The 48801-nt window shown below is 65.6% G+C and carries 45 protein-coding genes and 4 pseudogenes; 26 read left to right on the top strand and 23 right to left on the bottom strand.

Annotated features, from left to right (window positions below):
• From GOAMI_RS19345 to GOAMI_RS19315, 7 genes are all read right to left on the bottom strand, one after another.
• Positions 1–620, bottom strand: a 620-nt coding sequence (locus tag GOAMI_RS19345) for a hypothetical protein (protein ID WP_006438280.1), incomplete at its 3' end; no start/stop codon positions are given.
• 136 nt (positions 621–756) lie between these two features.
• On the bottom strand, positions 757–1407 hold the full coding sequence (locus tag GOAMI_RS19340; RefSeq protein WP_006438278.1) for a hypothetical protein: 651 nt from the start codon (positions 1405–1407) through the stop codon (positions 757–759).
• A gap of 1 nt (position 1408) precedes the next feature.
• The gene (locus tag GOAMI_RS19335; protein WP_006438277.1) at positions 1409–2974 is read right to left on the bottom strand and encodes a TNT domain-containing protein; all 1566 of its coding nucleotides are present in this window, start codon (positions 2972–2974) and stop codon (positions 1409–1411) included.
• Positions 2965–3261, bottom strand: a complete 297-nt coding sequence (locus GOAMI_RS19330; RefSeq protein ID WP_040005015.1) for a WXG100 family type VII secretion target — start codon at positions 3259–3261, stop codon at positions 2965–2967. The genes GOAMI_RS19335 and GOAMI_RS19330 overlap by 10 nt, the downstream gene beginning before the upstream one ends.
• Complete coding sequence (locus GOAMI_RS19325) at positions 3258–3578, bottom strand: WXG100 family type VII secretion target (protein WP_006438276.1); 321 nt, start codon at positions 3576–3578, stop codon at positions 3258–3260. The genes GOAMI_RS19330 and GOAMI_RS19325 overlap by 4 nt, the downstream gene beginning before the upstream one ends.
• 194 nt (positions 3579–3772) lie before the next feature.
• Entirely contained in the window at positions 3773–4378 is a 606-nt protein-coding gene (locus GOAMI_RS19320) for a class I SAM-dependent methyltransferase (protein WP_006438275.1), read from the bottom strand.
• 133 nt (positions 4379–4511) lie between these two features.
• Positions 4512–5678, bottom strand: coding sequence for an LLM class flavin-dependent oxidoreductase (locus GOAMI_RS19315; protein ID WP_006438274.1), 1167 nt, complete (start codon positions 5676–5678; stop codon positions 4512–4514).
• Positions 5679–6481: 803 nt separating this feature from the next.
• Here GOAMI_RS19315 and GOAMI_RS23650 point away from each other — a divergent pair.
• Positions 6482–6565, top strand: a complete 84-nt coding sequence (locus tag GOAMI_RS23650; RefSeq protein WP_247603175.1) for a helix-turn-helix domain-containing protein — start codon at positions 6482–6484, stop codon at positions 6563–6565.
• Between the two features lie 143 nt (positions 6566–6708).
• On the opposite strand, the gene GOAMI_RS22730 is transcribed toward GOAMI_RS23650, so the two are convergent.
• Both GOAMI_RS22730 and GOAMI_RS19295 read right to left on the bottom strand, forming a co-directional pair.
• Positions 6709–7395, bottom strand: a complete 687-nt coding sequence (locus GOAMI_RS22730) for a DUF3558 domain-containing protein (RefSeq protein ID WP_081598274.1) — start codon at positions 7393–7395, stop codon at positions 6709–6711.
• Positions 7396–7957: 562 nt separating this feature from the next.
• The gene (locus GOAMI_RS19295; protein ID WP_006438270.1) at positions 7958–9229 is read right to left on the bottom strand and encodes a vWA domain-containing protein; all 1272 of its coding nucleotides are present in this window, start codon (positions 9227–9229) and stop codon (positions 7958–7960) included.
• A gap of 99 nt (positions 9230–9328) precedes the next feature.
• On the opposite strand from GOAMI_RS19295, the gene GOAMI_RS19290 reads away from it, so the two are divergent.
• Positions 9329–10042 carry an NUDIX hydrolase gene (locus tag GOAMI_RS19290; RefSeq protein WP_006438269.1) on the top strand — a complete coding sequence of 238 codons (714 nt, stop codon included), beginning with the start codon at positions 9329–9331 and terminating at the stop codon, positions 10040–10042.
• Between the two features lie 74 nt (positions 10043–10116).
• A complete protein-coding gene (locus tag GOAMI_RS19285) occupies positions 10117–11370 on the top strand; it encodes an APC family permease (protein WP_006438268.1) in 1254 nt (417 codons plus the stop codon).
• 20 nt (positions 11371–11390) lie between these two features.
• Here the strand turns inward: GOAMI_RS19285 and GOAMI_RS19280 are convergent, their stop codons facing one another.
• Positions 11391–12023 (bottom strand): M23 family metallopeptidase, encoded by a 633-nt coding sequence (locus tag GOAMI_RS19280; protein WP_006438267.1) that lies wholly within the window; start codon positions 12021–12023, stop codon positions 11391–11393.
• 352 nt (positions 12024–12375) lie between these two features.
• Here GOAMI_RS19280 and GOAMI_RS19275 point away from each other — a divergent pair, with 352 nt between their 5' ends.
• From GOAMI_RS19275 to GOAMI_RS19250, 7 genes and pseudogenes are all read left to right on the top strand, one after another.
• Complete coding sequence (locus tag GOAMI_RS19275; RefSeq protein ID WP_255219209.1) at positions 12376–12771, top strand: SseB family protein; 396 nt, start codon at positions 12376–12378, stop codon at positions 12769–12771.
• Complete coding sequence (locus tag GOAMI_RS19270) at positions 12768–13424, top strand: hypothetical protein (RefSeq protein WP_006438265.1); 657 nt, start codon at positions 12768–12770, stop codon at positions 13422–13424. Before GOAMI_RS19275 ends, GOAMI_RS19270 begins: the two co-directional genes overlap by 4 nt.
• A pseudogene (locus tag GOAMI_RS23835) lies at positions 13421–14101 on the top strand (WXG100 family type VII secretion target); the annotation flags it as partial. The gene GOAMI_RS19270 and the pseudogene GOAMI_RS23835, both read left to right, overlap by 4 nt.
• 1650 nt (positions 14102–15751) lie before the next feature.
• A complete protein-coding gene (locus GOAMI_RS23640) occupies positions 15752–19771 on the top strand; it encodes an RHS repeat-associated core domain-containing protein (protein ID WP_255219207.1) in 4020 nt (1339 codons plus the stop codon).
• Positions 19768–20178 carry a hypothetical protein gene (locus GOAMI_RS19260; RefSeq protein WP_006438263.1) on the top strand — a complete coding sequence of 137 codons (411 nt, stop codon included), beginning with the start codon at positions 19768–19770 and terminating at the stop codon, positions 20176–20178. Before GOAMI_RS23640 ends, GOAMI_RS19260 begins: the two co-directional genes overlap by 4 nt.
• 185 nt (positions 20179–20363) lie before the next feature.
• Entirely contained in the window at positions 20364–20807 is a 444-nt protein-coding gene (locus GOAMI_RS19255; RefSeq protein ID WP_006438262.1) for a hypothetical protein, read from the top strand.
• 526 nt (positions 20808–21333) lie between these two features.
• A complete protein-coding gene (locus tag GOAMI_RS19250; RefSeq protein ID WP_040005012.1) occupies positions 21334–21837 on the top strand; it encodes a nuclear transport factor 2 family protein in 504 nt (167 codons plus the stop codon).
• A 7-nt stretch (positions 21838–21844) separates the two neighbouring features.
• Here GOAMI_RS19250 and GOAMI_RS19245 read toward each other — a convergent pair whose 3' ends face one another.
• Both GOAMI_RS19245 and GOAMI_RS19240 read right to left on the bottom strand, forming a co-directional pair.
• Positions 21845–22327 (bottom strand): SRPBCC family protein, encoded by a 483-nt coding sequence (locus GOAMI_RS19245; protein ID WP_006438260.1) that lies wholly within the window; start codon positions 22325–22327, stop codon positions 21845–21847.
• A 33-nt stretch (positions 22328–22360) separates the two neighbouring features.
• On the bottom strand, positions 22361–22939 hold the full coding sequence (locus tag GOAMI_RS19240) for a TetR/AcrR family transcriptional regulator (protein WP_006438259.1): 579 nt from the start codon (positions 22937–22939) through the stop codon (positions 22361–22363).
• Positions 22940–23008: 69 nt separating this feature from the next.
• Here GOAMI_RS19240 and GOAMI_RS19235 point away from each other — a divergent pair, with 69 nt between their 5' ends.
• Positions 23009–23296 (top strand): hypothetical protein, encoded by a 288-nt coding sequence (locus tag GOAMI_RS19235; RefSeq protein ID WP_006438258.1) that lies wholly within the window; start codon positions 23009–23011, stop codon positions 23294–23296.
• A gap of 3 nt (positions 23297–23299) precedes the next feature.
• Here the strand turns inward: GOAMI_RS19235 and GOAMI_RS19230 are convergent, their stop codons facing one another.
• A complete protein-coding gene (locus GOAMI_RS19230; protein ID WP_006438257.1) occupies positions 23300–23905 on the bottom strand; it encodes a TetR/AcrR family transcriptional regulator in 606 nt (201 codons plus the stop codon).
• 486 nt (positions 23906–24391) lie between these two features.
• Between GOAMI_RS19230 and GOAMI_RS19225 the strand changes: the two genes are divergently transcribed.
• The 4 genes from GOAMI_RS19225 (at position 24392) to GOAMI_RS19205 (ending at position 27741) form a co-directional block, all read left to right on the top strand.
• Positions 24392–25198 carry an ABC transporter substrate-binding protein gene (locus GOAMI_RS19225; RefSeq protein WP_006438256.1) on the top strand — a complete coding sequence of 269 codons (807 nt, stop codon included), beginning with the start codon at positions 24392–24394 and terminating at the stop codon, positions 25196–25198.
• Between the two features lie 37 nt (positions 25199–25235).
• A protein-coding gene (locus GOAMI_RS19215) for an IS3 family transposase (protein WP_255219206.1) occupies positions 25236–26395 on the top strand; the annotation gives its coding sequence in 2 pieces (ribosomal slippage) (positions 25236–25520 and positions 25523–26395; 1158 coding nt in all).
• 21 nt (positions 26396–26416) lie between these two features.
• A complete protein-coding gene (locus GOAMI_RS19210; RefSeq protein WP_006438253.1) occupies positions 26417–27109 on the top strand; it encodes a PEP-utilizing enzyme in 693 nt (230 codons plus the stop codon).
• The gene (locus GOAMI_RS19205) at positions 27106–27741 is read left to right on the top strand and encodes an HAD family hydrolase (protein ID WP_006438252.1); all 636 of its coding nucleotides are present in this window, start codon (positions 27106–27108) and stop codon (positions 27739–27741) included. The genes GOAMI_RS19210 and GOAMI_RS19205 overlap by 4 nt, the downstream gene beginning before the upstream one ends.
• Before the next feature lie 170 nt (positions 27742–27911).
• Here GOAMI_RS19205 and GOAMI_RS19200 read toward each other — a convergent pair whose 3' ends face one another.
• A complete protein-coding gene (locus GOAMI_RS19200) occupies positions 27912–28694 on the bottom strand; it encodes a FadR/GntR family transcriptional regulator (protein ID WP_006438251.1) in 783 nt (260 codons plus the stop codon).
• A gap of 120 nt (positions 28695–28814) precedes the next feature.
• Positions 28815–29819 carry an LLM class flavin-dependent oxidoreductase gene (locus tag GOAMI_RS19195; protein WP_006438250.1) on the bottom strand — a complete coding sequence of 335 codons (1005 nt, stop codon included), beginning with the start codon at positions 29817–29819 and terminating at the stop codon, positions 28815–28817.
• 149 nt (positions 29820–29968) lie between these two features.
• Between GOAMI_RS19195 and GOAMI_RS19190 the strand changes: the two genes are divergently transcribed.
• On the top strand, positions 29969–30751 hold the full coding sequence (locus tag GOAMI_RS19190) for an enoyl-CoA hydratase/isomerase family protein (RefSeq protein WP_006438249.1): 783 nt from the start codon (positions 29969–29971) through the stop codon (positions 30749–30751).
• Positions 30741–31918: pseudogene (locus GOAMI_RS19185) on the top strand (acyl-CoA dehydrogenase family protein). The gene GOAMI_RS19190 and the pseudogene GOAMI_RS19185 overlap by 11 nt, the downstream one beginning before the upstream one ends.
• A 67-nt stretch (positions 31919–31985) precedes the next feature.
• Here GOAMI_RS19185 and GOAMI_RS19180 read toward each other — a convergent pair.
• The gene (locus GOAMI_RS19180) at positions 31986–33020 is read right to left on the bottom strand and encodes an acyl-CoA dehydrogenase family protein (RefSeq protein ID WP_006438247.1); all 1035 of its coding nucleotides are present in this window, start codon (positions 33018–33020) and stop codon (positions 31986–31988) included.
• 188 nt (positions 33021–33208) lie between these two features.
• Between GOAMI_RS19180 and GOAMI_RS19175 the strand changes: the two genes are divergently transcribed.
• Together GOAMI_RS19175 and GOAMI_RS23940 are read left to right on the top strand one after the other, a co-directional pair.
• Positions 33209–34105, top strand: a complete 897-nt coding sequence (locus GOAMI_RS19175; protein ID WP_006438246.1) for an oxygenase MpaB family protein — start codon at positions 33209–33211, stop codon at positions 34103–34105.
• Between the two features lie 163 nt (positions 34106–34268).
• A pseudogene (locus GOAMI_RS23940) lies at positions 34269–34358 on the top strand (VOC family protein); the annotation flags it as partial.
• 63 nt (positions 34359–34421) lie between these two features.
• Here the strand turns inward: GOAMI_RS23940 and GOAMI_RS19170 are convergent.
• Positions 34422–35555, bottom strand: a complete 1134-nt coding sequence (locus tag GOAMI_RS19170; protein WP_006438245.1) for a T6SS phospholipase effector Tle1-like catalytic domain-containing protein — start codon at positions 35553–35555, stop codon at positions 34422–34424.
• 97 nt (positions 35556–35652) lie between these two features.
• Between GOAMI_RS19170 and GOAMI_RS19165 the strand changes: the two genes are divergently transcribed.
• From GOAMI_RS19165 to fadD5 (GOAMI_RS19145), 5 genes and pseudogenes are all read left to right on the top strand, one after another.
• A complete protein-coding gene (locus GOAMI_RS19165) occupies positions 35653–36171 on the top strand; it encodes a M15 family metallopeptidase (RefSeq protein WP_040005011.1) in 519 nt (172 codons plus the stop codon).
• 91 nt (positions 36172–36262) lie between these two features.
• Positions 36263–36640, top strand: a complete 378-nt coding sequence (locus GOAMI_RS19160; RefSeq protein WP_006438243.1) for a YciI family protein — start codon at positions 36263–36265, stop codon at positions 36638–36640.
• Positions 36637–37884 carry an RNA polymerase sigma factor gene (locus tag GOAMI_RS19155; RefSeq protein ID WP_040005018.1) on the top strand — a complete coding sequence of 416 codons (1248 nt, stop codon included), beginning with the start codon at positions 36637–36639 and terminating at the stop codon, positions 37882–37884. The genes GOAMI_RS19160 and GOAMI_RS19155 overlap by 4 nt, the downstream gene beginning before the upstream one ends.
• 165 nt (positions 37885–38049) lie before the next feature.
• Positions 38050–39653: pseudogene (gene fadD5 / locus GOAMI_RS19150) on the top strand (fatty-acid--CoA ligase FadD5).
• Positions 39654–39746: 93 nt separating this feature from the next.
• Positions 39747–41354: a fatty-acid--CoA ligase FadD5 gene (gene fadD5 / locus GOAMI_RS19145; protein WP_006438240.1), complete on the top strand. Its 1608-nt coding sequence runs from the start codon at positions 39747–39749 to the stop codon at positions 41352–41354.
• Between the two features lie 82 nt (positions 41355–41436).
• Here fadD5 (GOAMI_RS19145) and GOAMI_RS19140 read toward each other — a convergent pair whose 3' ends face one another.
• The 6 genes from GOAMI_RS19140 to GOAMI_RS19115 all read right to left on the bottom strand — a co-directional run bounded on the left by GOAMI_RS19140 (position 41437) and on the right by GOAMI_RS19115 (position 46082).
• On the bottom strand, positions 41437–42114 hold the full coding sequence (locus GOAMI_RS19140) for a hypothetical protein (protein ID WP_040005010.1): 678 nt from the start codon (positions 42112–42114) through the stop codon (positions 41437–41439).
• A 30-nt stretch (positions 42115–42144) separates the two neighbouring features.
• Positions 42145–43299 carry an FAD-dependent oxidoreductase gene (locus GOAMI_RS19135; RefSeq protein ID WP_040005008.1) on the bottom strand — a complete coding sequence of 385 codons (1155 nt, stop codon included), beginning with the start codon at positions 43297–43299 and terminating at the stop codon, positions 42145–42147.
• Positions 43296–44204: a DUF1295 domain-containing protein gene (locus GOAMI_RS19130; RefSeq protein WP_006438236.1), complete on the bottom strand. Its 909-nt coding sequence runs from the start codon at positions 44202–44204 to the stop codon at positions 43296–43298. The genes GOAMI_RS19135 and GOAMI_RS19130 overlap by 4 nt, the downstream gene beginning before the upstream one ends.
• A 25-nt stretch (positions 44205–44229) precedes the next feature.
• The gene (locus GOAMI_RS19125; RefSeq protein ID WP_006438235.1) at positions 44230–44706 is read right to left on the bottom strand and encodes a glutathione peroxidase; all 477 of its coding nucleotides are present in this window, start codon (positions 44704–44706) and stop codon (positions 44230–44232) included.
• Between the two features lie 66 nt (positions 44707–44772).
• Complete coding sequence (locus tag GOAMI_RS19120) at positions 44773–45489, bottom strand: ferredoxin reductase (protein WP_040005007.1); 717 nt, start codon at positions 45487–45489, stop codon at positions 44773–44775.
• Positions 45486–46082, bottom strand: coding sequence for a sulfite oxidase-like oxidoreductase (locus GOAMI_RS19115; RefSeq protein WP_040005005.1), 597 nt, complete (start codon positions 46080–46082; stop codon positions 45486–45488). Before GOAMI_RS19115 ends, GOAMI_RS19120 begins: the two co-directional genes overlap by 4 nt.
• A 138-nt stretch (positions 46083–46220) precedes the next feature.
• Between GOAMI_RS19115 and GOAMI_RS19110 the strand changes: the two genes are divergently transcribed.
• Both GOAMI_RS19110 and GOAMI_RS19105 read left to right on the top strand, forming a co-directional pair.
• Entirely contained in the window at positions 46221–47138 is a 918-nt protein-coding gene (locus GOAMI_RS19110) for an ABC transporter ATP-binding protein (protein WP_006438232.1), read from the top strand.
• A gap of 2 nt (positions 47139–47140) precedes the next feature.
• Positions 47141–48733, top strand: a complete 1593-nt coding sequence (locus GOAMI_RS19105; RefSeq protein ID WP_040005017.1) for an ABC transporter permease — start codon at positions 47141–47143, stop codon at positions 48731–48733.
• Positions 48734–48801 lie beyond the last annotated feature (68 nt).

Here is a 48801-nt window from a genome sequence, read left to right as displayed (position 1 = left end):
CAGCTGAAGCTCGGCAGTGGAACGTACTCGAAACCCGGGATTCCTTCGCTGAAGGTTGAATTGAGCTCTCGCCAGTTCAGGTCGAGGAGGAAGGAAGTTGCAGTATCTGGATTGACGGTGATGTAGAACCTGCTTGGGTCATCACTCCTGAAGTACGTCTTGGAGTCAACAAACCCGCCGGGATTCGGCTGGGCGACCTCCGTCCACGAGGGAGCAAGTCCGAGGCTCTTCAATCTGCGAGTGACTATCTCGAGACGCTTGCCCTGAACACGCAGTCGCGTAGTCAGCGCCACCTCACGCGCCAGGAAATGCTTTGCCGCGTCGCTGAACATTCCAAACCACGACTCCGGCGAATCCGCGTACAGATTCCCCCGACTTCTGCCGGAGCTTCGAATACTGAAGTACCCATCGCTGTCGAGGATGGAGTAGTCGGTGTAGCCGTCCGAGTCCTTCGCCATGCCGGGCCCGCGGGGGATAACCAGCCGCCCGTCCTCCAGGTAGGGACGCCCGTACACCGGGGCAGCACCCTGGAAGTGACCTTCGTTCGAGAGGGTTGTTTGAACCTCCGACCAGTACTCCAGTGACGACAGTAGGTCTGCCAGACCGCTCCACTTATCCATGATGAGTCTTTGTGTTTCCTCTTGTCGGGGCTACTGCTCACGCCACGCCTCCTGAGTCGGTTGTGGACTTGTCGAGATTGAAGATCCGCTCGTGGACGGTCGTCGCCAACTACTCTGATCAGCAAGGCCGATACAGTCAGCCGTCCGAGAATTTCGGAAACGGGATGTGCTCGATCCCCGGTATCCCCTCGCTGAAAATGGAATTCAGTTCGCGCCAAGGCAAATCCAGCATGAATGACGTGTCCGAGTCAGTGGTTACGGTGAAGTACCACCGCTCAGGGTGGTCGGAACGAAAGTACTTCACCGCACGATCAAATCCGCCCGGGTTTGGTTCTCTCACTTGATCCCAGAGAGGCGCCGGCCCGCGGTCCAGCCACCGATGATTGATGATCTCGAGGTTGGCCGGGCGATACCTACTGCGCGTGCGGCTAGCAACGTTCGAACCGACAAAGTACTTCGCTATATCGGCGAAGTCGCTGAACCACGCCTTCGCCACGTTCTCGTATGTTCTGCCTCGACGCTGCCCGGATACTTCGAGTGCGAAGTGGTCGGCGACGTCGTGAATCGAGTAGTCGGTGTAACCTTCGGAGTCCTGATCGGCGCCGGGTCCTCGGGGGAACAACAACCGGTTGCCATCCAGATACGGACGCCCAAACAGGGGCGCTGCAGTCTCGAAGGCGCCTTGCTGAGCGAGCGTCGTCTGCACCTCGGACCAATAGTCCAGCGAGGCGAACAGGTTTGCCAGGCCGTGCCAGCGATCCATTTCTTCCCTCCAAGTCGAACTCATGTCAACGCGTCCTGGGTGCGATCACACCGCGCTCCAGCAGGTCGCCGACAGATATCTCATCACCCGTCTGTTTGTCGATCACGACCCACTGGCGACCCCCGCCCTCACGATCGAACGCTCTCGCTACCTCTCCGTGCCGGACTTCCCACTCATCAGGGAGTTGCTTACCCGTGCCAACGTATTCGTGGTACGCACCGGACTTGCCCGGCGGAAGCGCTCGCGCGCCGTACGAATCCCCGTCCCGCCCCATGAATCCGCCATCGCTCGAACCTATCCTGTCCAGACGAGTGCCTTCGGGAATGTTGTCGGAGACGTGGTAGTCGCCCTTGAACCCGTTGTTGGGTGGGTACGCCCAGCCGTTGCCGTCCCAGTACCGTTCCAAGATCTGTTCGGGCGTCATATTGCGGTACGGGTTGCTGGCGATCGCATCGTCGATGATGTTTTTTGGTACGCCGCCGGCTTCCAAAGACGTGCGCAGGAAGTCAGGATCGACGGCTCTCTTGAGCTCGTCATGAGCCCAGGTGGGGATCTTCTCCAATGCTGCCGCTAACTGGGCCGCCCGCACGGAGCCTCTAGACATGCTCATGCCGAACATCGCCGCGCGAGCGCCCATCAGTGCGCCCAGGTCACCAACAGCAGCCCCCACCGGATCCAGGACGTAAGCCGCCGGACGCAGGACAGGGCCGGCCGCGGCCATCAGCCCGCGGATCACTCCCGCGATTCGCGCCCCTGTTTGAGTTGCTTTCGCCACGCCCGCCGCGGTTGCCAGCAGGCTACCGAGCCCAGAAGTCACAAGCACCAGTGCGACACCGATAGCTGCCGCCACCAGTAGCTCACACGTCAGCTCCCTGACGAGGTCGCCGATCCTGTCGCGGGTCTTACGAACTTCGTCCGCGAACTGATTGCACAGTTTGGCCGTGGCATCGCACGACTCCGCAATCCCGCCAAGGTGCTGGTCGATCAAGGATGCTTGATCTTGAGCTGGGCCGACCTCTGCTGAGCGTTCGCCGGCAATCGGCTTTATCGCAGAGCGAACGGCCTGTTGCTGCCTGCGAAGAGAAGTCGCCGCACGTGTCCAGGCGTCCCCGGCGTTCTCGAGCTTGGCGGGATCTCCATCGGGAAAGACTTCCCCTTCGACGAATTCCCTCAGCTTCTCCCAGTTGCTGGGTTCTCCGGGCCCGCCGAACGAGGAACCCAACGACAGCGTCGGAATTTTGTCGAGTTGCTTGAGATTCCCGGTAGGGGTAGCGGGCGTGCATAGTCCAATCGCGCTGTTCACGTTCGCGTGATTGACCGCCGAGGCATCAAGCAGCTCAGCCATCTTGGCGCACGCGTTACCCATCAGGGCGATACCTGCCAGGAGGCTCTGTTGGCCGTTGACTGTCTTGTCGTAGTGGTCGGCGAACGCTCGTCCAGCCCCATCTTGGCCCGCCATCTGCCTGCAAGACTGCAGTGAAGAGTAGAGGTCGTTGACCGTCCTGCCGATCTCGGCGTGGACATCCAAGAACGCATCCGCTGCCGTCGAGAACGTCGCCGGGCGAACAGCGATAGGTGGCGTCAAGGCCACATCTTTCGCTGATGCTCCTGCAGGCCGCCGAACGCCGAGTGCGACCTATTTGCCGCCTTCCGGACTTCGACGATGGCCTCGCGGATGTCTGCTACTCCCTCTTTCCACCGGTGGTGGGCGTCTCGGTGAGCGATCACGCCTTCGCCACTCCAGTCCAGGTGAAGATCGTCGATTCGCCGATCCAGAGCGCGGATCCGTTCGTCGACTGTTGTCGCGAATCTCACGAGATCGTTAACGAACCTCTCGACCGCGGCCAACTCGATGCGGTAAGCATCGTCGGAGGTCACGGCAGTTTCAAGGGGGTGAAAGGGGTCGCGCCCTTGATGCCTTCCGCGCCAGCGGTGTCGCCCTCCGCGTAGACCTGTGCGGCAGAGACGAGGAGACGCCCCGTCGAGCTGAGGCCGTTCAGAATGTGATCCACACCTTCGCAGCAATTCGCCCAAGGCTCTGCATACGAGTCCGCTGCGGTCCCAGACCAGCTGACGCCGAAGAGATCCTCGGCGCGCTTGGTGATCGTCGACCATTCCTCGGTGACGTCGCCATGCAGCGCTGTCACGTCTTGCGACACTGCGCGCAGCGCTGCTAGATGCGCTGTCAGTTCCACGACTGCCCCCTTCAATCGCCCGGGACGTTACCTGGGCTTGTGGGGATATCGAGGATGTTGTCCACAGGCTGGTCGCGATTGCACGAATGATCCTCTATGCCAGGAGAATTCGCAGTTCGCCCGGTGATCGGTGAGCCAAGCGGCCGGACAAATGGCCCACGTGCAATCAGTTTGCTGCCCGTTCGGGACAGCAACTAACTCGGCCGCAGCACCGCCACCAGGAACTCCGAGTCCGAGGTGAACGGCCGAACATCCCACGCCGACAGCAACACGTCACTGGTGAAGCCCGCCATCCCGGCGTCCGCCAGGAACTCGTCGAACGAATACCCGCGACCGGCACCGAACCCGATCACCGCACGGCCGTCGTCACGCAAATGGCTACGGAGCCGTCTCAGTACGGTGACTCGTGTACTGGGTGCCAAGAACGCCATGACATTTCCCGCGGACACGACGATGTCGAACGGGTCGGGGATACCGACCGCAGGAAGGTCCAGTTCTGCGAGATCCTGGACCACCCAGCGCGGTCCAGGATGATCTTCCTCGGCTGCGGCAATGAGCACAGGATCGACGTCCACGCCGACGACGCGGTGTCCAACTGTGTGTAGGTAGCCGCCGGTCCGTCCAGGTCCGCAGCCGGCATCGAGGATATGCGACCCGCGTGCGGCCATCGCGTCGATGAGTCGGGCCTCGCCCACTACGTCGTTGCCTTCACGCTCCAGTTTGCGGAAGCGCTCGACGTACCAGTGGGAATGGTCCGGGTCCGCGGCTACCTGCTGCATCCAGAGGCTTTGTTCGATCATGTTCGCATTGTTCCAAACCTGACTGTGCGCATCACGGGGCGTCAAGGCGGCGGCACGAAGCGGGTGTAGCAGCTGGCCAACGAAGTCGGTCGTCGTCGAGCGTGTCGACGACGACCGACCTACACCTGAACAGCTATGACTTCTCTGCCAGCTCCTGCTGATACTTGCGCGTCATGTGGTCAACGGCCTCGAGCTGCTTCGCGGCATGGCCCTCCCGCACGGCACGTGCATGCTCGGCGGCGTCGAGCGTCGCCTGCGCCTGACCTTGGAAGTGGGGGAACACCTCCTGCGCGAAGAGTTCCGCGGAACGCTTGGTGTCCTGCGGGTTCGCCCAGTCGTGGCCCATCTGCAGCAGACACCCGAAGCCGCCCGACTGATCCCACAGCCGCTGGACCTGAGCTCGCGCCTGTTCAGCGGTACCGATGACGCCGATGCCGGCCTCGTTGATGAAGTCGATCATTTCCGTGAGCTTGCTTCCGGAGACGGTCATCTGAGGGAACGCCGCGACGTGCTGGAAGTAGTCGAACCACTGCTCGATGCCGTACTCGACCTGGCGGTACGCCTCGGCTTCGGTCTCGGCGATGTGGAACGGCCCTGCGAGGGTCCACTTGCTGCGGTCGACGGTGACGTTGTTGGCCGCAGCCCGCTCCTCCATGACGTTCCAGTGGTGGCCGAGGGCGTCGAACCCGTCGGCGGAGAGTGTCGCGCCGATCGACAGCAGGCCGAGGCCGTGGGTGCCGGCAAGACGAGGTCCAGTGGGTGAAGCCACGGCAGCGACGACGACGTCGATTCCATCGGTTGAATAGGGCGCCAGCTGCAGCTTGGCGTCGTATAGCTCATGGGTGCGGGTCTTCGCGGACACCGTCTCGCCGCGGAGGAGTCGCACGACGATGTCGAGGTTCTCCTGCAACAGCTCACGGGTGTCGGTGGGGTTGAGGCCGATCATCGCGGAGTCGGTTGGTAGGGAACCGGGGCCGACGCCGAAGGTGGTCCGCCCGCGCGTCATGTGGTCGAGCTGCATGATGCGGTCGGCCGCCCACAAGGGATTGTGGTAGGAGAGCGAGGTGACGCCGGTACCGAATCGGATGCGCTTCGCTCGCTGGGAGGCCGCGGCGATCATGATCTCGGGGGAGGCGATGATCTCGCTGCCTGCAGAGTGGTGTTCGCCGAACCAGGCTTCGTCGTATCCGAGATGGTCGAGGTGTTCGACCAGGTCGAGGTCGCGTTCGAGGGCTGCGGTGGGGTTGCGGCCGGGTGCGTGGAACGGCGCCATGAAGTATCCGAAACGAAGCCTGCTCATGGGATCTCCTGTCGATCTACTCGGCCGACGTTCTGTCGGCCACGACCCCGAGACTAGAAACAGTGTGACTGGTGCCACAGTGCACGAAAGTGGACGGTTTGCGCGGCGCCTCCAAGGCATCGGGGCGTGCGACCGTTGCATGACGTTGCATGTGCTCCGCATCACACTCGAGCCGGTACAGTTCGGGGATTGGTGCCGTAGGGAGGAGTGGACGTTGGCCAGTCAGTCGGTCGCGCTGCCTGTGGACGAGTACGAACGGGTCTTCGCCATTCTCGACGCATGCTCGGAGGCGGAGACGCTCGTGCGTTCAAGAACGTCTTGATGGGTGCGCTGCACGAGCACTACGACTGCCTGAACACCACCTTCTTCACCGGTCCGACCTTTGTCACCGCGTTCTCGGATCCCAGCCCGGTGGTCACTGGGCGGATCACGCCGGTCATCGACGAGTATCAAGCGCGGTGGTACCCGAAGGATGTCTTCGCGTCCGCGCAGTCGCGTGCGGCGCTGTCGAAGACCCCGGCGATCTCTGCGGACAAACTCGGCGGGCTCGCAACCGACTCGGTCAGTTATCTGCAAGACTTCCTGTACCGCAAGCAGTTACACAGCGCATCCGTGATGCATCTCGACCTCGCGAACGACTGTCATGGGCTGGTCGGGTTGTTCGACTCGGAGGGTAAGGAACCAGACCGCGTTCGGTTGCATGCCATGGGGCTGTTGTCGCGGCAACTGTCCAACGTTGCGAAATTGCTACCCGGCAGACGCTCCCATCGTGGCGGGAGTGCCTTTCGCCGCGGCAGATCGAGTTGGCGGAGCTCGTTGCGGATGGGCATACCAACGAAGAGATCGCGTCGATACTCAACCTGGGGGTTGACACTGTGAAGAAGTAGGTCAGCCGGGTGTTCACGGCTACGCGGGTACGGAACCGGGCGGAGTTGGTCAAGTTGGTTTGCGTCGGGGCAACCGGATAGTCGCAACCCAACTTCGCGCGGTAGGTCATCCTTGGACGAAAGGGTGGTGCAGGGACATGTCCTCATGCCGGGATTTCACTTATAGTCGCCCTCAGGAAGTCGACCGCAGTACTACATACCTCGGCACTCGGAGGGGGCGGGATATCGAATCTGGAAACTGTAGTCACGACCACAGCACCACCGGACTGGACGTAGGCCGAGCAGACGCCAGCCCCGATCGACCCAACAAGCACGCGGCGGGTATTGATGAATGTATCTGGATACCAAGTTTTTCCGGCAGAGTTCTTGGCTTTGTATCCGTCGAGACCAAGTTGGGGCCGGAGGATGTTGCCAACAAACTGGGAGATCGAGGACATTCCGTCGTCAACGTACGTCCATCTGCAGCCACGCGCGGTTTGAAAGTCAGATCCTGCCACGTCCTCCACTGAGTCTCTGCGCAGACCGAACTGTTCCACGACCTCGTCGGAGACTTGTGTACACGGTTCGTATGGTGTCCCGTCGTTGTTGATGCTCCACCGATTTGGATACTCGGTCGTGAATGGCAACGACCTTCCGGCATCGTCGGTTTGTCGAATCCCGGCCGTTGAGGTCGGAGGCGCAGTTGCGGGGCTACTGACGCTGGCGATGGGATCTCCATTCGTCGTGCACCCGGCGCAGATCACACCGAGAATTGTGCAAGCAACGAAACGGATAGCCCTGGTGGTAAGAGGATTACGTGGCAAACCCGACCGCTCCCTGTCGATCGGCATCGTCGAAACTCATCCCGCTGGCGCGACACTGCCCGCTGAGCTGTTCTGCCCGCGTTGCGTGCTCGAGGCACTCCTGCGCCAGCTTCGAAATCGCGGATAGGAACGCCTCGTAGACCTGGTTTCCCTCGATGCATTCCCCGAAATGATTAGCTTCTATAGGAGCCGAGAGGGAATTGAAGGCCTTCTTTAGCTCGGAGGCCGCGTCTGCCGCCACTGTCGCCCGCCGCTCCCACTGAGCCCGCGCCGACCGCAGTAAGTACTCATCCCCGTGCGGACTCACCGGCATCGCCGGTGCAGGTTTGGGCAACAACGAGTCGTCCGAGAACGGTGTCGACACAAGTCCCCCTCACGCTCGCGCGCCCCGACGGCGCCCCACCCTCGCCGAACAGACTAGCGCGGCTCGCTGATTCCGCCATCTGATCCCACTACCTGTGGAGACCAACCTTCGAGTTCCCTCGATCTCGACACCTGCCGACGAGCCATCGCGTCCACAGGGGCGGTCCGCACAAAGGGGGTGTGGCCATCGCGCATGTACCCGATGGCCACACCCAGCGAAGATCAACTAACCCCGCCGACGCCCCCGCTTCCGATTCGCGAGGTGGTACGAGTCCCGCGTCATCTTCGACGCGTACCCCGCACCCTCGACCCTGGCCTGCGCACCCAACGCCTCGATACTCCGCAACTCCTGCTCGATCAGCATGTGCTCCTCGGGCATCGCGAACGCCGAGGCCCGTCGTAGCTGCGACGCCGACTCGCCCAGCAGCTCGTTGCCAGCATCCAGGTCGCCGGCCTCGAACGCCTCCGACGCTCGGAGCTTCGCCGCCTGCCCCTCCTGGTACAGCCGCTCGGACTCCACCTTCGGATCCGGAACGCGACCCGAAGCCTCGTCACCGGGAACCACATTCACCGAAATCGGCAGCGACACCGTGTGTTCGGTGAGTGTCGCAGTCTCCACATACCGCAGCTCGAGGGTCGCGATCTGGGCCAACCCCACCGCAGCAAGCCCGTCGACCTTCATCCGCAGCAGCAGCTTCCGCTCCTCGAGTGCGTAGAAGTCGCCGAGCTCGATCATCACCTCGCCGTCGGCGGTCTGATGCGCCGGCAGGTCGTTGTACAGCGACAGCTCCGTCACCTGCGGGACGAAGTGCACGGTGAGAGTCACCACCTGCGCCGACTTCGACAGCAGGCCCTCGACCTCGCCGGCGATCGCCGCGCCCGCGGCGTCCGGGTTGTCGGCGAAGACGTGGTTGCCGTTGCCCGCCCGCGCCATCGCCGAAAGCAGCGACTCGTCGTAGCCGCGCCCGTACCCGAGCGTGGAGGTGACGATCCCGTCGGCCGCGGCCTTCGAGGTGATGCTCGCGAACTTGTCGGCCTCGCGGATCCCACTGTTCACGTGGCCGTCGCTGATGATCAGCACTGTGCCACCAGAGATTCCGGCCGCGTGCGCGCTACGCCGCAGTTCCCGCAGGCCGAGCAGGTAGCCCGACGACAGGTCGGTGCAGCCACCCGCCTCGATCGAACCGATCGCATCCACCGCGCGTTGCTTGTCCGACAGGGGAGCGGCCGGTACGACGACTTGGGCGTCGTCGTCAAAGGTCACTACGCCGAACACATCCGACGGATCCAGCTGCGCGACCACGCCGGCGAGCGCCTTCTTCGCACCCTCGAGCGGGCCACCCGACATCGACCCGCTCCGGTCGAGCACCACCTGCACAGCGGTTGGGGTGCGGTTGGTTTCGGGCCCGGCAGGAACCTGCAGTTCCAGCAGAACGGTCACTTCATCGGCGGTCTCGTGGGCCACCATCTCGACGTCCAGAGCAGCGGAGAGTTTCATCGTCATTCCTTCCTCCGTCCCGGCATCGGAGCGAGACGGCGACTTTGCGCGTTTCTGAGAATAGACCTTTGCGCAGACATTCGCATAGTCTTTTGTTTCGTGGCCACCGGTTCGACGACGCTCAGCGACTACCCACGACCGAACGTGGCCGTCGACATCGCGGTCCTCACCGTCTCCGACGCCACGCTGAATGTGGTGATCCAGCGGGACGAGCAGGGGAGGGCCGCGTTGCCGGGGCGGTTCGTCCGGGAACGGCGCACCGTCGAGCAGACGGTGCGGGAGGTGCTCGAACTCAAACTGGGGCTGTCGCCCGATCACGTGCGGCCGCACCTTCTGGCGGTCTTTAGTGATCCTGACCGGGATCCTCGCGGGTGGACGATCTCGGTCGCGCATGCGGTCGCTCTGCCGGCCGCCGAATTGTCCGACGTCACCGGCGAACTCGCGCCCGTGACGTCAACCGGCAGGCTGGCGTCGGGGGAGCGGGTCCTTTACGACCACGCCGAGATCATTGCAGCGGCCACCGACAATCTGCGGGACCGCTACGAGGACAAGGCCGATCCAGACAACCTCCTCCAACCGCCCTACACGCTGTCCGAACTGCGGGAACTGCACGAAGCGATCCTCGGGCGACGCCTCATGCGCGATTCATTCAATCGGAGGGTTCAGCCCTTGTTGGCGCCACAGGTCGACGCCCAGGGCAACCCGGCAACCCGGGTCGGTGGTGGTCGCCCGGCGCGGCTGTACGCCAAAGATGCGCCGCCGACCGCGACCTTCGGATGGCGGTTGCCCAGCCCGAGGCCCGACACTGAGTAGCGGCCTCGCGACATCACCCCGTATGATTCCGCGCGGATCCACAGCGTCGTGCGACCACCGAACGAAGGAACTCGATGACGGACTCCCAGGCCCCTCTGCGTCGGGCACTCGGTCTCCACGACGCGGTACTGGTCGGGCTCGGGGCGATGCTCGGTGCCGGGATCTTCGTCGCTCTCGCGCCGGCCGCCGCCGCTGCCGGTTCGTGGCTGCTCGTCGGCCTCGCTCTCGCGGGCGTCGTAGCGTATTGCAACGCAACATCTTCCGCGCGGTTGGCGGCTCTCTATCCGGTCTCGGGTGGCACCTACGTGTACGGCCGGGAGCGACTCGGCGAATTCTGGGGATACCTCGCCGGTTGGGCGTTCGTCATCGGGAAGACCGCGTCGTGCGCGGCGATGGCGCTGACGGTCGGGGTCTACGTGTGGCCGGAGCACGCCCACGCCGTCGCGGTTGCCGCCGTGGTCGCCCTGACCGCGGTGAACTACGCGGGAGTGCAGAAGGCGGCGTGGCTGACGCGGATCATCGTCGCGTTCGTCCTGGCGGTGCTGGCCGCGGTGGTGGTGTCCGCGTTCACATCGGACGTCGCCACCCCCGACCGTCTGACGCTCAGCTCGGACGCCAGCGTTCTCGGCGTGCTGCAGGCGGCGGGCCTGCTGTTCTTCGCCTTCGCCGGTTACGCCCGGATCGCGACGCTGGGAGAGGAGGTCCGCGACCCCGCCCGCACCATTCCCCGCGCGATCGGCATCTCGCTGGGACTCACCCTCGTGGTCTACGCGCTGGTCGCGACCGCGGCGCTCAGCGTTCTCGGGGCTGATGAACTCGGCAACGCCGCAGCACCATTGACGGCTGTCGCCGAATCCGCAGGCGTCGACTGGCTGGTCCCGGTCGTCCGCGTAGGCGCTGCTGTTGCGGCGATCGGTTCACTGCTCGCACTCATCCTCGGTGTCTCGAGGACCGTGCTCGCGATGTCCCGCGATGGTCACCTGCCGCGTACGCTGGCCGCCGTCCACGCTCGGACTCAGGTTCCGCATCGCGCCGAGCTGGTGGTCGGGGCGGTGGTTGCCGTGGTCGCCGCTACCGCGGATGTCCGCGCGGCCATCGGGTTCTCGTCGTTCGGCGTACTTCTCTACTACGCGGTCGCCAACGCGTCGGCGCTGACGCTGACCCGCGAGGAGAACCGTCCCGCGCGAGCCATCCCCGTGGTGGGTGTCATCGGGTGCGTGGTGGTGGCGTTCACGTTGCCGCTCACCTCCGTGCTGGCCGGGATGGTCGTCTTAGCAGTCGGAGCCGGCGTGTACGCGATTCGCAGTACACGCCGGCTCCGACGTTAGGACTCAGGAAGAAGCGTCCGTCACGGGTGGACGCCGCGCTGGTTCAGCCACACCTGCGGATTGATCTTGTTGCCGTTCGCATCCCAGACCTCGTAATGCAGGTGGGGGCCGGTGGACTGGCCGCGGTTGCCGACGGTGGCGATCTGCTGACCGGCCGTCACCGGCTGGCCGGCGCGGACGAAGCTCTGGTCGACGTGGCCGAAGACGCCGATGGTGCCGTCGTCCTGCTTCACGCGGATCCACTGCCCGAAGCCCGACGCCGGGCCGGACTCGAGGACGACTCCGTCGGTCACGGCGTAGATGGGGGTGCCGATCTTGTTGGCGATGTCGACTCCGTTGTGATTGGTGCCCCAACGCGGGCCATAGCCCGACGTCACGGTGCCGCTGACCGGCTTGACGGCCTTGCGGATGCCCGGGTGGCCGGGCACGGCGGGAGTGAATACCGACGGCGGCAGGATGTCGCGAGCGAACTTGTCGACCTCGGGCGGCAGGACCAGACCGGCCGGCATCTTCACGCTCTCCGGCAGCGCGATCTTCGGCTGAGGCGCGGGCTGCGCGGCTGCCTGGGCAGCGTTGCCGACGGTCAGACCAAGAGCGCCGACGAATGCGGTGAGCGCGCCCGCTCGCACCGCCTTGTTCACGGTGGTCGGCACGGTGGCGCGATGCCGGCCGGGTCGGCGGCTCCGCGAGGTCGAGTTAAACGCGTGGATAGAGTTGTGGGCATTCAGTCGGTGTAGAGGCACAGCATTTCCGTCTCGGTAACAGTTTGATATCGGCGAGGACACGGCGAGGTTACCCACAGAGACCTAAGTAGACCCTGAGAAGTGGCGCTCATAGTGGGCGAGGTCACTTCGACAGACCGTCGTCGCGTAAACGTCCAGTCAGGCGCCACGGAAGACGCGGTGGCTCGTCGACCGCGGAATCGGTCCTGTGGACAGCCGCCGTGAGGACCCGCGCCGGGTGAACTAGCATCATCCGGCACGGGGATGAATGTCGGGGGATTCGGTGACTGTCACGTATGCAGGTGAGGTGCGCGCGTACCTGTCCGGTTTCGGCGACCCTCCGAAGCTCTACGACGCACTGCGCGAGGCGCACCTATCGGTACCGCTCGATGTCCACGGACGCTTCTTCACCCTGGTCCAGGGCGGACTGCCATGGATGCTCGCGTTCACCACGCCCCAGCGTCTGCGCGACTTCGCCGACCTGACCGACCGCGACCCCGCCGAGGTCACCTATATCGACGTCCAGGGTCAGGCACTGATCGACGAGGTGCTCGACATAGCCCCCGAACCGACGGGCCTCGTCGTCGACCCGATGACACCCACGCAGATGACTTTCCCTCCGCTGAAGGACTTCACCCCGCACTGTTACTACGACGACGAGGGCGAGATCATCCGATGACCGAGAAACTGACTGTCGATCCGGACGACATCAAGAAGGCCGGCGAGGGAATCAACGGCGTGATCGACGGTCTCGGGGACACCGGCGCCGCGGCCGGGTACACCGCAGCGCTCGGCCGGGGGTACGGGGATCTCGACCTCGACGGCAAGTCGATCGGTCACGCCGATCCCAAAGCCGGACTCGAGGAATACTGCGATCGCTGGGAATGGGGCGTTCGGGCGCTCGTCACAGGCGCGGCCGAACTGTCGCGCGGACTCGGACTCGGGGCGAGTCACTATGAGCGCGAGGAGAAGTGGGCCGAAGGTCAGTTCAAAGACATGGTGATGGACATCGCCGGTGACCCGAGCCTGACTGCCGAGGACATCAAGAAGATGTCGTGGGGCGACCTGTGGGACCACAACCGCAACGTGCTGACGAATCCGGAATGGTCGCTGAGCGACGCCGAGAAACAGCGTCACCTCGACTTCGCCGAGGAGAACCGCGAGAGTTTCTTGAATGACCTCGCGACCATCAAGCGTCACCAGATGGACCCGCGAACCCTGATCGACGACACCATGGACGGTTTCGAGAGAGATGGCTTCACGGCCGGCGAGCCCCCGGGCGACGAACGTACGGTTCGAGCGCCAGATTCGGCTGGGACACCGCATGACTGAGGTCGCCTGAATGGATCCATTCAGGCATCCTCGAGGGCGGACGGGAACTCGTCGGCGGACTCGTCGACGGTGCCACCGATCTCGTCGGCAAGGGTCTTCGTGCAGTAGGGCTCGAGAAGATCGCGATCGAAGTCGAGGACTTCGGAGATGACATCGCGAATTCGATGGGCGCCATGCCCGACGAGGAAGAACTGGGAAAGACGAACGACCCGAAAGAGCTCATCCTCGGGGATCCCGGCGCCATCACCGCAGCCGCAGGCACATTCGAGGGATTCGCAGGCAACTTCACGAAGGCCGGAGAAGGACTCCGCGGAATCTCGGCCGGCAACTGGGTCGGCGCCGGCGCTGACGGATTCCACGACGCCATGGGCCAGCAGGTTCCGCGGTGGTTCTCCGCCGCCGAAGCCGCGTCGAATGCCGCCGCAGCTTTGACGAAATGGGCCGGTGTCGTCGAGTTCGCCCAGCAGAAGGCGGCCGACGCCATCCGGATCTGGGAGGAGGGCGAAAGTCGACGCGACGAATGGAAAGCCAAGGCCGAAACCTACAACGCCGAACTCGACGACTATCGGAACGACCGCCGCGACACACCGCCCGTCCACCCTGGGCCGAATCCCTGGCCGGAGTATCAAAGCGAGGCGCGACGGGTTCTGAAAATCGGTCGGGATCACCGGAATTCGGCTGCGCCGGGTACGAAGTCCGAACTCAGCGCGGCCGCGAACCTGGCGCCGCCCATGCCCTCGGCCTTCGAACAAGCCCAGATGGAGGCGAAAGACATCGGAACTGGCGCCGTCACAGCGTTCAACCATTTCGAGTTCGGGCTCATCGGCGCGGGGACCGAGATGTTCAAGTCGCTGTGGATGCTCGCCCCGCAGAATCCGTACAACGTCGCCAGACCGCATCAGTACGTACGCAACTCCGCCGGGTTGGTCATTGGTCTCACCAACCAGGTAGCCCACCCCGACGCCGCTGTCCGAAATTTTGTCGGTGGCGGATGGTCTACCGATCCGGCGAGCAGCTTCGGCACCTTGCTCGGAAATGTGGCGGCGACTGCCGCTCCGGGACCCAAAGGTCTGTCACTTCTCAAGCTCACCAAAGCGGCGCCCGACGTACCGACACCGTCCACCAGGCCGCACGCCGGAACAGCGCCCGATGCGCCGGCGCCCACCGACCCGACGTCTCCCACCCCGTCTGCGCCCAACTCGGCATCTGCCGACGGCTCGGCGCCCACACCTGGAGCCACCCCGTCCCGAGATCTGCCTGTCCACCACGGACCCGATCTACCCACTCATGAGAGACCGCTTCCACCAGAGCCCGACCCCGGTCCCAGTCCCGGAACGCCAGCCCACTCCGAATCGTCGTCCTCGGCCCCCATGCCAGATCATGCTGCCCCGCCACCGGTTCCACCCGAACCCACACCCGCAGCGGGGCCACCGCACTCGCCCACACCACGTTCCGATTCCGCCACGCCCGATCAACCCGTCGGCGGCGGTACCTTCGACAGTCCATCACCGACCTCGCCACACTCAGGTGACCCAGCTCCTACATCCACACCGGCAGCCCCTTCGGCGACGCGAACAGACGCACCGGACGCGTCCACACCGGACGCGGGGGACACCACACCGGGCGGTAGGGGATCAGGTGATGACGACCCGCCAGGTCCTGATCGCGGTAAAACGACCACACCCGCCGTCGAACACAGTCCCGGTGGCGATTCACCGTCAACCAAGAACGACGGTGACAGCGACGGACAGAACGTGGGGCATCACGACGACCCAGATGCCCGCGGAAGCGACGTCACACCGACCAGTGTTGACCATGCACCGACCAAATCGGATGGCGACGGCATAGGGCAACCGGTCGTGCGCAACGACGAACCTTCAGGTCCCGATCCGTCCAAACCCGTCGACGACAACGCGTCGCCTGGACCACACCCTGCTCGTCCGGATGCGAACACACCCGGGCCCAACGCACGGCCGACACCGACGGTCCATCCCGAGTCACCTGTCGGGTCACACAACGGACCCGACGCCTCGACGAGAACTCCCTCGGATGGTCAGTCACCAAACGGGACGCCGGTCGTACCTGTCTCTGGACCGCACCCTGTGTCGGGGCCGCACGCTCCTTCACACGCCGTGCCGGACGCAGGCCAGCCGAAGCCCACCAGCGCACCGGTCAGTCCTGGTGCTGCCGCCAGAGCCGACACGCCTGCCGCACCTCCACGGGCACCCGATCACACGCCCGACCGCACCACACTCGCGCGGACCACCCCGGACCACGCCACCCCTGCACGCGATGGCGCTCGGCCGGCTCCGTCGAACGCTCACAACGTGCCGGAACCCGCGGTCCGACACACTCCCGACCGCGATCCGGGCAACCCCACCAACACGCGGATCATGCCGGACGACCGGCCGATCCCGCCGGCTGTGTTCCCGGACCGTCCGATCACACCTGATCGTTCGCCCACACCGAATCACCGCGACACCACGCCGGATTCGCCCTCGTCGCCGCGCAACCCCGACCAGTCGAATGGTCCCGACTCGGATAAGCCCGAGATCGATCACGACACCCGGGAGCCCCACAACCCGGCGAACCCCGGGCGCACCGACGAAGGCGCTCCCGATCGTGCCGATACCAGCGAGGGCAACGAGGCACCGTCGCAGTGCCGCAGCAACGGTGAACCGGTCAACGTCGCCACGGGCGAGTACTTCCTGCCGCTCACCGACGTCGAGCTACCGGGCGTACTGCCGCTGCGCCTGACGCATCGGCATCGGTCGCGGTACCGGTGGGGCCGCTGGATGGGTCCGACGACACCGTCGACCTTCGACGCGCGGGCCATCGTCGGCGACGAACTCGTCACGATCGTCGACGCCGACGGCACTCTGACGAATTTCCCCAAGCCCGAGGGTGATTCGGTGTCGCGGAGTGTCAACGCGACCGATTGGGAGCTGCGGACGACCCCGACGGGCGGTTATCAGGTCACCCACATCCGCGACCGCGTGAGCTGGTTCTTCGTTCCGATCCCCGAACTCAACGGGGTCGATGTGCGCGCCGGGGATATCGCGGTCTCGGCGATGACCGATCGCCACCACAATCGGATCGAGTTCATCTTCGACGACCGCGGGCGACCCACGGCGGTGGAACACTCGGCCGGATACCGGATCAAGGTGCGATGCGACGGCGCCCGCATCCTCGGCTACCGGCTGACCGCAGGTCTGGACGGTATCCCGGTCGACCAGCAGCTGTGCACCTTCGACTATCACCAGGGCAATCTCGCGGCGGTTACCAACGCAGTCGGTGGCACAACCTATTTCGGCTACGACGACGCCGGGCGGATGACCTGGTGGCGTGACTCGCTGGGCATGGAGTACTGGAACCGCTACGACGACCTCGGTCGCGTGACAATCCAGTCCGGTATGAACGGTGTCTGGTCGGGCCGGTTCGAGTATCATCTCCGCCCAAATGGTCTCGGCTCGTACACGACCTACCGCGACGCCGTCGGCGCGACCACCGTGTACGGCATCGACACCGACGGACGCGTGCGCCAAGAATCCGATCCCGCCGGACGCGTCACCGCGACCGACTACAACGCCAACCGTCAGCCGCTCTCCGTCACCAGCCCAGGTGGTGCGCGTACGTTGCTGCACTACAACGCGTTCGGCGACGTCGAGCAGATCACCGCGCCCGACGGGAAGGTCACCGAGGTCTCCTACGCCGGACCCGGACAGCCAGTGCGGATCGTCGAACCGGGCGGCATCACGACACGAATCGGTCACGACGACAACGGCTTACCGACCAGCGTCGTCGATAACGCCGGTGTGGTCACCAGCTACACGTATGACGAGCACGGCGCGCTGACGTCGCGCACCGGCCCCGACGGCGTCGTCGTGCGCTATCGCAACAACGCCGCCGGGCTTCCGGTCGCAATCTCGGACACGCTCGGCAACACCACGCGGATTAGTTACGACGGTTACGGGCGACCGACCGAGGTCGTCGATGCCGAAGGCGCACGGACCGTCGTCACCTACGACGCGATGGGTAACCGAACAAGTGTCACGGCGCCGGATGGCGGTCGGTCGCGGTGGGAGTACGACGGCGAAGGCAACTGTGTCGCGTACACCGATCCCGTCGGCGCGGTGACCCGGTGGGAGTACGGACATTACGACCTGCCGGTCGCACGCATCGACGCCGACGGGTCGCGCACCGAGTTCAGCTACGACGCCACACGTCGCCTGGTCGCGGTCACCAACCCCGACGACCTGGTGTGGACCTACACCTACAACGCCGACGGCAGGCTGGCGACGGAAACCGACTTCAACAACGCGACAACGACCTACACCTACGACGACGAAGGTCGGCTGGGATCACGGACGAACGCCGCAGGGCAGACGGTGTTCTTCACCTACGATGCTGCCGGGCGCCTGATCAGCGACCTGACTGCTGATCCGGTGAACTCCGATCTCGACGGGGAGACAACGGAATACAGCTTCGACGCGGCAGGGCGACTGGACGGTGCGACCGGTGTCTTCGGACGCTGGCATACGAGTTATACGGCAGCGGGCTTGCCGCAGCTCACCGGTCTTCACGACGGTCAGAGCGACTGGGTCATCGAATCCGCCTGGACCGGCGCGGGACGACTGGCGTCGTTGAGATCGCCGACCGGGGTCAGCACCCGGTACGGCTACGACCCGCGGGGTGTCCTCGACTTCCTGTCCAGTGCGGGACGCTCCTGCGACATCACGACGAGCCCGACCGGCCGTGAACAGCGGCGGCGCTTCGAGGGCTCGGCCATCGACTCGACGTGGGATCCGGTGGGCCGCCTCACCGGACGTTCCGTCGCGGCAGTATCGGAGCGCCCGGCGGCGCTGAACCTCGGCCCCGGTGCGAGCGTGGGGGAGAAGCCCCCCGACCGGACCGTCGCAGCTGCCGAGTACCGCTACCGTTCCGACGGGATTCTCACCACTTCGACGTCGACACTGACCGCTGGTCGCACCGACTACCGGGTCGACGTGCTCGGTCGGGTCGTTGAGGCCACCAGTCCTGCTGGGACCGAGCAATTCTCGTACGACGCGACCGGCAACATCACCGACTACGCGTCTTCCGGTCGCGGCGACCAGCCCCCGCTCCCTGAGGTGCTTGCCGACGCTGGACCTCCGCTCCCTGAGGTGCGAGGCGCTAGCCGAGCCTCGAAGGGCGCGAAGAGCCACCGCCGCCGCTACTCCGGCACTCTCCTCGTCGACGACGGCCGAACGTCCTACCGCTACGACGCTGCCGGTCGCGTCGTGTCGATGAGCCGGCGCCGACTCTCGCGCAAACCGGATGTGTGGCACTACGTCTGGGACGCCCACGATCATCTGCGGTCGGTGACCACGCCGGACGGCACGGTGTGGACCTACACCTACGACCACGTGGGACGGCGACTGTCGAAAACGAACCAGTCGACCGGTGAGACCACGCGCTTCCATTGGCACGGGGAGCACCTCGTCGAGCAGACCGACGTCGTGTCCGGCCACGACCAGCAGCTACGGGCCACGACCTGGACCTACTCACCGGCCGCGTACGCCCCGCTGGCACAGACGGTCACTTCTGAGCCGATCGGCCCTGCTGACGACGCGGCAGACTCGACCAACGCTGACGACCAGGACCGCGATCTCAGCCTCAACCTCGGGAACGGCATTTCCGCTGCGCCACCCTCGGCGCGCCGCTGGACGCAGACCGAGATCGACCGCGAGTTCTTCGCGGTCGTCACCGACCAGATCGCAGCGCCGACCGCCCTCATCGATCCGGACAGCGGGGAGGTCGCGGGACGATCGGTTCGGACTCTATACGGCGCAACCTCTTGGACGGGTGCATCGACACCATGGTCGTACCCAGGCCAATACCTAGACACCGAGACCGGCCTGCACTACAACCGCCACCGCTACTACCACTCAGACACCGGCCGTTACCTAAGTTCCGACCCGCTCGGCCTCGCGCCGGCACCGAATCCGCACGCGTATCCGTCTAATCCGACGGTCTTGTCTGACCCACTCGGTCTCTCACCCACTGGCGCATGCGACGACCGAGGCGGTTCCGAGCAATCGACGCCGGAGCGGAAACTCTGGGAGATCACCAAGGAAGGGACAGCCAAGACCAAGAAACTGGGTGGACATACCTACGATCAGAGTAAGACGGACGGGCTCTGGTGGTCACGTGACACAGCGGGCCACGGAAGAGTTGTGTGGAAGGTTTTCGAAGAGGACAGTCGCGGATTGCGTTGGATCGCCGACGCAGATGAGTACGGTACGTTCATCCGCGGGAAGCACAAGGGACCGGTTGGCAAGTTCATACCGTGGAAGGATCTGAATTGATCGAGTCCGTTGCCGAATATCTCGCACTGTGGGACAGCGAGGATCCGGACGACCAAGATCGTGCGATTCACGATGAAGCGCCGACAGATGTTTGGCTGGAGGTCGTCGCCGCCCACCCCCAGTTCCGCGCGCTTGTAGCCCAAAACAAGACTTCGCCGGATGAGGTTCTCCGTGTCCTTGCTGCGGATGACGACCCTGACGTCAGGTTCTGGGTGGCGATGCGACGCGCCGCGGGCAAGAGCGACTCCATTGCGCGGCTCCTGGTCTCGGATGCAAACCCGAGGATCCGCGCCGCTATCGCACGCAATCCGAAGCTGAGTGTCGAACTGCTGCGCGAACTAACGCACGACGACGATGAATGGGTACGAACAGAGGCCCTCGGCCGCTTGACACGTCGCGCAACGTGACGGTCTTCCTCGAACGTCCCGTAGAGCAGCAGGAGCTCGGAGCAACCGGAAGATTCACGCTGGGTGGACGTCCTGTACCGATCGGAGGTAGTGCGCTTCTCGGTGGTGGGTATCAAATGGTCTTCGGGACCTGGCTGAACATTCCGCACTCGTGGATCATCGGTTAAATCGTCGAAGGAGAAGAATTGAGCCTACAGCTGATTCTAGCCACTCGCACAGCCGTCGAAACATTCTTCTCGGTCTATAGTTCATTTGTTATAAACCTCCAGCTACCCGATGGGAATTTCGGAAAGCCGTACGATTACTACTACAAGCTCGGTGAGATTCGGTGTGATGGAGTTCAAGTGCAGATTCCGTTGGGGGACGGCATTCTCATGGAGCTCTCTCCACTGGAGTACGAGTTTTCAGAAGAGTTATCCGCCCTCATGATCACGGGTCGACATATCCGCATTCATTCAAGTCTTCTCGATAGAAGATATGAGTATGGCCGGATAACCTTTGAGGTCGATACGCACTTCCCCGAGGTGGCGACGGCGCGAGACGCGGGCTCATCGGCTCTACGGAAAGCTGCAGTGGCCGCCAACGACGGTGGCATGGGCCCGCGCCGTGATGCCGCGGACGCGAAATAGTCGTACTGGATGTGTTTGACCCGTAGAGGCACTGCGGACTGGTCATCAACTAGTGCAACAGATTAAGAATCGAGGCTGAACCGTGCAATCTGCACTCTGCAATTTCGTATGTGGCTCGGTCCAGCAGTTCTTCCACATCTACGAGGAAGTGACCCCGGTCAGGCTGGAGTTCCCCGAAGCTCCACCACCGCGTGCGTTTGACGGCTATCTGGAGTTGCAGTTGGTTGAGGCCCGCGGCGAGGTGGTTTTCATCGACCTGGGTGGTCGTTGGACTGTCTCCATCCGGCCGACGGCTGTGCATATAAACGAAGACCTGAGCTTGCTCACCATCTTTGGGGACCAGTTCGCCTTGACACCTGAATTCATGCCCGACGGCTTCGAACCAGGGTGGGTTCGTTTCCGTGTGTCTCCCACCTATCCACCTGCAGTGAAGGCCAGGGAGGTGCGAGGCCACCCGCTCCGCGAGCTCCAATCCAGATTGAAATGGCGAAACCTCGTGGCGTTTGCGGCAGCCTATGGTGGAACTATGCCGTCCGACCTCACGCAACGCCTCGACAACCTCGCCCGAATCGAAGCCATCACTCAACTCAAGCACCGATACTGGCGTGCATGTGACGCGAAGGACGTCAACGGATTTCGCAGTTGTTTCATCGCCCACGGAGCACGCATCGACTACGGCCCGCTCGGCACCTTCGACGACGCAGAGCCGATGGCGAAGATCTTCGAGCAGGTCGCTCTCCACAAGGTCGACGGACAGTACGTCATCTTTGACATGCACCACGGCTTCCATCCCGACATCACGCTGACGTCGGAGACCACCGCGACCGGGCGCTGGACCCTGAAGTTCCGTCAGGTCAATCTGATCGACCGTACCGAGACCGTGATGACAGGGGAGTACGACGACGAGTACGTCGTCGAGGACGACGAGTGGAGGATGGCTGCCAGCACCCTCACCGAACGGTGGTCTCTCCGACGACCACTCGGCGACGACGCCACGGTGCATGCGGGGACGTTCGCCGACCCGGCCTGAACAGGCCTCAGGCCGGCTGCCGAACCATCACCGCCAGCCGCTCGAGGGTTTCCGTCATACCCTGCCGCAGATCACCTTTCCGGTCCTTGAGGCCGTAGAGCGTGCCGATCAGGAACCATCCGAATGCATTGAGCGGCTCGGTCACTTCGTACGATTCGGTGACCGTCGTTCCGGTCGCGTCGGGCTCGAACCGGTAGCTCCACCGCAGAGTGCCGCCGATCCATGCCGTCCGTTCGAAGGCGAACTCACGCGCACGATCGGCGACCGTGATGACGGGTTTGTTGAACCAGTCCGGTCCGCGGCCAACGCTGTTGCGGGCACGGAATCGCGCACCGACGGCCGGACCGGTCGCCCCGTCGAGCCACTTCACATCGGCTATCTCCGAGGACAACTCGGGTGTGCGCGTGACGTCGGAGACGATGTCGTACAGCTCTTCGGGGCTCGCGTCGATGTGGCGCGACACCGAGTCGCTGGTGAGATCCTGACGCATGATGGTTCCTTCCTTGAGTGCCCCGAGGCTCGCTCAGGGCGTGAAGTGACGCACCCACATCTGCAGGGCGTCGTCGAGTAGTCGCGTGTAAGCACCTGATTCGTAGGTGACGCCCGGTTCGTTCGACATCTGCTGTGAACCAATGCCCGAGACGACCGACGTGAGCAGACGCAGCGCATCATCGGAGTCCGCGGCAGGGTTTAGTTCACCGCGCGCGACCGCGGTCGCCAGATCCTCTCGAGCCTGGCCCACGAGCGCCCGGGCGGGGGCGAATGCCGCGTCGCTGGGCTCGAAACCGGGCACCGGTCGCCAGAACAACAGCGCGGCGAGCCCGGGCTCGGTCATCGACCATCGGACAATCGCCCGTGACTGTTCGAGCAGCCGATCCAACCCTGGCTCATGGCCGATGCGTGCGTCGTCGACGTACCGGGTCAGTTCGACATTCCCCGCCTCAAACAGGCTGTCGTACAGCGCAGTCAGCGACGGGAAGTACTTGTAGAGCAACGGGGGTCGCATCTGCATCCGGCGGGCGATCTCGGAGATGGACACCGCTCCGGCACCCTGCTCGGCGATGATGTCGCGAGCATGGCCGATCGCCTCGTCGATCGTCATCCGCCGACGGTCGGACCTTCGCAGTGAGCTATGCGGGGGAGAAACTCGTGCCCATGGCACCGTGGACCCATGACGGATCCAGAGCGCACCCCCGACGGCCGCTACGTGGTGATCAACGGTCGCAAGTGGCGTACCACCGACCCGCTCATTCCGGACGAGCGCCGATCCGAACTGCAGTCGATCCTCATGGCGTGGCGACGGGACGTGAAACGGACACAGGGTGCCCCCGAGTCGCGCGCCGGCGTCCAGGCCGCGAAAGTCGCGTTGGGGGAGCGAGGTACTCCCTGGTGGGAGCAGACCGACGACGAGCGTCGCGCACGCTGGGAGAACGAGGTACCGCGACCGGGTGACGAATGACGCTCAGCGAGGAACGATCGACTCGGCCGCGTATCGTCCTGCGCGCTCGAATGTTTCGGTGATGTCGAGGTCGGGATCGATCCGCCAGTATCGCATCGTCGACAGGTAGATCGCCGCCACCATCTGGGCGAGGAACTCGACCGGATGGTCGGTGCGCACGTCGCCTTGTTCCAGGCCCGGCTCGATCAGACGTCGCACTTGAGCGGTGAACAGATGGCTGCGCTCGCCGAGCCCCTCCGACGCCGTCGCCAGACGCTCGATCTCTCCGGTCACCACACGCATGTAGTCGGGGTCGGCCAGCGATGACTGCGCGAAGTCGATGAACACGCCGACCACGCGATCGTGGGTGCTGACCGGTCGTCGCAGCATCGAGTCGACGACGCGCCCGAAGACGCTCATCAGCTCGGCGTACAACGCAGTGACGAGATCATCCTTGCTGGGGAAGTAGTTGAAGAAGGTCGCGCGGGAGACCTCGGCACGCTCCGCGATCTCCTCGACCGTCGCAGCCGTGCCGCGGGTGGCGAGGAGTTCGCGGGCCGCGACCAGCAACCGGTCGCGTGTCTGCTGCTTGTTCCGTTCGCGACGTCCGACGGGTGCAACCTCGGTCATCGGCCTGCCTCCGTCGGGGGTCGTCGAGCAGCCCGGTGGCGCTCCTGGGGGCCAATTCTTACATTCGCCCACCGATTTCTGGATGGTGGTCTAACTTTTGCCTCTAGGTCCACTGTGACGCAGGCCACGGTGACCTCGATACGCAGCGTCCTCGCTGCGCTCGGTCGACGCTACTCGGCCAGCGGGGTGGGGCGGCTGCCGTGTCCGCGGTTGATGCCACTCGGCCGGCGGGGTGGGGCGGCTGCCGTGTTCGCGGTCGAGCTACTCCGCCGGCAGGGTGGGGCGGCTGCCGTGTCCTCGACGTGCGCGTCGCGCATTGGGCTCTGTAATCCACTGTGCCTCAACGAAAGCAAGGCACGACGACTTTCACGGAACTACTCATAACCGACAGTGTGCGGGTTTAGAGTCACCACGACGCCGACGACTTTTCACCTGCTCGGGCAGCACCATCGCGGCGGGCGTCATCTCCTATCGAAGGGATCGCAGTTGAAATCACCAGTTGCACTCAAACGCGTCGTTCGCACGACCGCCGTCCTCGGCTGCGCAAGCGTCCTGACTCTCGGCACACTCACGGCATGCACCGACGACAGTTCGGACAGCTCGAGCGCCGGAGAGACCAGCTCGCTACCCAGCAACGCGGCGACCGGCGACCCGATCAAGATCGGATTCATCACGCCCGAGGGCGGTGCGGTGACGACGCCGATGGTGCGCGAGGGTGGTGAAGCGGCCGTCGAGTACCTGAACAACAACGGCGGCGGCATCGGCGGGCACAAGATCGACCTCGTGGTGTGCAAGCAGCAGGAAGAGCCGGCCTCGGCGACCAAGTGCGCCAACCAGATGGTCGAGGAGAAGGTCTCGGTCGTCGTGTCACCGCTCGGTGCGCAGGGTGCGGTGATGCTGCCGATCGTCGCCGGCGCCGGAATCCCCTACGTCGCACAGGCTCCGGTCTCACAGGCCGAGATGGCGACGCCCGGCTCGTTCATGCTCTCCGGCGGCATCGTCGCGGTGCTCGCCGGCCAGGCCGCCACCGCCGCGAAGGACGGCCTCAAGAAGGTCAGCCTCATCATCGGCGACTCCGGTGACGCGGCCGCGTCGGTCAAGGCGCTTGGTGACCCGATGTTCCAGCGCGCGGGCGTGGCCCTCAACGTCGTCACGATCCCGACCGGTGCCGCCGACCTGACCCCGCAGATCACCGCCGGCCTCGCCGACAACCCCGACGCGGTGAGCATCCTCGGTGACACCCGCCAGTGCATCTCGGTGCTCGGGACTGCTGCACGGATAGGTGACATCTGATCTGGCTTGCCTTTGGGCGGTCGGGAAGGATGTAGCTGTGCCCAAGCCGTACCCCCAGGAGTTCCGTGACGATGTGGTCCGGGTGGCTCGTGATCGTGGCCAAGGCGTCACGATCGAGCAGGTCGCCAAAGATTTCGGTGTGCACCCGATGACGCTGCACAAGTGGATGCGACGCGCGGACATAGATGAGGGCCGCAGCCCTGGCGTGACCTCGAGTGAGTCCGCTGAGCTGCGCGAGGCCCGTAAGCGGATCCGCTTGCTCGAGCAGGAGAACGAGGTGTTGCGTCGGGCGGCGGCGTATCTGTCGCAGGCGAACCTGCCGGGAAAAGGCTCTACCCGCTCGTGAGAGAGCTTGCCGCCGACGGGATTGCCGTCGCGGTGTCGTGTCGGGTACTTCAGCTCTCTCGCCAGCCCTACTACCGGTGGCTGGCCAGCCCGGTCACCGATGCCGAGCTGGCCGCGGCGTATCGGGCCAACGCCCTGTTCGACGCTCATCGCGAGGACCCGGAATTCGGTTACCGATTCCTCGCCGGGGAAGCCACAACCGTGGGTGAGTCGATGGCTGCGCGGACCGCGTGGCGCATCTGCCGGGACAACGCCTGGTGGTCGGTGTTCGGCAAGAAACGAGGGCGTAACGGCCGACGATCCGGGCCGCCGGTCCACGATGATCTGGTCCAGCGCAACTTCACCGCCGAGGAGCTAAATCGGTTGTGGCTCACTGATATCACCGAGCACCACACCGGTGAGGGCAAGCTGTACCTGTGTGCGATCAAGGACGTCTACTCCGGGCGGATCGTCGGCTACAGCATCGATTCGCGGATGAAGTCCCGGCTGGCCGTGGCGGCGTTGCACAGTGCGGTGGCCCGTCGTGGTGAGGTCGCTGGCTGCATCGTCCATTCCGATCGCGCCCAGTTCCGATCGCGAAAGTTTCAGCACGCCTTGAACAGTCACGATCTCGTTGGTTCGATGGGCAAGGTCGGGGCGTGCGGGGACAACGCAGCTATGGAGAGCTTCTTCGCGCTCCTGCAGCGCAACGTGCTCGACCGCCAACGCTGGGACACCCGTGAACAGCTTCGGATCGCGATCGTCACCTGGATCGAACGGACCTACCACCGCCGGCGCCGGCAAGTCCGCCTCGGTCGGTTGACGCCTGTCGAGTTCGAAGCAATGATCAACACCGCAGCTGCCGCGGCATGACACCCCAACTGTCACCTATCCGTGCAGCAGTCCCAACTCTCGGTGCCGCAGCGAATCGCGGCGAAGCTGCTGCGGCAGCGGGAACAGAACCGCGACCGCTGTGTTCGTCTCACCTGGATCATGCGCCGACTGGTGCGTGAACAGGGCCGACGCCTGACCGCTCAGGGCCGCATCGACGCCCCCGACGATCTCTTCCACCTCACCCTGGGTGTGCTCATCGACCCGCCAGAGGGCGTCCGCGAGACCGTCGCACGACGAAAGGCCGAGCGCGAGAAGCTCAAACAACTCCACATGCCGCCCATCTTCGCCGAGAAGTGGCAGGCCGCAGAGGTCTTGAAGCCGCTCGGGGCGGGAGAGAAGCTCGGCGGTATCGGCATCTGCGGCGGCAAGGTCGTGGGCCGGGCGCGAATCGTGGAGCCGCACACCATCGACGACGTCGAGCCGGGCGAGATCATGATCGCCCACGTCACCGACATCGGTTACACCGCACTGTTCGGTCACGTCGCCGCCGTCGTCACCGACATCGGCGGTGTGATGTCGCATGCCGCCGTGGTCGCCCGCGAATTCGGCGTCGCGTGCGTCGTCGACACCCAGGTCGCGGCGTCACGCATCCCGGACGGGGCACTGGTCGAGGTCGACGGATCGGCCGGCACCATCACGGTGCTCGAGGTCGGGTCGGCGGATCAGGCCGCGCTGGTGTCGAATCCGGGATGAGCACGCCCACACCTGGCACCACGACGGCCACCATCCGTGCCATCGTCTTCGACTGGTCCGGGGTTCTCACCGAGTCGCCTCTGTCCGGGTTGCGCCGGTACAGTGCCGAACTCGGCCTCCCCGAGACCGCACTCCACCGATTCGTCCGGGGCGACCAGGAGTTCGCGAAGGTCGAGCGGGGCGAGTTGTCGGTCCGCGACTTCCTCAAGGGCGTCTGTGTCCGGGTCCACGAGGAGCACGGAGTCGACGTCGAGATCAGACGGCTCGGCGCCGCCATGGCCGACACCCGCACCCTGCGGCAACCCATGCTCGAGCTGGTCGCCGAACTCAGCGGTCGCTACACCCTCGCAGTCCTGACGAACAACGTCGCCGAGAACCGGGATCACCTGGCGTCGACGCTGCCGCTCGACCACTTCGACTTCATCCTCAACTCCGCGGACGTCGGAGTGCGCAAACCCGACCCACTGATCTACCGGGAGTTGTTGCGGCGCCTGGGTTGTGACGGATCAGAGGTCGTCTACATCGACGATTTCGCCGAGAACCTGCCGCCCGCCGCCGACCTCGGGATGGCGACGATCGAGTTCACCGATCCCGACGAGCTGCGGGCGCGCCTCGCCGAGTTGGGTATCTGAATCACGTTGCGTTTTGTCCCGCTTGCCGGGACAAAACGCAACCTGATCGGAAAGCCCGGTGGGCGTAACCCCTGTCGGCCGTATCGAGGTCAGCTCGCCGGGTGGTTTCGACGCGGCTCCTCGCTGCGCTCGGTGCCGGCTCAACCAGCGGGGGCTCAACCAGCGGACAGTCAGTCCATCACGTCCCGGACACGGGTGTTCTCGTGCCCGGCGAGGAGCGCCTGGTTCGAGTTCTTCATGTGCCGCTGCCAGTGGGCGGCGGCCTCGGCGCCGTCGCCGGCGCGGACGAGGTCGACGAGCTTCTGATACAAGCGGATGAGCTTGGTGTACTGCGACCGCGGCATCGGGCCGTCGTGGATGGTGCTGGCGATGTGCCGCTCGGCGATCTCGTTGAGCATGCCCGCGATCATCGCCATGGCCGAGTTGCCGGACAACTCGATCATCCGGCGGTGGAACCAGACCGTTGCCTGGGCCATGGTGCCGTTCTCGTAGGCGTCCTTCAGCTCGTTGTCGATGATCGACTGCAGTTCGTCGAACGCCTCGGCATTCCCGGTGTCCGCGAGCATCTCCGCGGCGGCGGGTTCGATGGCCTCACGCGCGCGCATGACCTCGGCCAGCGACGTCCCCGACAGTTCGAGCAGGAGGCCCGCCGGACGCGCCACGATCTCGGGGCCGGGGATGCGGATCCGGGCGCCGGTACGGGAGCCACGACGCACCTCGACGAGACGCTCGGACTCGAGGACGCGGACCGCCTCACGCAACGTCGGGCGGCTGACCTGGAAGTGGGCCATCAGATCGACTTCGTGGGGAAGGAAGTCACCCTCGTTCAGCTGGCCGTCGACGATCATCCGGCGCAGGGTGCGCGCCACCAGTTCAGCGGTCTTGGGGGACCGGATCGCACCGGAGGTGGTCGTGGGGACCATCATGGGAGCCAGGTTGACAGGCTTGGTCATGGGTACCTTCCTCTCGCGTCACCAGGACGCCCCCTGATGTGAGCGCGATGGCCGAAGCGGATCTGAAACACTGGCCGATCTGATACACCCAGTTGTCAAACTCAGTGATACAGGTCGATTCTACCCAACAGTAGCGAGGTGGTCGCGCGCAAAACCGATCGCGGCGCCGGCGAAGCGTGCCCGGGCCCGACGACCGACGAGGAAGCCCGGACACGACAGGAACCCGACATCGGGCAGATCCGTGCGTTTGCCGAGCATCTCGGACGCCTGTGCGGTGTCCCCGCAGATCGCGATCGACCACAGCATGTCGTCGGACACATGGTCGCCGATGGTGGTGGGCGACTCACGGAAGGCGTGACGGATGGCGGCGACCTCGTCCTGCCACCCGTGCAGTTCGACGAGAGGGTCGTAGGTCTTGACGGTGAGATAGAAGGCGATCTGGCGGCGCGCGGCAGCGATCGCGGCCTCGGGATCCTCGTCGTCGACCGCGGTGATGACCCATCCCCAGCGGGTGATCTCGTCCACCGCCCGCCCCGAATCGGCGGCGCCCACCGCGAGTTCGGGTGCGATGGCTTCCGACCACCAGCGATCGGTGAAGATGCCGTGCCCGAGGATGCCGTCGGCGTCCCGGCCGACCGTCCGCACCATGTACTTGTTGAACGCGCCGATGAGGATCGGGACGTCGAGCGGACCGAAGACGGGGGCGCGCACATCGGCGTCGATCGAATAGAAGCGACCGTCGAACGTGATGCGCTCACCGTTCTCGGCCGTGAGGAACGCGCGGATCGCCTGGATCAGCTCCGACATCCGCGGCGCGGCGTGGCTGGAATCGACGCCGAACCAGTCACGATTCATACGGAAACTGCCCGCCCCCAGTCCGAGGAAGACGCGTTCAGGAGCAAGACGATGAAGGTGCCGCACCGCCGAGGCATGGACGAACGGCGACCTCGCGAACGCATAGGCGATGCCCGGACCGACGACGGCCGACGACGTGCCGAGCGCCATCTCGGTGGACGTGACATAGGCGTCGACGTCGGCGAACTCTCCGGTGCAGAAAGCGATCGCGCCGGTGGCTTCGGCGGCCCGTGCCTGTTCGGCACCCGGCCAGGGCAGGCCCCACTGCATCGCAACCTCCACACATCGCTGGATCGGAACGGTCGACGATCGACCACTTCCGTAAGTGTAAGCAGGATAACTTAGTAACACATGTAAAGTCCCAGATGCGTTCGGTCCGACCGATCGCTGTCGGCAGTTCGAGTAGAGGCGAGGAGACCATGGACGTCGGAAGCTTTGAGACGGTGGAGGTGACGCTGTCCGGCCACGTCCTGACGATCACTCTCAACCGACCGCAGGCGCTCAACTCGTTCAACCGGGCGATGCTCGACGAGTTCACGCGCCTCTGGGCTTTTGCGGCAACCGAGGACGACGTCCACGTCATCGTGTTGCGGGCCAACGGCGACCGCGCCTTCTCGACCGGCGCCGACGTGAAAGAGGGCTACCAGCTCCACGAGAATCCCTTCAGCCGAACCGATCCCGGCGCGCATCTGTCGCCCAAGCTCAATCACTGCTGGAAACCGCTGATCTGCGCGGTCCATGGGATGGTCGCCGGCGGCGCGCTGTACTGGCTCAACGAGGCCGACGTCATCATCGCCGCCGACGACGCCCAGTTCTTCGATCCCCATGTCTCCTACGGCCTGGTCGCAGCTCTCGAGCCGATCGGACTGGTCCGGCGCATCCCGATCGGCGAAGTGCTGCGCATGACCTTGCTCGGCCTGGACGAGCGGATGTCGGCGCGACGGGCCCTCGAGATCGGTTTCGTGACCGAAGTACTGCCGCGCGAGCAACTCTGGGACCGGGCCGCGCAGCTTGCCGCCCGCATCGCCGCCAAACCGCCGGTGGCCGTCCAGGGCTCGGTTCGGGCCATCTGGGAGTCCCTGGACTCGACCCGGTCCCATGCCCTGGCGACCGGCTTGTCGTACACCGACATCGGCAACCCGATCTCCACCCAGCAGGTCACGCGAAGCGAGGTACGTCATGACGGTTTCGATGTCCGCTGAACCCGGGACCGAGACAGAATCGGCGGAGGATTTCCGTGGCCGGGTGCGCGAGTTTATCGCCGCCCATGCGCCGGACATCCCGCCGCGTGCCGGGGTGCGCAGCGCGGACGACGCGGCGGAACTCGAGCTCCTGAAGACCTGGACGGCCGAGCTCTACGGAGCCGGTCTGGCCGGCGCCGACTGGCCGACGGAATACGGTGGGCGCGAGGACTATTCGCCGCGTCGCGACATCATCGTGGGGAGGAGCTCGCCCGAGCCGGGGTGCCCGGCGCACCGAGTGCCGGCACGCTGGTCGCGCACGCGCTTCTCGGACACGGGTCGGACGACCAGCGTCGTCGGCACCTCCCGGCGATTCGATCCGGCCGCGAGCTGTGGTGTCAGCTGTTCAGTGAGCCCGGCGCGGGCAGCGACCTCGCGTCGCTGCGCACCCGCGCCACCAAGGTCGACGGCGGGTACCGGATCAGCGGGCAGAAGGTCTGGACCACCGACGGCCATTGGGCCGACTACGGATACCTGTTGGCGCGGTCGGATCCCGCTGCCCCCAAACACAAGGGGATCACCGCGTTCGTCCTCGACATGTCGACGCCCGGAGTCACCGTGCGTCCGCTCCGCGAGATCACCGGCACCTCCGACTTCAACGAGGTGTTCTTCGACGACGTCTTCGTCCCCGAGGACGCGGTCATCGGGGATGAGGGCAACGGCTGGCGGATCGCGTCGGAGACCCTGAGCCGGGAACGGACCAACGTCGGCGCGATCGTCGTCCGGCTGGAACTCACACTGGCCGCGATCACCGAACTCGCACGCACCGTGACGATCGATGGCGCACCGGCGATCTCGGACGGTGCCGTCCGGGAGCAGCTCGGCGCCTTCACGGCCGAGGTGACCGCACTGGCGGCGCTCACCACCGACAACATCGACCGTTGGCTGTCCGGCGCCGAACGTATCCACGACGCCGCCATGGGCAAACTGATGTTCTCCGAACTCAATCTCGCGATGGCCGAGTTCGCACTCGACCTGTGCGGAACGCCCGGCCTCGAACTCACGCCGGACATGCACCGGTGGCAGGACGAGTGGCTCTACGCGCGTGCGTTCACCATCGCCGGCGGCACGTCGGAGATCATGCGCACGATGATCGCCGAGCGCGGGCTCGGGATGCCCCGCTCCTGACGACTCACGGATCCCGTCGAGGGAATGAGCACATGGGCGCGCATTCCCTCGACGGAATCCCGGCGGGTCAGGAGACCAGCGCGCGGCGCCGTTCCCGCACGCCGCCGTCGATGTTCCCGTTCACCTTGATGCGCCGTAGGTACAGGTGGAGGTCGTGCTCCCAGGTGAAGCCGATCCCACCGTGTACCTGCTGGGCGAGCCCCGCAACGGAGTTCGCGGCGTCGGCCGCGTAGGCCACCGCGGCATCGACCGGTCGGCGACGATCTGAAGCCTCCGACAGCGCGAGCGAATCCACGGCTGCACCGAGAGTCGCCTGCGCCGCGGAGACCCGGACGGCCATCGTCGCGCAATGGTGCTTGACCGCCTGGAACGAGCCGATCACCGCACCGAATTGCTCACGCTGTACGGCATATTCGACCGTGCGGGCCAGCAGTTCCTCGGCGGCACCGACGGAGTCGACGGCGCGGTGGACCGCGATGGCGTCCCGGTACCACGACGCCGTACCGACGGGGAGGGCCACGCGCTCTGCGGCGTCGACGTCGAGTCGTGTCCGAGCCCACGGGCGGGTGAGGTCCAGGGTGGCGAACGTCTCGATCGTCCTCCGGGAGGCGCCGGCGGGAAGGACGAACAGCGCATCATCGTCGGTCAGCACCACGAGATCGCGATCAGCCGGGTCCGGCAGGACGACGAAAGGTGCGCTGATCGCCGCGATCCGGTCACCGTGCAGCGACTGACCGTACGGTGACGTCACCACCGTGACGACGCGGTCACCGGACGCGTGGGCGTCAGCGAGGTCGGCGCGACCCGCGAACTCGAGCAGCCACGCACCGAGGGCGAGGTCCGCGACCGGCAGCGAACTCGCGGCCCGACCGTGTTCGGCGGTCAGGACCGCGAGGTCGGGATGGGTGCCGCCCGCATCGGCGGTGAGGATCGAAGCGAGACCCGACTCGCGTACGTGGGTCAGGGCACGGGGATCGACGGACGCCAGCCCTTCCGGGGACCCCGCTCGTCCGGACTGAGATCGCAGATGGTCGATCGGATCGTGCTTGCCGAGCCATGCCCGTTCCGACTCGGCGAGTTCCCGCTGCTCCGCGGTGATCATCGGGTCAAACCTCCCATACTTCTACGCTCACCTAGTAAACTATGTAATCTACCTGTGCGGCCACAGTACGCGGTACCTCGCAGGCTTTCCGCAGAACCACACCACACGGGGCACCCGACCACCCCGCGGTTGAGCCGACCCCGTCGGTCGCGCCTGTCCCACACAAGCGCAGCGTCTTCGACTGGGCGGTGGCCAAGTCCTTCCAGTCGATCCGGGACGAGTTCTTCCGGAACGTCCAGTTCACCGAACCGAAGGGCGATCCCGGGTGGTTCGGACCCGGGAGCGCTGTCTGGTACGTCCACGAGCACCTGCCGACGGTCCAGATCGCCATGGGTGCCGCCGCGATGATGGAGACCCTGCACCCCGACATGGCCTGGATGCCGTACGAGCACACGCGCGCCATCGAACGGATCGACGGCGTGCCGACCGGCCAGTTCGACGAGAAGGCATTCTCCTCACGTTCCGGACACACCCTGTCCTTCTTCTTCGGCGTCGCACTGGCGTCGACGCCGGTGGCCGAACGGGTGTCGAAGACGGTCCGGGGGATGCACAACCGCATCGAGGGTGTGCGTCCCGACGGCCACGCCTACAAGGCCAGCGACGCCGATCTGCTGACCTGGAACTACTGCACGCAGGCGTGGGCTCTCGCAGCGTCGCACAAGGCCTTCCATCCCGACCCGCTCAGCGACGAACGTCTCGAGGAGTTCTTCCACGATTACGCACGGATGGGTCGTGAGCTGGGCGGAGCGAACGTGCCGACCACGAAGGAAGGCGTCGACAAGTATCTCGCCGACTCACTGCCGTACCTGGCCGTGACCATGCCGACCGTCGAACTCCTCAATCCGACCGCACCGTGGCGCTACCCCTCGTGGCAGCGTCCGGTGGTGAGCCTCGTCGACTGGGCCATCCAGGATCTCCATCCGGAATGGGCGCAGAAGCTGATGAACACCAGGCAGTACCCCAAGCCGATCGCCGCGACTCGTCGCCGCGCGGTGAAGGCACTTCTGGGCTCGTTCCGGGACGGCAAGATGAAAGAGGTCTACGAGTCCTACGAGCGCATGGGCGTACCGTTCCCCAGGGACTGACCTGAACTACTCGAAGCGGGTTCGCGGACACTGTCCACGAACCCGCTTCGTCATCTCTACAAGTCGCGTAGACATGAGACGCGGACGTGCCAAGTTCCATCACTTCGATCCGGCACCGCTGGCAGAGATCGCCAGACGGTGGCCCACGCCACGAAAGGCATGACAGCCCACCGACGTCGGCACGGCAATCGTGGCCGTCTCCGACGACACCTGCGGCAACCTCATCCAGATCGCCGCGGTCAAGGAGGCCTGACCCGGCCGCGGGGAGGCGTTCGCCCGCGGGTGCTGGCGTTCGGTCTCGATCCGAAGGCTGCTGTCACCCTGTGGCGAGTGGCGCCGAGAGTGGTGGGATCTCGACGACGCGGGCGCGTAACGCAGCGGGGTCGCCGTCGAACATGTCGATCCACCATCCGATGTTGGGCGCCTTCCGTCTGCGCCCGTCCTGATCGGTCTCCCATCGCGTGTGCGCGGGTTCGGCGATCAACATCGGCGACGCCGGATCCTTCTCGACCTCGAGCCTGCGTCTCTGGCGCCGATGGCGAATGGTGGTGCCGTGCAGTCGAAATGGTCCGATCGCGAGTTTGACGAGGTTGATGACCTGGTACGCGGTGTTCATCGACTTGTTGGCGGCATACTCGGGGCACACGGGATCGACCGGCTGCCGGATCGCCGTGAACCGGTCGTAGGAGAACTCGAGACCGCGCAGGCTCGCTTCCCGCACCATCCAGGCCAGGGTGAGTTCGGACGGTTCGACGACTTTCAGACCTCCGCCGATGTCGGAGTGCACGCCCTCGAACCAGACCTGCTTCACATCGGTCTCGGTGTTACCGGCGGTCTCCCAGACACACGGGTCGAACGTCAGCCGACACTCGTCGATCGCCAGCGCCTGTCGCGCGACCTCGACCTTGGCGCCGAGATTCACATTGTGGAAGTTGTGCTTGTACCGGGTGATACCGGGAACGCCGAGGGCTCCCACGGTGTCGAACACGCCGATGAACGCGACCGGCACCTCGCGACCGAGGGCAGATCGTTTGTTCTCGTCCCGATACAACTGCAGGGCCTTCTCGAACAGGTTGCTCGCGGGGTTCTCGGCCAGTTGGCGTGGCGTGACCAGCCCGACCTTGCTGATCATCCCGACCAGACTGCGGGCGGTGTACGCGCCTCGACTGAAACCGAAGACGAAGATCTCGTCATCGGGCTCGTAGTTCAGGACGAGAAAACGGTAGGCGTCAACGAGATTCGCGTTCAACCCGCGACCGAAGGCGCCTCCGAGGACACGGTCGGACCACGCGGAGCCCGTCCCGACACCGTTCACGTAGTGAACCAGTTGAACGGCACCGTCGGCTGCATCGGTCTTGACGGCCCGAGCGATCTTCTCCACGTTGGAGACCCGCGGATCCTTCGATGATTTCCACGTGCCATCGCAGCAGATGATCAGGCGTTTCCTCATGCAGCCCCTCCATTGCGTCGACGGGCCCGACACATTCGACGTTAATGCCGCACACCGGTCCACGCAGCACACGTCGGTCGTACGGTTTACTGGTCTGATGAGCATCTTCGCGTCTGGACTCACGCGGGCCGCGCTCGCGGTGGCCGGCGCTGCGTGTGCCGTGACCGGTGCGGTGGTCGGCGTCGGCCCGGCGGTGGCAGCGCCCACCGCCCTGGCCCCCGGGACGGCCGGACTCGTACCGGGACTGGCGGTGTCGTACACGCTCGCCGCGAACGACGGCCGCGCCCAAGGGATTCAGATGTACATCACCTCCGGCAAACGGACCGACGCCGAACAGCGACAGTTGTGGCGGAACGCCATCGCCACCTACGGCAGTCCCGCGGCGGCCCGGCGCTGGGTTCTTCCCGCGGAGGAGTCACCGCACGTTCGCGGTGAGGCCGTCGACGTCGGCCCGTGGGAGGGCGCTGCCTGGCTGGAACGCAACGGCCATCGCTGGGGGTTGTGCCGGACATTCGTCAACGAGTGGTGGCATTTCGAACTGGCCACGACACCCGGGACAGCGTGCCCGCCGATGTGGCCCGATGCCGCGGTCCGGGCGGATCGCCGCGGAATCTGATTCATCGGCCGTAGGCTGTCGATCGACGGGTCGCACGCTCGTCATCTCCTCACACGGACCGAGAGGCGGTCCGGTGACCAGGAGGTAGACCATGCATTACTCACTTCTGCTGCACTACCCGGAGCAGGACGCCACGACGCTCGGCGAGGACGCCATCCGGTCGGGTCAGGCAGCATTCTCCGCCTACGCACGGGCATTGCAGGACGCCGGCGTCCTGGTGAGTGCCGAGGTGCTCCAGCATTCGACCGCCACCACCACGCTGCGGAAGGTGGACGGCGAACTCGTCATCCAGGACGGTCCCTTCGCGGACACCAAGGAGCAGCTCGGCGGGTCCATCGTCGTCGATGTCGAGGACCTCGACGCCGCCATCGAGTGGGCACGTCAGGCGCCCCCCATCGACTGGGGTGTCGTCGAGATCCGACCCGGGGCCACGTACACCGTGAACGGGGCGTGGACACCGAACGGATGAACCGGCCGGGAGCGCACGCCGCCGCGGAACACGCCGCTCGCGAAGCGTATTCGCGGTTGGTGGCGCTCCTGGCCGCATCATCGGGCGACCTCGCGCTCGCCGAGGACGCGTTGTCGACCGCCTTCGAACGTGCGCTCGTCACGTGGCCGGCACGCGGCATACCCGAGAATCCGACCGCGTGGCTGCTCACGGTCGCCCGCAACCACCAGCGCGACGTCTGGAAGTCCGCGTCGCACCGGATGTCGGTCGATCTCGACGACCGCGCCGATACCGCCGGGGAGGCCAGCGTGACACCCATCGACGATCTCGACCCCGACGCGATCGGCGACAAGCGACACGAACTGCTGTTCACCTGCGCTCACCCCGCGATCGACCCGGCCATCCGGACACCCCTGATGTTGCAGGCGGTGCTGGGATTCGAGGCCACTCACATAGCCGCGGCCTTCGCGGTGGCCCCCGCGACGATGGCGCAACGACTCGTCCGCGCCAAGCGACGCATCCGCGACGCCCGCATCCCGTTCGCCGTTCCCGACCGCACGGCGATGCCGGGACGACTGCCCGCGGTGCTCGAGGCCGTCTACGGGTGCTTCGCGATCGCCTGGGACGACGCGACCGGTTGCGGTCCCGACGCCGTCGAATCGATGACGGGGGAGGCGCTGTATCTCGCCGTGACACTCGCCTCTCTCCTCGACGTCGAGCCCGAGGCATGGGGACTCGCCGCTCTCATCGCCCTGTCGTTGTCACGTGCGCCGGCACGGAACGGACCGTTCGTCCCGCTCGAGGAGCAGGACCCCGCGCTGTGGGACGGCGAACTGATCCGCGACGGCGAGGCGATGCTCCGACGTGCCGCCGCACTCGGCGCACCGATGGGGCGATTCCAGCTCGAGGCCGCCATGCAGTCGGTCCACGCCGATCGCGTACGCACCGGCGTCGTCGACTGGGCCGTACTCGAGACCTTGTCGACCGCCCTCCTCACCGTCACCCCGACACTGGGTGCACGGGTCGCGCACGCCGCCATCGTGGGGCGCGCGACGTCGCCCGCCGATGGTCTGGCGCTGCTCGGGCAACTCGAGGAGCAGCACGACCTCGACGACTTCCAGCCTTTCCACGCCACACGCGCAGACCTCCTGGCCCGCACCGGCGCACTCGACGAGGCACGTCGGCACTTCGAGCGCGCCGCGACGTCCGCCCGCGACCCTCGCGTCCGGGAGTACTTGCGGTGCCGGGCGGACCGCATGGGGTGACTCCGTCCCGGGGGACACGTGCGCAGACGCCGCCCCGGCGTCGTCCATAGGAGCCGGCTAACCCTTCCATAGGCGCAAATCATCGGCTGCACAGCGTATTCCGTGACAGTCACGACCTAGGGTGGTGAGTCGGACAACGAGTGTCCGACGACACGGGAGACCGCAATGACTGCATTCGCCGAGGCCGTCACCGACGTGACCTCCGAGCCCTACCGCTCGCGCCGCAACCACTGGAACAACCATGTCTGCCGCCACGCTCTGACGACTCCCGACGAACCCGCGATCACCTTCCTCGGCCAGACGCGCACGTGGACGCAGATCGACGACCGCTCCCGGGCTTTCGCCGCGGCGCTGAGCAGACGCGGTGTGGAGTTCGGCGACCGGGTCATGATGGCGCTGCTCAACCGCACCGAGTACGTCGAGGCGATTCTGGGGGCGACCCTCATCGGTGCGATCGCGGTGCCGGTGAACGTTCGCATGAGTCCCGGCGAGATCGCCTATCTCATGACGGACAGCGGCGCCGAGGTCGTGGTCACCGAATCGGCGCTGACGGGCGTCGTGGATGCCGCGCGAGCCCTGGGAGGCACCTCCGACACCGTGGTCGTCGTCGGTGAGAGCGACAACCCCGACCATCTTTCGTTCGAGGACCTCCTGGCCGAGGACTCCTCGGATCTCCCGCCGGTGGACGTCCCCGAGGACGCTGTCGCGATCATCATGTACACCTCGGGCACCACTGGCCGTCCCAAAGGTGCGATGCTGACCCACCAGAACTTTCAGTCGCAGGCCGTCACGTCGATCTCCACGACGAACCCGCAGCCCGGTGACGTCGCATCGATCGTCCCGCCGATGTTCCACATCGCGGGCCTCGCGACCTTCGCGATGGTCTTCTACCGAGGAATCCGGGCCGTCATCCATCCGCTGGGATCCTTCGACCCCGACGTCATGCTCGACACGCTGGAGCGAGAGGGCTCGACATCGGTGTTCATGGTGCCCGCACAATGGCAGGCAGTGTGCGCCGCACAGCAGGCACGTCTGCGCGGCCTGCGTCTACGTCACCTCAGCTGGGGTGGCGCCCCCGCCTCGGACACCGTGCTCAACGCCATCAACGAGACATTCCCGGGCGTTCTCAACATGACGTCGTTCGGGCAGACCGAGATGTCGCCGGTGACCTGCATCCTCGAGGGCAAGGACGCCCTGCGGAAGATCGGGTCGATCGGCAAGGTGGTGCCTGCGGTGACGGCGCGCATCGTCGACCCGCTGATGAACGACGTGAAGCCCGGCGAGGTGGGGGAGATCGTCTACCGCGGGCCGACCCTGATGAAGGGCTACTGGAACAAGCCCGAGGAGACCGCGGACGCCTTCCGCGGTGGCTGGTTCCACTCCGGTGACCTCGTCCGGGAGGATGACGAGGGATTCCTCTTCGTGGTCGACCGTGCCAAGGACATGATCATCTCCGGCGGTGAGAACATCTACTGCGCCGAGGTCGAGAACGTCCTCTACGGCCATCCCGCTGTCGCCGAGGCGGCGGTCATCGGCCGGGCGGACCAGAAGTGGGGCGAGGTGCCCGTCGCGGTCGTCGTGCTCGCCGACGGTGTCGAGGACCTGACCCTGGAGGAGTTGGGACCCCACCTGAACGAGAACCTGGCGCGCTTCAAGCACCCGAAGGATCTCGTGATCATCGACGCCCTGCCGCGAAACGCCGGCGGCAAGGTCACGAAACCCATGCGCGCCAGCGCTTTGGCAGCAAGGACGCCGGTTTGTCCGATTGACCCGTCGAAATCTGACGAGCAACCCGCCCGGTCTGCGTAGGGTGTGACGCAGACAACAATGTCGACCATCGCACGATCGACACGGGAGCAGGGATGACCGCAACCACCGACGCCACCGCCGACCTGACCACCGAGCCCTACCGCTCGCGCCGCAACCACTGGAACAACCAGGTCCACCGGCATGCGCTGATGACGCCGGACAACATGGCGATCACATACCTGGACAAGTCCACGACGTGGAAGCAACTCGATGACAGGTCACGGGCTTTCGGCGCAGCATTGAGCCGACTCGGAGTCGAGTTCGGCGACCGAATCCTCATGGTGCTACTCAACCGCACCGAGTACGTCGAAGCCGTGCTGGGCGCAACGCTGATCGGCGCGATCCCGGTTCCGGTGAACATCCGGATGAGCCCCGCCGAGGTCGCTTATCTCGTCGCCGACAGTGGGGCCAAGGTCATACTGACCGAGAAACTCCTCGCGCCGCTGGCCGATGCCGTGAGTGCGTCCACGGGTGGGATCGACACCCTCATCGTCGTCGACGGCAGTGAGAACCCTCAGCATCTCGACTATGAAGGCCTTGTCGCGCAGGGGGACTCGGATCTGCCGGCGGTCGATGTCCCGGAGGACACCGTCGCCGCGATCATGTACACCTCGGGTACCACCGGAAAGCCCAAGGGCGCCATGCTGACCCACCAGAATTTCCACGCGCAGGCCGTCACCACGATGGCGACCACCGCGTCCGCCGATGCCGAGGACGTGGCGTCGGTCGTACCGCCGATGTTCCACATCGCTGGGCTCGCCGCCTTCGCCCCGGTCTTCTACCGCGGCATCCGTGCGGTCATCCATCCACTCGGTGCTTTCGACCCGGACGCCATGCTCGACACCCTGGAGAGAGAAGGCACCACCTCGGTGTTCATGGTGCCCGCACAGTGGCAGGCGGTGTGCGCGGCGCAGAAAGCGCGGCCGCGAAAGCTCCGTCTGCGCAACATCAGCTGGGGTGCGGCCCCCGCGTCGGACACCGTGCTCAACGCCATGGGCGAGGCCTTCCCCGAGGCGCTGAACATGACCGCCTTCGGGCAGACCGAGATGTCTCCGGTGACGACGATCCTCGAGGGCAAGGACGCACTGCGCAAGCAGGGTTCGATCGGCAAGGTGGTCCCGGCGGTGACCGCCCGCATCGTCGACCCGCTGATGAACGACGTGAAGCCCGGCGAGGTGGGAGAGATCGTCTATCGCGGACCCAACCTGATGAAGGGCTACTGGAACAAGCCCGCGGAGACCGCGGAAGCGTTCCGCGGCGGGTGGTTCCACTCCGGCGACCTGGTGCGAGAAGACGAGGACGGCTTCCTCTACGTCGTCGACCGAGCCAAGGACATGATCATCTCCGGCGGTGAGAACATCTACTGCGCCGAGGTCGAGAACGTCCTGTACGGCCATCCCTCGATCCTGGAGGCGGCCGTCATCGGTCGCGCGCACGAGAAATGGGGCGAGGTGCCGGTCGCCGTCGTGGTCCTGGCCGAGGGCGTCATCGATCTGACGCTGGCCGAGCTGGAACCTCATCTGAACGAGAATCTCGCGCGGTTCAAGCACCCGAAGGACCTCGTGATCATCGACGAACTGCCCCGGAATGCCGGCGGCAAGGTCGTGAAGCCGAAGCTGCGGGAGAGCTACGGCAGCAAGGATGCCGGGCTGGCCGACTGACCGCCTCCGCCCCCTAAACGGGTCAACCCGCCACCTTCGTGAGGTGGCGGGTTGACCCGTTCTGGGTGGGTCTATCCGACCATCACTTCTTCTTGTCCTTTTTCTTGTCCTTCTTCGGGCGCGTCGCCTCGAGTTGTCGTCCACGCCGCCGATAGCGCCAGATGAACCAGCCGACGAGGATCGCGAGAAGGACTCCGATGATCACGCCCCACGCGGTGGCGGCGCGGAAGCCGGGGGCTTCGACGTCGAAGATGCGTTCACCCGCGTGGGCACCGTTGCCGCCGCCGGCGACGACGGAGAGCGTCAACAGGTTGGGGATCGCCACGACGATGCCGGCGACGGCGAACGCGATCGCCGGGACGTTCCGCAACCGGCTGCGGCTCAGGAACGCCAGCGTGAACAACAGGAGCGGGACGAAGGTGCAGAGAACACCCAGGACGAGTCCGGTCCAGACACCGCTGGCCATCGATCCGTCGACCCGGCGACCGATCTGGCCGGCCCACCAGCGCGGCAGGAACGCCTCGAGGATGAAGTAGGTGATCACCAGGAGGGCGGCGATGATCAGGCCGATGACGACCTTCCTGACGATCGTGTTCGCACGTTCGGCGGCTGTCGGCTTCAGTGGTGCATCGGTGGTCGCGGGGGCTCCCGGGGGTGTCGATCCCGCCGGTGCCGACGCGGGCGGGACCGGCGCGGTGTTCGAACCGGGCGGCGGGTCCACCGGGTCTGTCGGATGGGCCGAGAACTGCTCGTTGCTCATGGGCCGAGTGTAAGCGCGGAAGATGACCTTTCAGGTGCGACGCCGCCGACGATCGGTGGTGGCCGGCGAACCCGCGTCGCGAATCCCGCCGTAGATCCCCCGTCGGACGATCCACGGTTGCAGCACCGTGTCGACCGACCAGGCGGGGAAACGGAACGCGCGACCGTTCGGCGCGAACACCTGCAGACCGTCGCGTTGCACTCCGAGAACCGATCCCCACCGTCGGCGGGGCGGCACGTAGCGCCGCGCCCGGTCCGGCCGGCCCGCCAGGTCGACGCGGATGTTGTGGGCGAGAAGCCGGTCGGCACGGTTACGGGCCGAACCACGGAGGGCGTCGGTGGCGGCGATGTCGCCGACGGCATAGACGAGTTCATGTCCCGGAACCCGGAGCTGCGGTGTCACGTAGACGAATCCGCCCGGATCGAGGATCTGCGGAGGCAACCACTCCGAATTCGGGGTCACCCGACCGATCGCCCACAGCACCGCGTCGGCGTGCACGGCGTCCTGCCCGGTGGTCCAGCGTACGGATCCGCCGGTGATCTCGTCGCAGCCGAAGCCGGCGGGCACCTGGGCGCGGTGTCCGCCGTGCACACCCACACCGAGTGTGCGCAGCCGCGCCGACACGTTCTGCCAGGTCCGCCGATGGTGGCGGGGCAGTGCGCGCTCACCGGGATGGTAGAGATCGATCCGTTTACCCGGCCAGGTCGCTGCCAGGTTCGCCGCCGCGCTCACCGCGGCGGTACCCCCTCCGATCACCGCGATCGAATCCGCGACCGCCAGACGGCGGTGTGCAGCGGCCAGGTCCCGGTCGACATCGGTCGGGGACTGGAGACCGGGACGTCGCCAGAAGCCGTTGCGGACACCGGTGGCGATGACCAGCGCGTCGAACGGTTCGATGACATCGGTTCCGTCGGCGCTGCGTACGGTGACGGTTCGTTCGGCGAGGTCGGCTCCGGTCAGCGACCCGTGGACGGTGCGGACGCGGTCGAGCTTCCGGAATCGTTCGAACGGAATCCGGTAGTCGCGGGCCCAGGTGTCGGGCCGACTCACGCGAAGCCCGAGTTCCTGACCGCTGACCAGTCCGGGCTTCGACGAGATCCCGACGACGTCCGCGTGGCGGGACAGATGGATGGCGGTGAGGATGCCGGTGTCACCGAGGCCGGCGACCACAACGCGGCGAGTCATCCGGGGATGCGGTCGGCGGAATGCGGCGGACGGGTTCGGCGAGGTGGGCGGGGTACGAACCGGGACACCCGGTCGACGACATCGGGATAGCCGGGACGTCGGGACAGGCTGCGCTGCTCCATCATCGGAATGCTGGCACCGAGGAACATCGCCAGCATCACCACCACACCCACGAGCAACCACCACCAGTCGGCGGGCGAGGCGGCGATCCCGAACAACGCCATCGCGACCCAGAAACCGAACTCACCGAAGTAGTTCGGGTGCCGGGACCACGACCACACGCCGGAGTCCAGCACCGACCCAGGCGTGCGGTGTGCGGTGAAGCGACGCAGCTGGGTGTCGGCGACGTACTCGAGGGCGACGGCGGCCGATCCGACGACCGCGGCCAGTGCGGTGAGCCAGCCGATCGTCGAATCATGTCGGGTGACTGCGACATACACCGGGACCATGCCGAGGAACACCTGAATGGTGGGGATGACGTGGATGGCGACCAGGTCCACGACGAAGGCCGCACGGCCGGCACGCTGCTTGAGCAGTCGGTAGCGCCAGTCCTCGTGATCCAGACCCGGCCACCCGACGGCCCAGTTGGCGGTGAGCCGAACGGCCCACACTCCGAGGACGAGAGCGATGACCCAGCAGTGCACCGCGTCGATGCCGACATCGCCGGCGGCCCACCAATACACCAGGAGTGCGGGCGGTATGACGCTCCAGTAGGCGTCATACATGCTCGAGTTCGAGTACCGGCGACTGAAACCGAAGATCACCAGCGTCGCCCAGAGGTCGGCGATGAGGGTGTCGAGCCACAGGTGGCCGGTGTCGGGACCCAGCCACAACCATGCGGCGGCGACACCGAACGCCACCAGGTAGGCGAGCACCACGCGCACGAACGACGCTGTCCGGCTCACGAGATCTCGTCCTATCGTCGGCGGGTCACAGCTGCTTCTCGATGGGCCCGACCAATTTCTCGGGTTTGGTGGCCGGTGCGAAGCGTTCGACGACGACCCCGTCGCGGTTCACCAGGAACTTGGTGAAGTTCCACTTGATCCGTCCGCCGAACACTCCCGACTTCTGGGTACGTAACCACTCGAAGAGGGGATGGGCGTCGCGCCCGTTCACGTCGACCTTGGCGAACATCGGGAAGGTGACGTCGTAGGTGAGCGAACAGAAGTTCTTGATCTCTTCTTCGTCGCCGGGTTCCTGATGTGCGAACTGGTCGCACGGGAAACCCAGAACACGCAGTCCCTGCTCCTGGTAGTCGCGATGAAGCGTCTCGAGACCTTGGTACTGAGGTGTGAAGCCGCACTTCGACGCGGTGTTCACGATCAGCAGCGGGTCGCCCCGGAACTGCGAGAGGTCGACCGGGTTGCCGTCGATCCCGGTCGCGGTGAAGTCGTACGCGGAAGTCATGCCGCCACGCTACTTCCGGTCCGCGCGCAACGAAACGCATTGGCCCGAACCCGCAGGTGCCGCGGATCAGTCGCCGAATCGTTCGGTACGGATACGGGTCGGGTCGTGGCCGGCGTCGACCATCCACTTCGCACAGTCCTCGACGAACCGATTGGGCCCGCAGATGTACACGGTCGGTGACCGGGACGGATCCATGGTGAGTGCGGCCAGTTCCGCCGAGTCGAGGCGTCCGGCCGGTCGCGCCGATCCGGCTGGTGCGTCACGGGTGTGGACGAGATGGAGATCCAGGCGATGGTGCTCCATGAGTTGCCGGATCTCGTCGCGGTAGTAGACGCGGTCCGGACTGCGCACCGAGTACACCAGGGAGAAGGGCGTGAGCGGTGCGTCGACCTCGCGGCTCCGGATCATCGACATGAGCGGCGCGACCCCGGATCCACCGCCGATCAGTTGCACCGGCCGGTCGTCGCCGGAGGCCCAGGTGAAATACCAGCCATGCGGTCCACTGATCTCCAGAGGATCACCGACCTCGACGACGTCGACCAGGTAAGGGGACACCTCACCGTCCTCGAGGCGCTCGACGGTGACCTCGAGCGATCGGCTCTCCCGGGCGTCCGACACAGAGTAGGTGCGGGCGGTGGAGTAGCCGTCCTCGGCGGTGAGCCGGATGTCGACGTGCTGACCGGGCAGCACGTGGATCGGCTCGGGGAGCGCGAGACGCAGTGTGCGTGCGGTCGGGGTGATGTCGACGACGGAGGTCACCGTCGTCAGCAGCCAGTCGGTCACGAGTACCGCTGCTCGCGCCAGGGGTCGCCGTACATGTGGTATCCGCGTTCCTCCCAGAATCCCGGCGTGTCCTCGGGCATGAATCGAAGGCGCCGAATCCATTTCGCGCTCTTCCAGAAGTACAGGTGAGGGACGAGGAGCCGGGCGGGACCGCCGTGTTCGGGTGCCAGCGGTTCCCCGCCGTAGGTGTCGGCAATCCAGCCTCGTCCACCGGTCAGATCGGCGAGCGGGACATTGGTCGTGTACCCGCCGTAGCAGTGCGCCATGACGTACGGGGCGGGTTCGAAGGGCAACGCATCGATCAGCGTGTCGAAGGAGACGCCACGCCAGCGCGTCGCGAACTTCGACCACCTTGTGACGCAGTGGATGTCGGTGGTGACCTCGTCGTGGCGCAGCGCCTGGAACTGCTCCCAGGTGAATGTCGTGGCCCGGTGCTCAGCCGACTGGATGGCGAGGGACCATCTGTCCAGGGGGACAGACGGTGTCGGTTCGGCCGACAACACCGGGAAGTCCAGGGTCGTGTACTGACCGGGCGGCAGCCGACGAGCATCACGGTCGCGACGGCCCACGAACCCTCGATTGATGATCGCCATGGTCGCGGAGTCTACGCCCGAGCGGTCGGGTCGGCCGCGTGGCCGTAGACGCTGGTGTGACCTCTCGGCGCGTTGCACCGGCAGCGCTTCGGGCACCATGGAACGATCGTGGCGACTCACCGAGCCCGGAGGTACGCCATGCCCGTAGACACGCCCGATCTCGTCATCGACGCACGAGGACTACGCAAGTCGTTCGGCCGTTTCGAAGCACTGCGCGGTCTCGACCTCCGGGTCCGGCGGGGGGAGGTCCACGGATTCCTCGGGCCGAACGGAGCAGGCAAGTCGACGACGATCCGCGTGCTGCTGGGATTGTTGCGGACCAACGCGGGTGAGGTTCGGATACTGGGTGGCAATCCGTGGCGCGACGTCGTGGAACTCCATCGACGACTGGCCTATGTCCCCGGTGACGTCGCCCTGTGGCCGTCGATGACCGGCGGCGAGATGATCGATCTCCTCGGTTCGATGCGCGGCGGACTCGACGAGGGTCGTCGTGCCGATCTCGTCCGGCGTTTCGAACTCGACACCACCAAGCGCGGACGCCAGTACTCGAAGGGCAACCGGCAAAAGGTGGCGATCGTCGCCGCGCTCGCGTCCGAGGTGGAGCTGCTCATCCTGGACGAGCCGACGTCGGGACTGGATCCGTTGATGGAGAACGTCTTCCAGGAGGTGATCGAAGAGGCCAAGTCCCGGGGTACCACGGTGTTGTTGTCCAGCCACATCCTTGCCGAGGTCGAGACCCTCGCCGATCGTCTCAGCATCATTCGCGACGGCGTGATCGTCGCGACGGGGACCCTGTCGGACCTACGGGGTCGCACCCGCACATCGGTACGTGCCGAGCTCGAGACCATCCCGTCCGAGGATCGGCTCGGTGAACTGCACGAAGTCGACATCGACGGCCAATGGATCAGTGCCACAGTCGATTCCGACCGCATCGGTGCGGCGATGGAGGTGTTGACGTCGTGCGGACTGCGGTCGCTGACCGTCGAACCGCCGTCGCTGGAAAGCCTGTTCCTCCGGCTCTACGGGTCCGAGGATTCGAAGTCGGGGAAGAAGTGATGATGGCCGTCGCCTCGATCGCCGGTACGCGACCGCTGCTGACCGCGACGCTGCACCACGAGGCGAGAACGTTCGCTCCGTGGATCGTGCTGCCCACGGCGTTGTCGGTGTCGTCGGTCCTCGTGTACCCCTGGCTGTTTCCCGACCTCGTGGAAAGGCGGGCCTTCGCCGCCACGGTCGGGGCCAACCCGGCGCTGGGTTTGATCTTCGGCCCGGCCTACGACCTGTCGACTGTCGACGGCTTCAACGCCTGGCGCAGTCTCGCACTCGGCGGGTTCGTCGCGGCGCTCGGCGCGATCTTCATCGTCGTCAAGGCCAGTCGCGGGCAGGAGGACTCCGGCCAGGCCGAATTGCTGGCTTCAGGTGTTCTCGGCCGGTCGGCGCGCCTGCTGACGGCGCTGGTGATGGCGATGCTGTGCTCACTGGCCATCGGTGTCGTGGCCGGAGTGGTCACCGGACTGTGCGGCGGAGCCTGGGAGTCGTCGATGTTGCTCGGCGCCGGCTTCACCGTCACGGGTTGGATGTTCGCCGCCGTCGCGGTTGTCAGCGCTCAGGTGGGCGCCGACGCCCGTGCGGCGACGACGATCTCGGTGTCGCTGCTCGGCGTGCTGTTCGTCCTGAGAGGCTTTCTCTATTCGGTGAGCGCACCGACCTGGACGACGTGGGCCAACCCGCTCGGATGGGTCCAGGAGACGCGGCCGGCGACCGGAGATCACTGGTGGCCGCTGGCACTCGGAGTCGCACTCGCGGTTGTTCTCGCCGGAGTCGGCTTCGCACTTCAGGTCTCACGTGATTTCGGCCAGGGACTCGTCCCGTCCAGGCCCGGACCGCCGCGGGGGCGGAGCAGAACGCCGATGGACCTCGCGGTCCGCCTCAACCGAGCCCCGATCGCCTCGTGGTCGGTGGCGTTCATCGGTCTGGGCGTTGTCTTCGGCTACTTCACCAGGTCGGTGAAAGGCCTGCTGGAGGCGAATCCGGCGATGGCCGGGGTCTTCGCCTCCGGCGCCGCGTCCCCGGCCGATCTGATCTCCGCGTTCGTCACGACGATCCTCAGTCTGGTCGGGATCGTCGCATCGGTCGCGGGCGTGCAGATCGTCAACCGCGTGCGTACCGAGGAACTCGAGGACCGGGCCGAAGCGGTGCTCGCGACATCGGTTGCCCGAGTGCGCTACATCGCCACCAATGTCGCTGTCGCGCTGCTGGCCACGGCGGCGTTCCTGCTGATCGCCGGGGTGGTGGTCGGTATCTTCGCGTCCACCGCAGACATCGGTATCACCTTCGGCGACGCGCTGCTCCAAGCCCTTGCGACGATCCCGGCGACCTGGACGGTCATCGCATTCGCGGTCGCCGTGATCGGCGCCCGACCGGTCGCCCGTCCGGCGATCTGGCTCGGCGTGCTGGTGTCCTTCGTGATGACCATTCTCGGCCCGAGCTTCAAATTGCCCGGGTGGGCACTCGGTTTCAGCCCGTTCCACCATGTACCCGACGTCGTTGCCGCCGGCGCGAACTGGTGGGGCCTTCTGTGGATCGGCATGGTGACCGTCGGGTTCCTGGCCATCGGTTTCGCCGGATTCCGACGGCGCGACATTCCCTGAGGTCGACCGAATCCGTACGACATCAAGCCCGGTTCGCGGACTCGACGTCATACGGATCGCGGTTCGCG

This window comes from Gordonia amicalis NBRC 100051 = JCM 11271, assembly GCF_000332995.1.
GTDB lineage: Bacteria > Actinomycetota > Actinomycetes > Mycobacteriales > Mycobacteriaceae > Gordonia > Gordonia amicalis.
Note: the sequence above shows the minus strand (reverse complement) of the source record. Positions and strands in the feature narration are given on the sequence as shown.

Excerpts from the sequence above, each read along its gene's own strand:
- GOAMI_RS19270 (WP_006438265.1), top strand. The coding sequence starts at position 12,768 with ATGACCGAGAAACTGACTGTCGATCCGGACGACATCAAGAAGGCCGGC.
- GOAMI_RS19160 (WP_006438243.1), top strand. The coding sequence starts at position 36,263 with ATGCATTACTCACTTCTGCTGCACTACCCGGAGCAGGACGCCACGACG.
- GOAMI_RS19135 (WP_040005008.1), bottom strand. The coding sequence starts at position 43,299 with ATGACTCGCCGCGTTGTGGTCGCCGGCCTCGGTGACACCGGCATCCTC.
- GOAMI_RS19340 (WP_006438278.1), bottom strand. The coding sequence starts at position 1,407 with ATGAGTTCGACTTGGAGGGAAGAAATGGATCGCTGGCACGGCCTGGCA.
- GOAMI_RS19115 (WP_040005005.1), bottom strand. The coding sequence starts at position 46,082 with ATGGCGATCATCAATCGAGGGTTCGTGGGCCGTCGCGACCGTGATGCT.
- GOAMI_RS19140 (WP_040005010.1), bottom strand. The coding sequence starts at position 42,114 with ATGAGCAACGAGCAGTTCTCGGCCCATCCGACAGACCCGGTGGACCCG.
- GOAMI_RS19110 (WP_006438232.1), top strand. The coding sequence starts at position 46,221 with ATGCCCGTAGACACGCCCGATCTCGTCATCGACGCACGAGGACTACGC.
- GOAMI_RS19240 (WP_006438259.1), bottom strand. The coding sequence starts at position 22,939 with ATGACGATCGACGAGGCGATCGGCCATGCTCGCGACATCATCGCCGAG.
- GOAMI_RS19105 (WP_040005017.1), top strand. The coding sequence starts at position 47,141 with ATGGCCGTCGCCTCGATCGCCGGTACGCGACCGCTGCTGACCGCGACG.
- GOAMI_RS19295 (WP_006438270.1), bottom strand. The coding sequence starts at position 9,229 with ATGAAACTCTCCGCTGCTCTGGACGTCGAGATGGTGGCCCACGAGACC.
- GOAMI_RS19235 (WP_006438258.1), top strand. The coding sequence starts at position 23,009 with ATGACGGATCCAGAGCGCACCCCCGACGGCCGCTACGTGGTGATCAAC.
- GOAMI_RS19245 (WP_006438260.1), bottom strand. The coding sequence starts at position 22,327 with ATGCGTCAGGATCTCACCAGCGACTCGGTGTCGCGCCACATCGACGCG.
- GOAMI_RS19250 (WP_040005012.1), top strand. The coding sequence starts at position 21,334 with ATGCCGTCCGACCTCACGCAACGCCTCGACAACCTCGCCCGAATCGAA.
- fadD5 (WP_006438240.1), top strand. The coding sequence starts at position 39,747 with ATGACCGCAACCACCGACGCCACCGCCGACCTGACCACCGAGCCCTAC.
- GOAMI_RS19315 (WP_006438274.1), bottom strand. The coding sequence starts at position 5,678 with ATGAGCAGGCTTCGTTTCGGATACTTCATGGCGCCGTTCCACGCACCC.
- GOAMI_RS19195 (WP_006438250.1), bottom strand. The coding sequence starts at position 29,819 with ATGCAGTGGGGCCTGCCCTGGCCGGGTGCCGAACAGGCACGGGCCGCC.
- GOAMI_RS19155 (WP_040005018.1), top strand. The coding sequence starts at position 36,637 with ATGAACCGGCCGGGAGCGCACGCCGCCGCGGAACACGCCGCTCGCGAA.
- GOAMI_RS19190 (WP_006438249.1), top strand. The coding sequence starts at position 29,969 with ATGGACGTCGGAAGCTTTGAGACGGTGGAGGTGACGCTGTCCGGCCAC.
- GOAMI_RS19230 (WP_006438257.1), bottom strand. The coding sequence starts at position 23,905 with ATGACCGAGGTTGCACCCGTCGGACGTCGCGAACGGAACAAGCAGCAG.
- GOAMI_RS22730 (WP_081598274.1), bottom strand. The coding sequence starts at position 7,395 with ATGCCGATCGACAGGGAGCGGTCGGGTTTGCCACGTAATCCTCTTACC.
- GOAMI_RS19180 (WP_006438247.1), bottom strand. The coding sequence starts at position 33,020 with ATGATCACCGCGGAGCAGCGGGAACTCGCCGAGTCGGAACGGGCATGG.
- GOAMI_RS19205 (WP_006438252.1), top strand. The coding sequence starts at position 27,106 with ATGAGCACGCCCACACCTGGCACCACGACGGCCACCATCCGTGCCATC.
- GOAMI_RS19320 (WP_006438275.1), bottom strand. The coding sequence starts at position 4,378 with ATGATCGAACAAAGCCTCTGGATGCAGCAGGTAGCCGCGGACCCGGAC.
- GOAMI_RS19165 (WP_040005011.1), top strand. The coding sequence starts at position 35,653 with ATGAGCATCTTCGCGTCTGGACTCACGCGGGCCGCGCTCGCGGTGGCC.
- GOAMI_RS19285 (WP_006438268.1), top strand. The coding sequence starts at position 10,117 with ATGACGGACTCCCAGGCCCCTCTGCGTCGGGCACTCGGTCTCCACGAC.
- GOAMI_RS19200 (WP_006438251.1), bottom strand. The coding sequence starts at position 28,694 with ATGACCAAGCCTGTCAACCTGGCTCCCATGATGGTCCCCACGACCACC.
- GOAMI_RS19125 (WP_006438235.1), bottom strand. The coding sequence starts at position 44,706 with ATGACTTCCGCGTACGACTTCACCGCGACCGGGATCGACGGCAACCCG.
- GOAMI_RS19170 (WP_006438245.1), bottom strand. The coding sequence starts at position 35,555 with ATGAGGAAACGCCTGATCATCTGCTGCGATGGCACGTGGAAATCATCG.